The 56,625-nt window shown below is 62.4% G+C and carries 57 protein-coding genes and 3 pseudogenes (1 of these 60 only partly in view); 30 read left to right on the forward strand and 30 right to left on the reverse strand.

Going from position 1 to position 56,625, the window contains the following annotated elements:
* Positions 1–357 precede the first annotated feature (357 nt).
* Positions 358–2,991 carry a magnesium-translocating P-type ATPase gene (gene mgtA / locus B4383_RS10280; protein ID WP_078288193.1) on the forward strand — a complete coding sequence of 878 codons (2,634 nt, stop codon included), beginning with the start codon at positions 358–360 and terminating at the stop codon, positions 2,989–2,991.
* A 24-nt stretch (positions 2,992–3,015) separates the two neighbouring features.
* Here the strand turns inward: mgtA and B4383_RS10285 are convergent, their stop codons facing one another.
* Together B4383_RS10285 and B4383_RS10290 are read right to left on the reverse strand one after the other, a co-directional pair.
* Positions 3,016–3,555, reverse strand: coding sequence for a DUF1942 domain-containing protein (locus tag B4383_RS10285; protein ID WP_078288192.1), 540 nt, complete (start codon positions 3,553–3,555; stop codon positions 3,016–3,018).
* 47 nt (positions 3,556–3,602) lie between these two features.
* Positions 3,603–4,496, reverse strand: coding sequence for a universal stress protein (locus B4383_RS10290; RefSeq protein ID WP_078288257.1), 894 nt, complete (start codon positions 4,494–4,496; stop codon positions 3,603–3,605).
* Positions 4,497–4,747: 251 nt separating this feature from the next.
* On the opposite strand from B4383_RS10290, the gene B4383_RS10295 reads away from it, so the two are divergent.
* Complete coding sequence (locus B4383_RS10295) at positions 4,748–5,620, forward strand: universal stress protein (RefSeq protein WP_078288191.1); 873 nt, start codon at positions 4,748–4,750, stop codon at positions 5,618–5,620.
* 355 nt (positions 5,621–5,975) lie between these two features.
* On the opposite strand, the gene B4383_RS27115 is transcribed toward B4383_RS10295, so the two are convergent.
* Both B4383_RS27115 and B4383_RS10305 read right to left on the reverse strand, forming a co-directional pair.
* The gene (locus tag B4383_RS27115) at positions 5,976–6,977 is read right to left on the reverse strand and encodes an NAD(P)H nitroreductase (RefSeq protein WP_078288190.1); all 1,002 of its coding nucleotides are present in this window, start codon (positions 6,975–6,977) and stop codon (positions 5,976–5,978) included.
* 92 nt (positions 6,978–7,069) lie between these two features.
* Positions 7,070–7,540 carry a hypothetical protein gene (locus tag B4383_RS10305; protein ID WP_286143852.1) on the reverse strand — a complete coding sequence of 157 codons (471 nt, stop codon included), beginning with the start codon at positions 7,538–7,540 and terminating at the stop codon, positions 7,070–7,072.
* A 274-nt stretch (positions 7,541–7,814) separates the two neighbouring features.
* Here B4383_RS10305 and B4383_RS10310 point away from each other — a divergent pair, with 274 nt between their 5' ends.
* Both B4383_RS10310 and B4383_RS10315 read left to right on the forward strand, forming a co-directional pair.
* Positions 7,815–8,474 carry a TetR family transcriptional regulator gene (locus B4383_RS10310; protein WP_078288189.1) on the forward strand — a complete coding sequence of 220 codons (660 nt, stop codon included), beginning with the start codon at positions 7,815–7,817 and terminating at the stop codon, positions 8,472–8,474.
* A gap of 64 nt (positions 8,475–8,538) precedes the next feature.
* On the forward strand, positions 8,539–9,258 hold the full coding sequence (locus B4383_RS10315) for a VIT family protein (RefSeq protein ID WP_078288188.1): 720 nt from the start codon (positions 8,539–8,541) through the stop codon (positions 9,256–9,258).
* Between the two features lie 12 nt (positions 9,259–9,270).
* On the opposite strand, the gene sulP is transcribed toward B4383_RS10315, so the two are convergent.
* A complete protein-coding gene (gene sulP, locus B4383_RS10320) occupies positions 9,271–10,953 on the reverse strand; it encodes a sulfate permease (protein WP_078288187.1) in 1,683 nt (560 codons plus the stop codon).
* Positions 10,954–11,088: 135 nt separating this feature from the next.
* On the opposite strand from sulP, the gene B4383_RS10325 reads away from it, so the two are divergent.
* Positions 11,089–11,349 (forward strand): hypothetical protein, encoded by a 261-nt coding sequence (locus tag B4383_RS10325; RefSeq protein WP_078332413.1) that lies wholly within the window; start codon positions 11,089–11,091, stop codon positions 11,347–11,349.
* Here B4383_RS10325 and B4383_RS10330 read toward each other — a convergent pair whose 3' ends face one another.
* The 4 genes from B4383_RS10330 to B4383_RS10345 are packed head-to-tail and all read right to left on the reverse strand — an operon-like array spanning position 11,350 to position 17,090.
* On the reverse strand, positions 11,350–13,068 hold the full coding sequence (locus B4383_RS10330; RefSeq protein ID WP_078288185.1) for a GAF domain-containing protein: 1,719 nt from the start codon (positions 13,066–13,068) through the stop codon (positions 11,350–11,352). It lies immediately after the preceding gene.
* A 49-nt stretch (positions 13,069–13,117) separates the two neighbouring features.
* Entirely contained in the window at positions 13,118–13,780 is a 663-nt protein-coding gene (locus tag B4383_RS10335; RefSeq protein WP_078288184.1) for a response regulator transcription factor, read from the reverse strand.
* The gene (locus B4383_RS10340) at positions 13,777–16,191 is read right to left on the reverse strand and encodes a phosphoketolase family protein (RefSeq protein WP_078288183.1); all 2,415 of its coding nucleotides are present in this window, start codon (positions 16,189–16,191) and stop codon (positions 13,777–13,779) included. Before B4383_RS10340 ends, B4383_RS10335 begins: the two co-directional genes overlap by 4 nt.
* Positions 16,188–17,090, reverse strand: a complete 903-nt coding sequence (locus B4383_RS10345) for a universal stress protein (protein ID WP_078288182.1) — start codon at positions 17,088–17,090, stop codon at positions 16,188–16,190. The genes B4383_RS10340 and B4383_RS10345 overlap by 4 nt, the downstream gene beginning before the upstream one ends.
* 224 nt (positions 17,091–17,314) lie before the next feature.
* On the opposite strand from B4383_RS10345, the gene B4383_RS10350 reads away from it, so the two are divergent.
* The gene (locus tag B4383_RS10350; RefSeq protein WP_078288181.1) at positions 17,315–18,295 is read left to right on the forward strand and encodes an NAD(P)H nitroreductase; all 981 of its coding nucleotides are present in this window, start codon (positions 17,315–17,317) and stop codon (positions 18,293–18,295) included.
* Positions 18,296–18,323: 28 nt separating this feature from the next.
* On the opposite strand, the gene B4383_RS10355 is transcribed toward B4383_RS10350, so the two are convergent.
* Positions 18,324–19,325, reverse strand: coding sequence for a zinc-binding alcohol dehydrogenase family protein (locus tag B4383_RS10355; protein ID WP_078288256.1), 1,002 nt, complete (start codon positions 19,323–19,325; stop codon positions 18,324–18,326).
* Positions 19,326–19,379: 54 nt separating this feature from the next.
* A complete protein-coding gene (locus B4383_RS10360; protein ID WP_078288255.1) occupies positions 19,380–19,973 on the reverse strand; it encodes a hypothetical protein in 594 nt (197 codons plus the stop codon).
* 258 nt (positions 19,974–20,231) lie between these two features.
* Here B4383_RS10360 and B4383_RS10365 point away from each other — a divergent pair, with 258 nt between their 5' ends.
* From B4383_RS10365 to B4383_RS10375, 3 genes are read left to right on the forward strand one after another with little or no spacing between them, the layout of a single operon-like run.
* Positions 20,232–21,038, forward strand: coding sequence for a universal stress protein (locus tag B4383_RS10365; protein WP_078288180.1), 807 nt, complete (start codon positions 20,232–20,234; stop codon positions 21,036–21,038).
* Positions 21,039–21,070: 32 nt separating this feature from the next.
* Positions 21,071–21,943: a universal stress protein gene (locus tag B4383_RS10370; protein WP_078288179.1), complete on the forward strand. Its 873-nt coding sequence runs from the start codon at positions 21,071–21,073 to the stop codon at positions 21,941–21,943.
* Positions 21,940–22,491, forward strand: a complete 552-nt coding sequence (locus B4383_RS10375; protein WP_078288178.1) for a GNAT family N-acetyltransferase — start codon at positions 21,940–21,942, stop codon at positions 22,489–22,491. The genes B4383_RS10370 and B4383_RS10375 overlap by 4 nt, the downstream gene beginning before the upstream one ends.
* 192 nt (positions 22,492–22,683) lie before the next feature.
* Here B4383_RS10375 and B4383_RS27410 read toward each other — a convergent pair.
* Positions 22,684–23,180 (reverse strand): annotated as a pseudogene (locus tag B4383_RS27410) (two-component sensor histidine kinase); the annotation flags it as partial.
* A gap of 917 nt (positions 23,181–24,097) precedes the next feature.
* Between B4383_RS27410 and B4383_RS10395 the strand changes: the two are divergent.
* The 6 genes and pseudogenes from B4383_RS10395 to B4383_RS10420 all read left to right on the forward strand — a co-directional run bounded on the left by B4383_RS10395 (position 24,098) and on the right by B4383_RS10420 (position 28,900).
* Positions 24,098–25,219: a glycosyltransferase family 4 protein gene (locus tag B4383_RS10395; protein ID WP_078288174.1), complete on the forward strand. Its 1,122-nt coding sequence runs from the start codon at positions 24,098–24,100 to the stop codon at positions 25,217–25,219.
* A gap of 163 nt (positions 25,220–25,382) precedes the next feature.
* Positions 25,383–25,790: a YciI family protein gene (locus tag B4383_RS10400; RefSeq protein ID WP_078288173.1), complete on the forward strand. Its 408-nt coding sequence runs from the start codon at positions 25,383–25,385 to the stop codon at positions 25,788–25,790.
* Positions 25,790–26,572 (forward strand): annotated as a pseudogene (locus B4383_RS10405) (sigma factor-like helix-turn-helix DNA-binding protein). The gene B4383_RS10400 and the pseudogene B4383_RS10405 overlap by 1 nt, the downstream one beginning before the upstream one ends.
* A 72-nt stretch (positions 26,573–26,644) precedes the next feature.
* Entirely contained in the window at positions 26,645–27,328 is a 684-nt protein-coding gene (locus tag B4383_RS10410) for a phosphatase PAP2 family protein (protein WP_078288172.1), read from the forward strand.
* A 1-nt stretch (position 27,329) separates the two neighbouring features.
* A complete protein-coding gene (locus B4383_RS10415) occupies positions 27,330–28,289 on the forward strand; it encodes a cytochrome c oxidase assembly protein (RefSeq protein ID WP_078288171.1) in 960 nt (319 codons plus the stop codon).
* Between the two features lie 71 nt (positions 28,290–28,360).
* A complete protein-coding gene (locus B4383_RS10420; RefSeq protein ID WP_139360688.1) occupies positions 28,361–28,900 on the forward strand; it encodes a hypothetical protein in 540 nt (179 codons plus the stop codon).
* 18 nt (positions 28,901–28,918) lie between these two features.
* Here the strand turns inward: B4383_RS10420 and B4383_RS10425 are convergent, their stop codons facing one another.
* Positions 28,919–29,686, reverse strand: coding sequence for a DUF2127 domain-containing protein (locus tag B4383_RS10425; RefSeq protein WP_078288170.1), 768 nt, complete (start codon positions 29,684–29,686; stop codon positions 28,919–28,921).
* A gap of 70 nt (positions 29,687–29,756) precedes the next feature.
* On the opposite strand from B4383_RS10425, the gene B4383_RS10430 reads away from it, so the two are divergent.
* Positions 29,757–30,521 (forward strand): polysaccharide deacetylase family protein, encoded by a 765-nt coding sequence (locus tag B4383_RS10430; RefSeq protein WP_078288253.1) that lies wholly within the window; start codon positions 29,757–29,759, stop codon positions 30,519–30,521.
* On the opposite strand, the gene B4383_RS10435 is transcribed toward B4383_RS10430, so the two are convergent.
* On the reverse strand, positions 30,518–31,372 hold the full coding sequence (locus B4383_RS10435) for a phytanoyl-CoA dioxygenase family protein (protein ID WP_078288252.1): 855 nt from the start codon (positions 31,370–31,372) through the stop codon (positions 30,518–30,520). The two genes, B4383_RS10430 and B4383_RS10435, sit on opposite strands and share 4 nt — an antisense overlap.
* A 45-nt stretch (positions 31,373–31,417) precedes the next feature.
* On the opposite strand from B4383_RS10435, the gene B4383_RS10440 reads away from it, so the two are divergent.
* A complete protein-coding gene (locus B4383_RS10440) occupies positions 31,418–32,008 on the forward strand; it encodes a TetR/AcrR family transcriptional regulator (protein ID WP_078288169.1) in 591 nt (196 codons plus the stop codon).
* A 44-nt stretch (positions 32,009–32,052) separates the two neighbouring features.
* Positions 32,053–32,487: a hypothetical protein gene (locus B4383_RS10445; protein WP_078288168.1), complete on the forward strand. Its 435-nt coding sequence runs from the start codon at positions 32,053–32,055 to the stop codon at positions 32,485–32,487.
* A gap of 14 nt (positions 32,488–32,501) precedes the next feature.
* Here the strand turns inward: B4383_RS10445 and B4383_RS10450 are convergent, their stop codons facing one another.
* Entirely contained in the window at positions 32,502–32,969 is a 468-nt protein-coding gene (locus tag B4383_RS10450) for a hypothetical protein (protein ID WP_286150536.1), read from the reverse strand.
* Positions 32,970–33,285: 316 nt separating this feature from the next.
* Here B4383_RS10450 and B4383_RS10455 point away from each other — a divergent pair, with 316 nt between their 5' ends.
* A complete protein-coding gene (locus tag B4383_RS10455) occupies positions 33,286–33,720 on the forward strand; it encodes a PPOX class F420-dependent oxidoreductase (protein WP_078288251.1) in 435 nt (144 codons plus the stop codon).
* A gap of 3 nt (positions 33,721–33,723) precedes the next feature.
* Here the strand turns inward: B4383_RS10455 and B4383_RS10460 are convergent, their stop codons facing one another.
* Positions 33,724–34,167 carry a nuclear transport factor 2 family protein gene (locus B4383_RS10460; RefSeq protein ID WP_078288167.1) on the reverse strand — a complete coding sequence of 148 codons (444 nt, stop codon included), beginning with the start codon at positions 34,165–34,167 and terminating at the stop codon, positions 33,724–33,726.
* Positions 34,168–34,261: 94 nt separating this feature from the next.
* Here B4383_RS10460 and B4383_RS10465 point away from each other — a divergent pair, with 94 nt between their 5' ends.
* Positions 34,262–34,597, forward strand: coding sequence for a YnfA family protein (locus B4383_RS10465; protein ID WP_078288166.1), 336 nt, complete (start codon positions 34,262–34,264; stop codon positions 34,595–34,597).
* Entirely contained in the window at positions 34,594–35,853 is a 1,260-nt protein-coding gene (locus B4383_RS10470; protein ID WP_078288165.1) for an amino acid permease, read from the forward strand. Before B4383_RS10465 ends, B4383_RS10470 begins: the two co-directional genes overlap by 4 nt.
* Here B4383_RS10470 and B4383_RS10475 read toward each other — a convergent pair.
* From B4383_RS10475 to B4383_RS10505, 7 genes are read right to left on the reverse strand one after another with little or no spacing between them, the layout of a single operon-like run.
* Entirely contained in the window at positions 35,828–36,817 is a 990-nt protein-coding gene (locus B4383_RS10475) for a cation diffusion facilitator family transporter (protein ID WP_078288164.1), read from the reverse strand. The genes B4383_RS10470 and B4383_RS10475 overlap by 26 nt on opposite strands.
* Positions 36,814–37,197, reverse strand: coding sequence for a metalloregulator ArsR/SmtB family transcription factor (locus B4383_RS10480; RefSeq protein WP_078288163.1), 384 nt, complete (start codon positions 37,195–37,197; stop codon positions 36,814–36,816). The genes B4383_RS10475 and B4383_RS10480 overlap by 4 nt, the downstream gene beginning before the upstream one ends.
* Before the next feature lie 6 nt (positions 37,198–37,203).
* On the reverse strand, positions 37,204–37,815 hold the full coding sequence (locus B4383_RS10485) for a class I SAM-dependent methyltransferase (protein ID WP_078288162.1): 612 nt from the start codon (positions 37,813–37,815) through the stop codon (positions 37,204–37,206).
* Positions 37,816–37,875: 60 nt separating this feature from the next.
* On the reverse strand, positions 37,876–38,544 hold the full coding sequence (locus B4383_RS10490) for a cation transporter (protein ID WP_078288161.1): 669 nt from the start codon (positions 38,542–38,544) through the stop codon (positions 37,876–37,878).
* On the reverse strand, positions 38,544–38,867 hold the full coding sequence (locus tag B4383_RS10495; RefSeq protein ID WP_078288160.1) for a winged helix-turn-helix domain-containing protein: 324 nt from the start codon (positions 38,865–38,867) through the stop codon (positions 38,544–38,546). Before B4383_RS10495 ends, B4383_RS10490 begins: the two co-directional genes overlap by 1 nt.
* 43 nt (positions 38,868–38,910) lie before the next feature.
* A complete protein-coding gene (locus B4383_RS10500; protein ID WP_078288159.1) occupies positions 38,911–40,713 on the reverse strand; it encodes an amidohydrolase family protein in 1,803 nt (600 codons plus the stop codon).
* A gap of 23 nt (positions 40,714–40,736) precedes the next feature.
* Positions 40,737–41,366, reverse strand: a complete 630-nt coding sequence (locus B4383_RS10505; RefSeq protein WP_078288158.1) for a TetR/AcrR family transcriptional regulator — start codon at positions 41,364–41,366, stop codon at positions 40,737–40,739.
* Between the two features lie 118 nt (positions 41,367–41,484).
* Here B4383_RS10505 and B4383_RS10510 point away from each other — a divergent pair, with 118 nt between their 5' ends.
* From B4383_RS10510 to B4383_RS10530, 5 genes are all read left to right on the forward strand, one after another.
* Entirely contained in the window at positions 41,485–42,807 is a 1,323-nt protein-coding gene (locus B4383_RS10510) for an NAD(P)-binding domain-containing protein (protein ID WP_078288157.1), read from the forward strand.
* Positions 42,804–43,718, forward strand: coding sequence for an alpha/beta fold hydrolase (locus B4383_RS10515; RefSeq protein ID WP_078288156.1), 915 nt, complete (start codon positions 42,804–42,806; stop codon positions 43,716–43,718). Before B4383_RS10510 ends, B4383_RS10515 begins: the two co-directional genes overlap by 4 nt.
* On the forward strand, positions 43,711–45,300 hold the full coding sequence (gene fadD1, locus B4383_RS10520) for a fatty-acid--CoA ligase FadD1 (RefSeq protein WP_078288155.1): 1,590 nt from the start codon (positions 43,711–43,713) through the stop codon (positions 45,298–45,300). The genes B4383_RS10515 and fadD1 overlap by 8 nt, the downstream gene beginning before the upstream one ends.
* A 66-nt stretch (positions 45,301–45,366) precedes the next feature.
* Positions 45,367–45,552, forward strand: coding sequence for a hypothetical protein (locus B4383_RS10525; RefSeq protein ID WP_078288154.1), 186 nt, complete (start codon positions 45,367–45,369; stop codon positions 45,550–45,552).
* 51 nt (positions 45,553–45,603) lie between these two features.
* On the forward strand, positions 45,604–46,806 hold the full coding sequence (locus B4383_RS10530) for an FAD-dependent oxidoreductase (protein WP_078288153.1): 1,203 nt from the start codon (positions 45,604–45,606) through the stop codon (positions 46,804–46,806).
* 9 nt (positions 46,807–46,815) lie between these two features.
* Here B4383_RS10530 and polA read toward each other — a convergent pair whose 3' ends face one another.
* A complete protein-coding gene (gene polA, locus B4383_RS10535; RefSeq protein ID WP_078288152.1) occupies positions 46,816–49,524 on the reverse strand; it encodes a DNA polymerase I in 2,709 nt (902 codons plus the stop codon).
* A gap of 83 nt (positions 49,525–49,607) precedes the next feature.
* A complete protein-coding gene (locus B4383_RS10540; protein WP_078288151.1) occupies positions 49,608–49,964 on the reverse strand; it encodes a VOC family protein in 357 nt (118 codons plus the stop codon).
* An 86-nt stretch (positions 49,965–50,050) separates the two neighbouring features.
* Between B4383_RS10540 and B4383_RS26635 the strand changes: the two genes are divergently transcribed.
* The 4 genes and pseudogenes from B4383_RS26635 to B4383_RS10555 all read left to right on the forward strand — a co-directional run.
* The gene (locus B4383_RS26635; RefSeq protein ID WP_176126528.1) at positions 50,051–50,227 is read left to right on the forward strand and encodes a hypothetical protein; all 177 of its coding nucleotides are present in this window, start codon (positions 50,051–50,053) and stop codon (positions 50,225–50,227) included.
* Between the two features lie 68 nt (positions 50,228–50,295).
* Entirely contained in the window at positions 50,296–50,736 is a 441-nt protein-coding gene (locus B4383_RS10545; RefSeq protein WP_078288150.1) for an OB-fold domain-containing protein, read from the forward strand.
* Positions 50,733–51,938, forward strand: a complete 1,206-nt coding sequence (locus tag B4383_RS10550) for a lipid-transfer protein (RefSeq protein WP_078288250.1) — start codon at positions 50,733–50,735, stop codon at positions 51,936–51,938. The genes B4383_RS10545 and B4383_RS10550 overlap by 4 nt, the downstream gene beginning before the upstream one ends.
* Positions 51,939–51,997: 59 nt before the next feature.
* Positions 51,998–52,435 (forward strand): annotated as a pseudogene (locus tag B4383_RS10555) (TIGR02206 family membrane protein); the annotation flags it as partial.
* A gap of 1 nt (position 52,436) precedes the next feature.
* Here the strand turns inward: B4383_RS10555 and B4383_RS10560 are convergent.
* The 5 genes in view from B4383_RS10560 to B4383_RS10580 are tightly spaced (at most 30 nt apart) and all read right to left on the reverse strand, a layout consistent with a single transcriptional unit that may run on beyond the window.
* A complete protein-coding gene (locus B4383_RS10560) occupies positions 52,437–53,162 on the reverse strand; it encodes an ABC transporter ATP-binding protein (RefSeq protein ID WP_078288148.1) in 726 nt (241 codons plus the stop codon).
* Positions 53,163–54,104, reverse strand: a complete 942-nt coding sequence (locus tag B4383_RS10565; RefSeq protein ID WP_078288147.1) for an ABC transporter ATP-binding protein — start codon at positions 54,102–54,104, stop codon at positions 53,163–53,165. It abuts the gene before it with no gap.
* Entirely contained in the window at positions 54,101–55,270 is a 1,170-nt protein-coding gene (locus B4383_RS10570; protein WP_078288146.1) for a branched-chain amino acid ABC transporter permease, read from the reverse strand. Before B4383_RS10570 ends, B4383_RS10565 begins: the two co-directional genes overlap by 4 nt.
* Complete coding sequence (locus B4383_RS10575) at positions 55,267–56,337, reverse strand: branched-chain amino acid ABC transporter permease (RefSeq protein ID WP_078288145.1); 1,071 nt, start codon at positions 56,335–56,337, stop codon at positions 55,267–55,269. Before B4383_RS10575 ends, B4383_RS10570 begins: the two co-directional genes overlap by 4 nt.
* Positions 56,338–56,367: 30 nt before the next feature.
* A protein-coding gene (locus B4383_RS10580; RefSeq protein ID WP_139360689.1) for a branched-chain amino acid ABC transporter substrate-binding protein crosses the window boundary here: on the reverse strand, positions 56,368–56,625 show its 3' end. Its footprint extends 927 nt past the window's final position; the window shows 258 of its 1,185 coding nt (coding positions 928–1,185); the start codon falls outside the window, past its right edge; its stop codon occupies positions 56,368–56,370.

The following is a 56,625-nucleotide window of genomic DNA, read 5'->3' on the forward strand; positions in this document are numbered from 1 at the left end:
AGAAATCGTTCGTCACCGCCTTCTTGACCTTATACGCGCGATCGCCAATCAAGATTACGAACGCTGTGTGTGTTTCGCGAAACTGTGCAGCGACGCTGGACGCCAATTCATGTGAAGTTCGGTGCGTACCCGGCTGGATTGCGTCCACGGCTCCCATGATCGTCCGCCGATGCCCGGATATCGAGGCCTTGTGACTCTTTCTCGTTACCCATTTCATTCGGGTGAGCAGGGACGAAAGCCTCTTTCGCCAACGCAGCGTCTCGCCGATAGTTCACATGACCCGCCCGACAGGGAGCAAACGATGCCGAGAACACTGTACGTCGCCGAGATCGATTGCTCCCCTGGCGTTCTGCGCCGATGAGCACCGGCGAGAAGACCTCGCCGGATACCGGCACGGCACCCCTGGGTATTGCTGCGGCGAGCGCGTTGCCAGTCGAGCAAGTGCTGACTCGATTAGCGGCCAGTGAGAACGGATTGACGCAGGACGAAGCTCATCAGCGGATGCTCCAGTACGGTCCGAATGCTGTGTACTCACATCGGGCACGGATGTCCGCGGTGCTCTGCCGCCAGCTCCGATCCCCCTTGCTTGGTCTGCTAGTCGCGGCGGCAACCGTATCGTTCTTCGTGGGAGAACGCACCGATGCACTGGTGATCGGCGCGATAGTTGCGCTCTCGGTCGGCCTGGGGTTCGGCAATGAGTACCGTGCGGCGAAAACTGCCGAAGCGTTGCACTCCCAGATCCACCACCGTGCGCTGGTTGTGCGTGATGGACATCAGGTTCTGGTGGATGTCACCGAGCTGGTACCCGGAGATGTGTTGGAGCTGCGTCTGGGTGACATTGTGCCTGCCGATGTCCGGTTGTTATCGGTCACCGAATTGGAATGCGACGAGTCGGTAATGACTGGCGAATCCTTGCCCGTCGAGAAGAATGTGGGCCAGAGCCCCGTCCGAGCGCCGCTCGCCGAGCTGTCCGGGTGCGCGTTAATGGGCACAGTGGTGCACGCCGGCAGCGGGCGTGGCGTTGTCGTGGCGACCGGTGCGCAGGCCGAGTTTGGCCGTATCGCAGCTGGATTGGATATCCGCCACCCCGAAACACAATTTCAGGTTGGGCTGCGCAGCTTCTCGATGCTCTTGGTAAAAGTCGCGGGAGTGCTGACCACTTTCATCTTCGTTGTCAACCTCGCGCTGCACCGGCCGATTATCGACGCGTTGCTGTTCTCTCTCGCGATCGCGGTCGGGATCAGTCCCCAACTGCTACCTGCCATTGTCTCCACGTGTCTGGCCGCCGGATCCCGGCGAATGTCTCAGCGCAAGGTGTTGGTGAAACGGCTGGTATGCATTGAAGATTTGGGCAATGTGAACGTCTTGTTCACCGATAAGACCGGCACCCTCACCGAGGGGCGAATCAGTTTCATGCGGGCGCTAGGCCCTGATGGCGGTCTTTCCGACGAGGCGTTGAGCTGGGGTCTGGTATGTACGGAGGTGCACCTGGAGGGCTCCACGGTGCTCGGCGGAAACGCGCTGGATGTGGCGTTGTGGGAGTCTTCTCAATCCGTGCGGCATCGAAGTGAAGTCGCCGGCTATCGAGTGCGGGCGGTGATTCCCTTCGACCACGAACGGCGGATGTCCTCTGTGCTCGTGGACGATTCAGCAGGTCGACGGACCCTGGTAACCAAAGGGGCACCGGAAACCGTTCTTGATCGGTGTGCCGATGTTCCGCCGCAAGCGCTAGCGGCGCTCGCCGCGGAATTCGCCGCAGGAAATCGTGTAGTGGCCGTGGCTACCCGCTCCGCAACCACTTTGGTGACGCCGAGTCCCGATGACGAGCGCGACTTGCGATTTGCCGGATTGTTGGTCTTCCTAGACGCCCCCAAGCTCGGTGCCGCCGCGGCCCTACAACGGTTGGCACGCTTGCACATAGCAGTCAAGATCGTCACCGGGGATAGTCCGGCGGTCGCCGACAAGATCTGCCAAGACCTTGGACTGCCCGTGACCGGCACACTGACCGGCCCCGACCTTGATGTCCTCGATGATCAACAACTCGGCGCCGTTCTCGAGAACACCACAATCTTCGCCCGAGTAAGTCCCGAAGATAAGGCACGTATTGTGCGGGTCCAGCGCCACAGCGGCTTCGACGTGGGGTTCCTCGGCGATGGCGTCAACGACGCACTTGCCCTGCACGCCGCCGACATCGGGATCTCCGTTGACTCGGCCAGCGATGTCGCCAAGGACGCCGCAGACGTCATCCTGCTCGAAAAGGATCTCGACGTGCTCGCCGATGGAGTGATGGAAGGCCGGCGAATCTTCGCCAACACCATCAAGTACATCCTGATGGGCACCTCCAGCAACTTCGGCAACATGTTCAGCGCCGCCGGCGCGTCGCTGTTCCTGAGCTTTCTTCCCATGCTGCCCTCGCAGATTCTGCTCAACAATCTGCTCTACGACGGCAGCCAACTCGCTATTCCCACCGACGAGGTGGACGCTGAGCAACTCGCCCGGCCATCTCGGTGGAACATCGGTTTCATCCGCCGGTTCATGATGTATTTCGGCCCGATCAGCTCACTGTTCGACTTCGCTACGTTCGGGGTCATGCTGTGGGTGTTCCATTCCGGGCCCACACAATTCCGCACTGGCTGGTTCGTCGAGTCGCTCGCTACCCAAGCTCTGGTGATCTTCGCAATCCGCACCAGGCGGATACCATTCTTTCGTAGCACCCCCAGCATGCCGCTGGTGCTTTCGGCGCTCGGCGTTGTTGTGATCGGGGCACTGCTACCGGCGACACCTCTCGCACACAGCCTTGGCTTTCACCCGCTGCCGCTCGGCTTCTTCGTCGCGCTGGTCCTCATGGTCGTTTGCTACCTCATCCTCATCGAGGCGGGAAAGAAGCTCTTCTACAGCACGGCACAGACAGCGACCCGCACACCAAAACCGCAGGATCCTCGGCACCACGTCCAACGCCGCGCGGCGCGGTTCAGCACCGCACTTTCCTAGAGTCAGACCGCCCGCTTCACCCTGTTAGCTCTCCATCATGGCGTCCATAGACGCCTTCATCGGGGCGGACATCGGCATGCTCATAGCCCCACCGCAGCACCACATCATCGTCGGCGTTGGACCGGTGGTATACACCACGCCCATTGGGTCGGGGCCGGTGATGTCGAAATAGACTATGCCCGCAGCTGTTTCACCTTGAGTCAACGTAGCCGCGGCCAGTCCTTGTTCGGTTGCAACCTGCCATAGCACCGGGTAGCGCAACTCTGTACTGCGGGCCTGCAGATTGGGAATGAACGGAGTGATGGTGCCCACGGTGGCTCGCACGGTGGCCTCAGCTTCCCAGATCTGTCCGGAAGCGGTGTACCCGGGAAGCACCGCCGTGGACTTCTTTAAGTCGAAGATGGTCCACTCTTGTACGCCGCCACCGGCATCAGAAACCTGCTGGTTGGATCCGAAGTGGTGCGGACACGGGCCTGCGGCGTTCCCCAGGGGCGCCGCCAGCAGCCCGGTAAGTAGTAGTCCAACGGCGTTCAGTGCTAACGGAATAATGCGGTATAGGCCCATGTGCCTAGCCTCTTTCTGAGTTTCGGATGAGGGTGGTGGCTAAAATTTCAGAGACGTAGATCGTGCCCGCCGATCATGACGGTGCAGGTGGTGCCGGGACGCCCTACGGTCGGTATCTGATCGATAAGCTCAGAGACACCCTGCTTGCGGTGCCGCCCTACGACAAGCAACTGCACTGAATCACGTTCGTGCGCAAGATAATCAGTGATCTGTCTCTGCGAGATGATGACATCGAGGGACGCACCGGCGTATTTGTGACGCCATGGCTCCAGGAGTTTATCCAGACGTGCTCGCAAGAGGTCTGTATCGGCACCGTACGTACTGCTCCCCTGCCCTGATCGGCAAGCAATGATCTGGACGGCCGCGCCCCGCAATGTCGCGGCGTGTAAACCCTGTGACAGCTCATCCTCAAAATCACGTAAGTCCTCGAATTCGATGAGAACACTTCCCTGCCCGTCGGCGTACCGGCTTCCTCGAACAACCACAACAGGACAATGGGCATGCCGCGATAGTGCGGCCGCTGTCGATGCCACCCGGTGATCTGATGCGCGGTCCCGACTCAGCGCACCCACGCAGATCAACGCCGCAGAATGCGACTGCCCGATCAGAACCTCCTGAGCTCGGCCCTGAAGGATCTCAACCTCCAGCTTCACGGGCCTATCGCAGGATTGAACGGCGAGTACTGCCCCCTGGGTGGCAATCTCTGCTGTCGCCACGTCGTAGGCAGAGTAGAGATCGTCGTCTGACTGCTGTCGAGGCTCGATGGCATAAATGAGGCGCAGTGGGATATCCCGTTCAACGGCTTCATCAACTGCCCACAACGCCGCCGCGATAGCGCGATGCGATCCGTCGATACCGACGACCACAGCGGATGCCGGTTTGTCCTCCTTGGGATCGGCCGCGCCCTGGCCATCTTTGTGTGCGCCTGTATTGTCTCGCATCACATTCTCCATTCGATGAGAGCGTTCAACGTGAGCGACCGATTCGAAATACACTGCCGCACAGCACTGATTCTCGCGAGTCCGCGAGTCAGGGTTAAGTGCCGAGAGTTGGTTCATGCAGAGCCGAAAGTCCGCGATGACAACCTCATACCGCGTGACCAATGGCGGCCAGATAGGGACTGCGGACTCCATCGCGCCATCGGCACCGACTTCTAGCCTGCTTTAAGGATCCAGGTGAAAGGAACGCGAGTATGTACGAGATCACCCAGAAGACAGGTGTTGTCGTTGCCGTGGACGGCTCGGCAGAATCGGACGCCGCGGTCCGGTGGGCCGCTCATGAGGCGTCGATGCGTCACGACCGATTGACCATCGTCTCAGTTGTCAGTCGGGAGTATCTGTACATCCGTGACCCAGAGACCCAGGATCGCGTCTATCACTGGCAACACCACCACGGGGAGGAGATCCTGCGGCGGTCCAAAAACATCGCCGAGGAAACCGTCGGCCACTCGCTGCCAGAGATATGCACCGATTTGGTCTACGGCAAGCCGATCCCTGTCCTTGCCGATATGTCGAAAGATTCGCGCGTCCTAGCCGTCGGGCGTCGCGGATTGGGCGCCGTTGACCGTCTCGTCGCGGGCTCGGTCAGCTTAGGGCTCGTGCGCCACGCGCACTGCCCAGTGGCCGTGGTACACGAGGCACAGGGCCAGAATAAGAATGGCGCAGTTATTGTCGGAATCGATGGGTCTCCGATTTCGGAGGCAGCCATCGCCCTCGCGTTCGATGAAGCGGCTCAACGTGATGCACCCTTAATTGCTATGCACGCATGGGTGGATGTGTTGGACACAGCACCCGAGTTTGACTGGCGTGTAGAACGGGAGCAAGCCAGGGAATTGCTGGGTGAACGGTTGGCCGGGTGGTCGGAGCGTTATCCGGAAGTAAGCGTGAGCCGCGAGGTGGTCAAGACGAACCCCGGCCGGTGGTTGGTCGAACATTCGCGCAACGCGCGGCTCGTCGTGGTAGGTAGCCATGGCCGCGGCGGGTTCGCCGGCATGTTGCTTGGGTCCGTGAGCCGCAGGGTCGTGCAGGCATCGCACGCGCCGGTGATTGTGGTCCGGGCGGCCTAAGGAAGTCGGACGTCGCCATGGATATGTTGATTGTCGAGCTCTATCGGTACTTGGTTTCTCGGGTATGCACGCATGGACCCAATATCCTTATATCAGAACGGATCACGGCGCTCATTGAGTTAGGTTTGGCCATCCTTACGGAGTTGACATTGGGCGCGATAGTTGCGATACGCAGTGGCCAACAGCGATGGCGAGCTGACAATTAAGGCCCAGCGCACCGAACGGGGCGAAGTCCAAAACATATCGCCATCCGGGCCATCAATTGGCCCTGACACGAACGGGTTGGTTCGTAGGAATTCTCCTGCGGACCAACCCGCCTAATGCGCGCATTCGTCTCCTCAACCGTTATGACCTGTTACGACAAGGGCGCGCTTGCATCATTCAGAAGGGCTACCGTCTCTTCAACCGGCCGCCGCGGCGTTTCGGGTAGCGGGCCGGCTTCGATCGGTGCCCAGCCAATCCACAACAGCATCTGGGCCGAATAACCACCATCGAATGTCAAGTCCTGTAAAGCATCTCTCGTCTCAGGGATCTCTAACACTTCGGTTATCAGGCAGCTGGCTAGACCCAGATTGGACGCCGTGAGCAAGACCACGCTGGTAGCTTCCCCCGCCCTTAGCCTGGACAAACGGTCATCCGTCGACGTAACGACGGCCAGCAGCACGCCACTCTCGGCAGCGGTATCCGGATTGTGAGAGGGCGAAGACGGTCGCGTTGCGGCAAAACGCCGATGCAGCCCCGCCCCGACAGGTTCTGGCGCCGGGATGTTCCGCGCAGGCACGCCCTGCGGAGAGGCGTGGCGACCGCTCCACATCGACAACTCGCTCAGATATCCAGAGTCCTGGGCATGTTGTGCTGCAGCTCGCGCAACCAAGGATCTCACATCGGGCGAGATGTGCACGCTTCGTAGCATTGCGCCCATCCGGGCGGCTCGCGCAGCCAGGAGGCTGACGTCGGAGACCGTGACTGGCCGCGAACTGAAGTGGCGGCGATCGGTTCGGCGGCGCGTAATCGCCGCTGCCAGCCTAAGGTCGTCGGCACCAGGACACTGCTTGCGTACTTCGATCGAAGCAACATGGTCTGGCTCCGCGGGATTGGGGAACCTGTGTATCCACGGTGACCAACCCAGCGCCGTCAACGCGATGGCGCAATGATTGAGTGCGGCTCCACAGCTGATAATCAGATCGCGCGAATCCGGGTCCGTGTGTACAAGATGTCGATTCTGATCAATCCACAGATGCAAGCTGTTGTCCCCTATTTGCCATTTCCAGGGTTGTGAGTTGTGGATAGAGGGCGCCCGATTCGCCAGTGTGATGGCCGCACGAATGGTGGAACTGTCGGGGAATCTTGCACTCATGATCAAACCTTCGTGAACGTTGGTGTGACGGAGCGGAGGGCCCACAGCAAGCTGGCCGACCGTGGGCCCTGCGCGGGTACTTCGGACAACTACTAGGCCGCGCGGCGCAAGTCCCCATCGTTATCCCGCCGGCTTTGGACTGATGTCGACTGCTGTTCCTGCCGCCAGCCGGCATATGTCAGGTAGAGCCCGAGCACGGCAACGATGACGTACGCGGACCGCCAGACCGTGATTGAACCGACGATGTGATTCGCAACATTGGCAAAGGTCTCAGGAAAAGCGAGCAGGAAAATACCACGAATGACTAAGAGCCATCCGAGCAGCGAGACAATTACAGCGGCAGCACCGCGCCAGTACTGGTGAAAGGCAATGATGGCCAGTCCACCCATTAACACAAACGCCCCCATGATCCATGACCAGAGCTGACCGGCGGTGAATTCGTCGAGCAGCGAGCGCATATGTGGTGCGCGAATGGCCACAGCAAGAGGGACGATGACGAAGAAGGGGCCAAGGACGCGGGCAAACGCCCGTGTACGGGCCTCGGATTGATCTACAGTACGCATTGTTCCTTCCTTTCTACGCGTTGGTGGTTGCGGTTCGAGGTCCGTTGACCTCATGTGAATACGATCACTTATGCGCTTACGGATTCAGGGCCGAAAGCCTCTGTTTGGCACTACCTTCGGACGTTTAGATAAGCGTTGTGATCGACCGCAACGGATGTTTACCGACGCACCGCGGTCAAACGGCTCATGCCCCAGGGAACAGTCCCGCCGGAAGTGCCGTGGTGGCGCATCCAATAGGCCATCCCGACAACATAATTGACCGAGGAGGCTCGCTATGGACATGCTCATGGCGCCTGATCCCGAGATAGAACAGGCGATACACGCACGAATTCGTGACGCGGCAATCGAACAGTTCGGCAGGAAAGGGTTCGATGCCGACTTGGCGGCGATTGCCCACGCGGCCGGTACCGGTGTAGATCTGGCGGCCCAACTTGTCGGTTCCACCGGGGACCTTCGCAGGGAGTGCGACATCTATGTGGCGGAGCTCGTCAAGGAGTCGAAATCGGAGGCACTGCAGTCGATGTCTCCGGACGATTGGTTCCGGCAATTGGCCGAGGTCGACTCATACGCACCGATAATGAAGTATGTCGTGCGCAGCATGATCTCCGGTGGCGATCTTGGCCGCGCTTTGATGCACCAGATGATCGACAACGCCGAGGCGTATCTCGAAGATGCCGTCACGATGGGCTCCATTGTGCCCAGTCGCGACCCCAAGGCTCGCGCTCGCTTCCTGGCGTTGAACGGCGGCGGCGGGTTTCTTCTGTACTTGCACATGCACGAGACGCCCGACGATATGACGGCAGTGCTGCGGGACTACGACCGAGACATGATCATGCCGGCGTTGGAGCTGTATACCAATGGCCTACTTGCGGGCAGCGCGATGTATGAGGCCTTCTTGAACAGATCCGAGACCCCGCCGCGGGCAGCGAAATAGACGCCGCGAACTTAGTATGTACTACCTTGCTGGACAAGAGAGTTCAGAATTGCTTAGGTGAGCTGTGACTGACGAAAAGGCTGCGCATTCTGCCGAGCCGCATAAGGCGAGTGCCGGCGCAAGGCTGAATTGGTTGCGCGCCGGCGTCTTGGGCGCCAACGACGGCATCGTGTCGACGGCAGGCATGGTGGTCGGTGTCGCGGCAGCCACCATCGAGCGGGCACCGATCTTCACCGCGGGGCTGGCCGGTGTGGCCGCCGGCGCCGTCTCCATGGCGCTAGGTGAGTACGTTTCGGTGAGCACACAGCGAGATACCGAACGAGCCCTTCTGAGCAAGGAACGGCAGGAACTCAAGGACCTGCCCGCCGAAGAACTCGCCGAACTCACCTCGATATACGAATCAAAGGGCCTGTCGCCAACAACCGCCCGGCAAGTGGCAGTTGAGCTCACCACCCATGATGCCTACGCTGCGCATGCTGACGCAGAGTTGGGAATCAACCCCCACGAATTGACCAACCCGTGGCATGCCGCCCTCTCGTCGGCCTTATCGTTCCTGACCGGCGCCATCTTGCCCATGGTGGCGATCCTCCTCCCGCCGGCAGCATGGAGAATCCCCGTGACGGCGGTCGCCGTGTGCCTGGCTCTGATTGCCACTGGGTGGATCAGCGCCACCATCGGCGAAGCCGGCCGGACCCGAGCTATTTTGCGCGTCACCATTGGCGGACTTGCGGCCATGACGGTCACCTACCTGATCGGCACCCTCGTCGGGCACGCCATCTCGTAAGGCCGAGCCTGTCTACCGTGCGTTGAACGCATCGACGGCGGTGGGCAGTGTCACGAAAATCCGGCCCTCACCGATCTTGCATAGCAACCCAGCCGTGGCCAGCGCGTCACGCAGGTCCTGTTTGACTCGTGCCATCGCGAAGACAATTCCCATGTTCTCCAAGTCTTCCCGGAGCCGATCAAGTGCGTCGAGCGCGGTCAGATCCACGTCGACATTCGCCTCCGCGCTAAGAATGAACCATTCGGCCGGTTCTGGCCCCGCGGCCACAGCCGCCATCGCGCGCTTACGGAAATCCTCTGCGTTGGCGAAACACAAAGGTGCGTCGTATCGATAGACCACGAGGCCGGGTACCGCGTGTGCGCCGGGGTAGTCATCAAGGTCATGCATTCCCGGCACTCCCGGTACAAACCCCAGCACGCTGTCGTGCGGGTGTGCGACACGGCGGAGTAGATCCAGGATCGACAAAGCCACGGCCGTAAGGATTCCGTACAGCACCCCGACCCCGAGAACGGCGAATGTTGTGGCCAGGGCGATAATGAACTCGCTGCGACGAAAGCGGGCGAACCTGCGGTATTCGGGAACATCAACCAGCTTGATGGCGGCATACACCACGAGTGCCCCCAGGGCAGCGCGGGGAAATTGCTCCAAGGTTCCGTGCGCGAACATTAGCACCATCAGGACCAGTGCGAGTGTGGTCAAGGAATGTAGTTGGCTGCGGCTTCCTACCGAGTCTCCCAGTGCGGTCCGGCTGCCGCTAGAGCTGACCGGAAAACCTTGTGTAAGTCCGGATCCCAAATTGCACAGCCCCAGCGTGCGTAGCTCCGCGTTGGCGTCGATGTCTTCGTTGCGACGGACGGCGAATGCGCGTGCGGTCAAAATATTGTCGGAGAACGCCACGATCGCGACTCCGAGAGCAGGTATGACGAGGGCGCCCAGGCTATCGAGGCCCACCGGAGGTACCCCGGGGTGCGGCAGTCCTGCGGGGACTCGGCCGACGAGGTCGATGCCGGAACCGGCAGACGGCAGGACAGCCACTGCGGTCGTTGCCATCAACACCGCGATGAGCGGCCCTGGTGCTCGCGGTGCCCATCGTGCGAACACACCGAGCAGTGCGAGCACCGATGTAGTGACGATGATTGTGGGCCAACGGATCTGCTCGACGTGAACGGAAAATGACCTGATTTGCTCGATAAACTCGTCACCAGAACTGGCCGTGCCCGTAATGGCACCGAGCTGACTGCCCACCATCGTGATTCCCACGCCACCCATGTAGCCAACAAGCACCGGGTGCGACAGCAGATTGGCGAGCAGGCCAAGGCGAGCCAGCCCTGCGATCAAGCACACCACCCCGACGAGCAACGCCATCGCGGCCGCTAGCGCCGCATATCGGGCAGCGTCACCAAAGGCCAAGGGAGCCAACACTGCCGCGGTCATTAACGCGGTGGTCGACTCCGGTCCCACGGACAGCTGCCGGGACGAACCCAGCATCGCATAGATCGCCAACGGGGCCAGCGCCGCCCACAACCCCGCCACCGGCGGCAGGCCGGCCAGCGTCGCGTATGCCATGACCTGCGGGACGAGGTATGCGGCCACCGTGATTCCGGCGAGGATATCTCCCCGCAGCCACCGTTTCTGATACCTCCGCAGCTGTGCCAGACCCGGCGCATAGTTCGCCCATTGCATGGTGAAGATCATGGTGCGTCAGCGGTTCTCACGCAGCTGAACGGACCTGATGACCAAGGACCCAGCTGCGACGGGCATAACTCTCTACTAGAGGACGCCGAGCGGTGCGACGCTCTGTGGTGTCACTACCAAGAGACAGGAACGACAATGGACTTATCGAAGACGCCGGCATTCCGGATCGTGAAAACGACTCCGATGGAACGATTCAGCTGGCTGGTCATGGGTGTGATTGTGCTGGCGACGGCTGTGCTGTTCTTGATGGACAAGACAGAACGTGTCTCCACGGTCGAGTTGGTGCTTCTCTGGGTGTTGGTTCTCGCCGGGATCAAGATGACAATCATCGCGGCATTCGGCCGCTATCCGTTGCCACGCTGGCTCAACTTCCTCGCCGCCAATCCGCCCAAATAGTCAGGGCAGGGGCACCGACCAGGAGACCTGGGTACCGCCGCCAGCTGACTCGGCGATGGTCAGTTTCCCTTGCAGCGCCGCAGCCCGGGTACCGAGATTGCGCAGGCCCCGGTGGTTCGCGCCCTCGGGTATGCCTATCCCATTGTCGGCGACGTCAACGACGACATCGTCGCCGACGGCGACCAGTACCGCCAATTCCGATGCTTTCGCATGCCGGACGGCATTGCTTACGGCCTCGCGCAGCACAGCTTGGGTGTGTTCGGCGATATCCGTCGGGACGACATCGAGCGGTCCGTTCATACGCACGGAGACTTGCAGCGACGTGTCATCGGTCAGCTCGGCGACGACAGTGCGCAGGGCCGCACGCAGCGAAGGGCCGTCGGTCTCGACAGTATGCAAGTCAAAAATGGCGGTACGAATGTCTTGAATGACGTTGTGCAGCTGATCGATGTGTTCGGCAAGCCGGGCAGCTACTCGCGGTGATTTGGCTGCCCGCCGGTGCGTTCCCTGCATGGCCAATCCGACGGCGAATAGTCGCTGGATGACGTGATCATGAAGATCGCGGGCAATGCGGTCACGGTCGCCCAGCATCTGCAGTTCATTCATCGTGGTGCGGGTCTGGGCATGTTCAAGCGCGAGTGCCGCCTGATCGGCGAAGGACGCGGCGATATCGAGCTGCCCATCCGCGAAAGGCGCACCGTCAGCCTGCCGGATCAGCAGGAGCACGCCGGTAGTGGAATCCCGTCCACGCAGCGGCAACGCCATCGCCGGCCCAAATGCCACATGCGTTCCCGCAGCGATATCGAACTCCAGCTGGGTTACCGTGCGTGGCAGTCGATCTCGGAGTACCGCTCCGGAAGTCGACCCCTTCAGCGGAATACGTATTCCGCTGAGTTCCCGGCTTGAGGCGCCGGCACATGCTGCCACCACGAGCTCGCCGGCATCATCGTCATCACCGAACTCCCGGGTCAGCGCGATCAAGGCGTAGTCCGCATCGACCAGTGCGGCCGCGCGGACGGCTATCAGCTGCAGCGCCTCAGCGGGCTCCACCCCGGCCAGTAGCTTGGATGTCACTTCGCCAGCCGCCTGCAGCCAGCGCTGCCGCTGCCGGGACTCTTCGTAGAGGCGGGCATTCTCCACAGCTATCCCGGCCGCACCGGCCAGCGCCCGCACGACCACCTCGTCATCGGCAGTGAATTCCTCGCCCTTGCGTTTCTCGGTGAGGTACAGGCGCCCGAATACCTCGTCGCGCAGCTGCACGGGCACGCCCAGAAAGGTACGCATGGGTGGGTGGTTGGGCGGAAATCCGATCGACGCCGGGTGGTGCATGATCTCGCTGAGCCGTAGCGGTTTGGCGTCATCAATGACCACTCCGAGGACTCCGTGGCCGGTGGGTAGCGGCCCGATGAGTTCCCGGGTGGCGTCGTCGATGCCCTCGTAGATGAACTGGGTGAGCATGCCGTCCTCGCCGAGGACGCCGAGAGCTCCGTATTGGGCATCCACGAGCTCCATGGCGACTCTGACAATCTGGCGGAGTGTGACATCCAGTTCCAGCCCCGCGCTGACCGCCATCACGGCATCCAGAAGCGCATCGACCCGGCCCCTGGTCTCAGTGATGATGCGCTCAATGCGGCCCTGGACCTCCGCCAGCAGCTCGCGGAGCTGGATATGCGCAAGTTCCTTGGACACCGACTCGTCGGCACCCAACCGATCGGTCACCCACTGAGTATGGCGCACCCAGTCGATATCGGCAGTCAAAGGCCAAGTCTTAACGCTCCGAGTATCGTTCTCCGGTAGCGGTTCGGTCGCCGGCGAGCTTGGTGACGAGCACCGCGGCCTGTGTGCGACGTTCCAGTCCGAGCTTGGCCAGCAACCTCGACACGTAGTTCTTCACCGTCTTGTCCGACAGGAACATCTCCCCCGCGATCTGGCGATTGGTGAGGCCTTGTCCTATCAGCTCCAGCAGAATCTGCTCCTGCGGCGTCAACGAGGCAACGGGCGAGGATTGAGTCGCCTCGCACAGTCGATCCATCAGGGCCGCTGCCGACCGGTTGTCCAGCAAGGACCGTCCAGAACCGACCGTCCGTATCGCCGACACCAGATCCATACCCTTGATGTCTTTGATGACGTATCCGCCGGCTCCGGCCAGGATCGCATCCAGCATGGCTTGCTCATCAGTGAACGACGTCAGCATCAGACAATTCAGGGCAGGACACCGCGAACGTAGGTCCCGGCAGAGTTCGATCCCGTTGCCGTCAGGCAGCCGTATATCGAGTACCGCGATGTCGGGATTGAGGGCCGGGATGCGGGCCATCGCTTCAGCAACCGAACCGGCCTGCCCTATGACGACAAGGTCGTCTTCGTCGTCGATGAGATCGGCCACCCCGTGCCGCACGATTTCGTGGTCATCAACCAGGAACACGGTGATCATCTCGTATGGTGTCCTTCCCATCGCCAATCCCGCACCTCCGGCAGGTCTTCGCCATGGGCACGTATCCACGCGTTGTGGCGTTCATGCATGCGGAGCATCTCGTCCCTGAGCCCTTGGGCGTCTGCGCATTCCAACAGGCCCGGTGTGCGCTCCACTACGTCGATCACCAGTTGGAATCGGTCCATCTTGTTCAGCACCAGCATGTCGAAGGGCGTGGTGGTGGTGCCCTCCTCCAGGTAGCCGCGAACATGCAGGTTCGCATGACCTGCCCGACGGTAGGTAAGCCGATGGATGAGCGCCGGGTAGCCATGGAAGGCGAAGATCACAGGACGGTCCGCGGTGAACAGCGTGTCGTAATCGACATCGGACATGCCATGCGGGTGCTGGCTATCGGGCTGCAGACGAAACAGATCAACGACGTTGACTACCCGGGCCTTTAACTGCGGCAGATGCTTTCGCAGTATCGACACGGCGGCCAGTACCTCGATGGTGGGTACGTCACCGGCACAGGCGAGGACAACGTCCGGGACGGCTCCCGCGTCACTGCTGGCCCATTCGAAGATATCGGCACCACGTGCGCAATGCAGCGCTGCCTGTTCAGGATTGAGCCATACCGGCGTGTAGTTCTTGCCGGCGACGATGACATTGATGTAGTCGCGGCTGGCCAGGCAATGCGCCGCAACCGACAGCAGAGTGTTGGCATCCGGCGGTAGGTAGATGCGCGCCACCTCCGCGCGCTTGTTCGCAATATTGTCGATGAAACCTGGATCCTGGTGTGAGAAGCCGTTATGGTCCTGACGCCACACATGGGACGTCAGCAGATAATTCAGTGACGCGATGGGGCGGCGCCACGGTAGTTGCCTGCTGATCTTGAGCCATTTGGCGTGCTGGTTCACCATCGAATCCACGATGTGGGCGAACGCCTCGTAGCAGGAGAACAAGCCATGGCGGCCCGTCAGCAAGTAGCCCTCCAGCCAGCCCTGGCACAGGTGTTCGGACAAGACCTCCATAACGCGACCATCTCGCGCCAGGTGCTGATCGCCGGGCAGAATCGTTGCGCTCCACTGTTTGTCTGTGACGTCATAGACGTCTCCGAGTTTGTTCGACTCGGTTTCGTCCGGCCCGAAAAGTCGGAAGTTCCTTCGGTCGGCGTTGCGGACCAACAATTCTCGAAGATAGCGGCCCAGGACCCTGGTCGGTGATGCGTCCACAGCGCCCGGCTGGCCGGTCACCACACCGAAGGTTCCCGGATCCGGCAGCGACAGCGGCGTCAGGAGCGTGCCACCGTTGGCATGCGGGTTCGACCCCATGCGTCGTTGCCCGGAGGGAATAAGCCGCGTTACAAGCTCATTCGGCGCCCCTGTCTCGTCGAAGAGCTCTTCAGGGTGGTAGGACCGCAGCCAGTGGGCAAGTTGGGTCCGATGTGTTGGGTTCTCACGCACATTGGCGATCGGTACCTGATGCGATCGCCATGTGCCCTCGACCTGATGTCCGTCAACCACAGCAGGGCCCGTCCACCCTTTCGGGCTGCGCAGAACGATCATGGGCCAGAAGGCGCGATGTAAAATCGGTACCTGGCAACGGGACAACGTCTGAAAGTCGCGGATCTCCATGATCGCCCGGTCCAGTGCAGCGGCCATCTGTTGGTGCATATCTTCGGGTTCATGGCCCGTGACGTAGATGGGTGTGTAGCCGTACCCCCGCAGCAGGCTCTCAAGCTCTTCATCGGTAATTCTCGATAGCACAGTGGGGTTGGCGATTTTGTAGCCGTTGAGATGAAGGATCGGTAGGACCGCACCGTCGGTCGCGGCGCTGAGGAATTTGTTGGCGTGCCAGCTGGCGGCCAGTGGCCCGGTCTCGGCCTCACCATCGCCGATCACGCAGACTGCGACCAGATCCGGGTTGTCCAACACAGCGCCATATGCATGGGCCAGGCTGTAACCCAGTTCGCCGCCCTCATGGATAGATCCGGGGACCTGCGGCGCTACATGACTGGGCACGCCTCCAGGAAATGAGAACTCCTGGAATAGCTTCCGCATACCCTGCCCGTCACGGGGGACATCGGGACGAATATCGCTATAACTGCCCTCGAGCCATGTATTCGCGAACAGCGCAGGCCCGCCATGCCCGGGCCCGGTGACGTAGATCGCGTTGACATCGTGAGTGATGATGGCCCGATTCATGTGGGCGTAGATGAAGTTCAGTCCCGGTGAGGTTCCCCAGTGCCCCAGCAGGCGGGGCTTGATGTGCTCGGCCCGCAGAGGTGCCGTCAGCAGCGGATTTTCCATGAGATAGATCTGACCAGCGGTGAGGTAGTTCGCGGCCCGCCACTGCGCATCCACTGCCGCGAGCTGATCGGCAGGTAAGGCGGCCGTGTGATGGCGCGCGGTTCCTGGCGTTGCCATACTCATCGCTTCTCGTCTCCTGCATGTGGGCGAGCGACCAACACCGGGCAGGGAGCTTGGTGAATGAGGGCGTGACTAGTCGAGCCGAGAAAGAAGCCTGCGACGTCGCCGCGTCCACGGCTGCCGACCACGAGCAGCTGCGCGTGCTGAGCCCAGTGCAGCAGGATGTCCGCGGGATTGCCCATCGCGACCACCCGGCGCACGGTGACATCGGGATACTTTTCCTGCCAGCCCGCCAGCCTCTCGGCGAGTATCTCGGCCTGCTGCTGCTCGGCGATATCCCAATCCATCATGTTCCAGGCGGTGTACGCGTACACATAGCTAGGCGGCACCTCGCCCCCGGCATTCACGGCCACCAACTCGGCGCCGCGCATGGACGCTTCCTCGAAGGCCCACGCGATTGCTTCCTCGCTTGAGGGAGATCCACTGACACCGACGATAACCGGGCCCGCGGGCGGAGTTCCCAACTCGCGAACGACTACGACGGGGCTGTGCGCCTTCGCGGTCAATGCGACCGACACCGACCCTGCCATCATCCCGGTGAATCGGCCAAGCCCGCTAGATCCGACCACGGTAATGAATGCATCCTTGGACAGCTCGACAAGTGTGGGCACGGGCTGAGCGGTTACCTTGGCGGTAGCCACTTCTAGATGGGGGTGCAGGGCGACGACGTGGTCCTTGGCCCGAGTAAGGAACTCCACGCCGTCGTTATCCATATGGTCGTAGAAGCTTGTCGACGCCGACAGGTTAAAGCCGTAACCGAAGCTGCTGTAGTCGACAGCATGCACGAGCCGAAGAGGCAGATTGTGCCGTTCTGCCTCGGCCCCCGCCCATGTCAATGCATGCAGAGCGGACGCAGATCCGTCGATGCCCACCAAAATGTATGGACGTGGTGTGGTGTTCATGGTGTCCTCCGAGTTGGTCGGTACCAGTGGCTGGTGACGACAACGCTATGGATCAGCCGTGCGATCTCCCACGGTCAAAGGTCCCGTTCCGCCGGGTAGCACGTCCCCGATCAGCAAGGCAATACGGTTCTTCGGTCCTAATGCACTGCCAAACCGGGACCAATTGCTCTCATCTGCGATCTCGCCTCAGTTCATGCTTGGTGCAGGGCGACTTACACGGAGGTATGGCTGTGACGCAGATAGTGCTAGGCCGTGATGTAGTCATCAAGGCAATCCAGGCCGCGTGCCGGGCGCCGTCGGTCCACAACAGTCAGCCGTGGCGTTGGGTTATGGATGACGAACTCAAGCTCTTCCTCGACGTGAATCGCGTACTACGCGCCGACCCCTCGCAGCGGGAGGCCTTGATCAGCTGCGGTGCCGTGCTGGATCACTTTCGGGTGGCTGCGGCCGCCTTCGGTTGGCTAGTGCGCCCGGAGTACTTCCCGAACCCCAATGACCATACGCATGTGGCAACAATGAATTTCACCAAGATGCAGTACGTCACCGACGCACACCGCGATCGCTTACATGCTTTGGAGCGGCGCTATACCGATCGACTCCCCTTCCTGCCGCCGCGCAGGTGGGCGGTGACCGAGCAGCTACTCCGGCAGGCAGTCAGCGACCGGGCCTTCCTCGATGTCCTCGCCGACGGGGCCCGTCCTCGCGTCGTTGAGGCAGCTCAGCTCAGTGAAGGACTTCGCCAATACGACTCAGAGTACAAGGCGGAGATCGATTGGTGGACTGCGCCGTTCAAGCTCTCCGAGGGAATCCCGGACAGCTCATTGCCCTCCGAGGAAGAAGGAAATCGAGTCGATATCGGCCGCGATTTTCCTTTCGCGCGGCATCAGGAGCGCCGTGCCGCCGTGCCGCAGGATAGGGCAACTTTGGTGGTGCTCTCGACCGGCGATGATTCTGCAAAGGACTACGTGAAATGTGGCGAAGCCTTGTCAGCCTTGCTGATTGAAGCCACAGTTGCCGGGTCGGCCACATGCACTCTGACCCATGTCACAGAGCTTGTCGCGAGTCGTCAGATCATCGAGGGGATCACTGACCGCGACTACCCGCAGGCGGTGGTCCGGATTGGCACGACGCCACCGCTGGAGCCGATACCGGCTCCCACGCCGCGGCGGCCACTCTCTGCTGTCCTCGAATTCGCGGGTAAGTAGCTTCATGCCGAGCGCCCCGGTGTACGGGCTAGGGAACGAGCACGGCGGCGCCGGTGATCCGGCCGGCGGCAAGATCTGACAGAGCACGGTCCGCATGTTGGAGTTCGTATCGGGGACCTGCCAGGTGGAGACGATGTGTCGCGGCAAAGTCGAGGAATGCCCGCGAGTCGGACCGGGTGTTTGCCGTGACCGATCGAATCTGCCGCTCCTGGAACAGGTGCTGCTGATAATTCAGGGTAGGAATGTCGGTGAGGTGGATACCGGCGATGGCCAATGTGCCTCCCCGGTCAAGCGCCGCCAGCGCCGGCCCCACCAACTCCCCGACAGGCGCGAACAGTATCGCGGCGTCCAGCGCAACGGGAGGCGCATCGGCGGGCCCCTGCGCCGAGCTGGCACCAAGCTCGAGGGCAAGTAGTTGGGCGTCCTTCCCCCGGGTCATCACGTGGACCTCGGCGCCCCGGGCCAGGGCGACCTGCGCGGTGATGTGTGCGCTGCCGCCAAATCCGTATAGGCCCAAGCGGCCACCCGCAGGCAGCTCTGCACGCTGCAGTGAGCGGTAACCGATGATGCCAGCACACAGCAGCGGGGCAAGCTCGGCGTCGGCGTACCCCGTAGGCAGCCCCAATGCGTAGGCTGCGGGCACCACCGCGAATTCTGCGTACCCACCGTCGGCATCCCAGCCTGTGTACAAAGATCCGGGACAAAGGTTTTCGTTGCCACGGAGGCAATACCTGCACGCACCGCACGTATGCCGAAGCCATGGGATGCCCACTCGATCGCCTACCCTGAAATCCGTGCCGTCCTGCTCGCCCAGTCCAACGACTTCGCCAACGATCTCGTGTCCGGGCACAACGTTTGGCCTGTGCGGGACCAGATCACCCTCGGCGACATGAAGATCGGTACGGCAAACCCCGCAGGCAAGCACTCGCACCAGTAACTCCCCCGGGTGAGGCTCGGGCACTCGCAAGCGCACACGGCGCAGGGGCCCGCTCGCGATGAGGCCCGGCCGCTGTACCTGCCAGGCCCGCATCTCTGTGTCCATTGGCTGCCTTCCTCCCTTCTCCTTACGAATGAACCTACGAGCTCAATGGTCGCTTTTCCGGCGGCCCCCGCGATCCACCAGGGCATTGAAGTCTGATTCCCAGCGCGCATACCGGAGCCGATGGATGCGCCGGAGCACCAACCCGACGGTACCGACGATGAGACTCGTCATTGCCGTCCACAGCAGGACCGCGGCGGCAATGGCATCAGCTGCGGCGTCCCCCCGTGACGTCGGTGCCGACACACTGCGACCAGTAGGATCAACCCACATCAGGAACCTGTCTCCTGTATTGAGATCTGCACCGTAGCGGACAGTTTCGTGATGTTGCACGCCCCCGAGGCTCCACTGGGCTGGTACCAGAACGACCGGGCTGTACCGGGGTGCCACCGCGTGACTATCGCCGGTTGCCACTGCCTGCACCTGGTGGCGTGTATGCAATTGTTCGCTGCTGGTTCTGCTTCCGGCGTCGTACAGAGCTGTGCCGACCGCTCCCGCCACCGACAACATCACCAACGCCAACAGCAACCCCACCAGCTGAACAACGGCCGCGACCCGATCGCAGCCCCGGACCAAAGGATGGCGCCGGAACAATCTGGTAAGCAGGACCTGCACATAGCCAAACACCAAGACATTCATGACATCTCCTAGGCCGAGCATCGGCGGTAACCAGCTGATCGTCGCATCTGGTGCGTCCACGCTGCAGAGACCGCGGCCTCCACTTGACCAGGTCATTGGTCACGGTGCTCATCAACCCTTTGACACGGAGCGGCGTATACCACTGGCAGGGAATCGGGGACTTACGACTCCGCCCGGCGCCCGAAATCGGTCCTACCGTCAGTTCAGCCGATCAAAGGGCTGGCGAACCGCGTTCGATCACCCAAAGGAGTGAGTCCAATGACTGATACCGACCGGCACGGGCCCGTAGTTGTTGGCATTGACGGTTCACGGGCCGCTGTTCACGCGGCCGAATGGGCTGTAGATGAAGCAATCAGCCGAGATGTGCCGCTGTGCCTGGTTCATGTGACCAGGCCCGTGGTCACCGCCAAATCTTTTGTGGACCAGTACAACATCGACAAGGAGTACGCAGAAACGTCACTGCGTGATGCCGCGGCCGCTGTCAAGGAGACCGGAAAGCCCGTCAAGGTCGATTGCGTGATCCGTCACGGGCTGGCCTCGGATGCCTTGGCCGCAGAATCACAAACCGCGAGCCTCGTATGCGTTGGCTCCGAGGGATTCGGGCGATTGGCGAGTGCCTTTTGGGGCTCCACCGCAACTGAAATCGCCAAGCGAGCGCACTGCCCCGTCGCGATAGTCCATCGACCGGTGTTTGTCGCGCATGGTCTTCCCGTGTGGATCGCTGTGGCTGTCAACGGTCCTCAGGACACGGACACCGTCATCGACCACGCGGTGCAGGAAGCACGACTTCGCCATCTTCCGATTCTTGCGGTGGGCACCTGGCAAGAGGACATGGGCGCATCGCCCTACGACGAACTCGATCGACGCGTGGCGAGCCTGCGTGAACGTTATCCAGACGTCCACATGTACCCGGTTGCAGCACGTTCGGATATCGGCCATTTTCTCACGAACTGTGATGAACCGATCCAGCTGGCAGTAGTGGGACGCGCAGATATTCCACATGTCATCCGTATGCGGCCTTCAGCAGAGCACGGCGATCGCACCATCCTGATCGTTCGCAACTAACAATTCATGATGACGAATGGGGTTGAAACACGATGATATCCAAGAACCATCATGCGGGGATCGTGGTCGGGGTCGATGGATCGGCCTGTGCTGATATGGCGGTTCATTGGGCCGCACAAGAATCGAGCATGCGCAATGAACCGCTGACCCTCATCAGCGCCTTCGACATCGAACAAACCCATGTCTACGACCAGCAACTCCGTGAGCGGATCTATCAATCGCGCGAACGTCAAGCGCAATTGGTCCTGGAAAACGCACAGTGCATTGCCGAAGAGGCCGCCGGGTGCGCCTTGCCCTCCGCACGCCGCCGAGTGGTATTCGGGCATCCGGTGTGGGCGCTCGTCGACGCTGCGCAGGAATCACGCCTACTCGTTGTCGGCAGTCGAGGACGGCGCGCCCTCGACCGTCTGTTGCTGGGCTCGGTCAGTACCGCTGTCCTGCACCACGCGCGATGCCCCGTCGCGGTGATCCACAACGAGGCAACACTCGACAAGCACGCTCCTGTCTTGCTCGGTGTCGACGGCTCACCGACATCAGAGCAAGCGACAGCCATTGCTTTCGATGAAGCATCACATCGGAAGGTTGGGTTGATCGCCGTGCACGCCTGGCACATGCCCAACTTCTTCGAACCGGCATTTGATCTGCGTGCTACGGAAACTCAAGAAAGACAAACACTCGCCGAAAGACTGGCAGGATGGCAAGAACGCTACCCCGACGTGAAGGTCGACCGCCGTGTCGTATGTGATTACCCCAGCCCATACCTTATCGCCGAGTCCGCGCACGCCCAGCTTGTCGTTGTCGGCAGTCACGGCCGCGGGGGCTTCGCCGGAATGCTGCTCGGCGCAGTCAGTTCTGCCGTCGCTCAAGCCTCGCGAGTACCCGTCATCGTCGCACGGCGACCATGAAGTTCACCGTCCCTGAACCTGAAAAGAAGACCGACAGGAGCATCGACGGCGCGGCGACCACGCTCAGAACGCTGGATCGGGATGACGTCCAATCGGTCGCCCTTCTTCACTCCCAACTCAACGAGCAGGATCGCTACCTGCGATTCTTCACCACCAACCCAAAATACGTTGCAGCACTTGCTGAATCACTGACCCAACAGTCCGAACGAGAACTGTCAATAGGAGCCTTCGAGCATGGGCGATTGGTCGGTGTTGCAAACTACGTCATCAGTCAAGACGGCCATACCGCCGAGGTCGCCATCCTCGTCGCCCACGCCGACCATCAGCGCGGCGTGGGCACAATGCTCCTCAAGGCCCTCGCCGAGTCCGCCATCAGAAACGGGATCACACGGCTCACCGCCGACGTCCTCGCAGAAAACCACGCGCTCCTGGTGATGCTGCGTGAACTAGAACTGCCGCACAAAATCAACCACACCGATCGCGAGGTACTTAATCTCGAGGTTGAGCTAAGGCCCGCGGCCCGTCCACATGTGGCACAAGTCATTTGAGTGAACGCACTACTCTCCGCGCTGTAACGTCACCAGATAGCTAGCCGTCGTCCCCGAACTCGCACCTGCTGAACACGCACCGGTACCAGCAGATATACGCAGCGCCAATGATGGAAAGGCGCCTATCGGCACTTTTCTGCACAGGAGTTCGGTGCAGACCGTCGCCCCCTCGGCCATCGCGGACTATCGGCACGTCACCACGGCGGCCATCACCGCAACGACTGGTGCGGTGATGGCACAAGCATCGTCGCCACAGTCGACACCATCGACTCGATCGGTTCGATGCCACCACCCCGCCAGCACGGTGTAGCCGACACACCGACCCGTGCGTCACTGGATGTGCTGTCATGCAGTGGGATCAGCGGAATCTGTGATGCCGATTCCGGGCGACGCACCACCTGGCCGCTGCCGTCGATCACCTGGACGGACACGATCCGCTGATCGGTGGCCAACAGCACGGATTCGAGCCCATCGGGTGGTTCCTCACGCAGCCGCTCTCACACCGCCACAGCCCGGGCCCTGGCTGCAGTATCGACGTCGGCACACATCGACTGGTACAGCAGCACCACCGAGGTGGCCCCCACAGGCACCAGGCTGGCAAGCACCACCGCCGAGCGAGTCGCGATCCCACCGCACCAGCGCCGCAACCGGGCCCGTACCGCAACAATGACTGCGCGGGCCTTCAGCATCCGTCCAAACCTCGTGCCGTTCTGCTGAAATGTCGCGTCACGCGCAACGACCACATCCAGTAATCATGCCGGTGCTACGACCGCCCCGAGGTTGGCCGGGCGGATGTAGGCGCTACCGGAGACGTGACAGACGGCCGATCACCGCGATCGGACACTGAATGTCCCCGCTCGTCATCATCGTTATCAGAGTCCCGATCGCGACTCGAGTCACCGTCGTAGTCGCGTTCGGCGCTATCACGCTCGTATGAATGAGATTCACTCTGGCCGTGATCATCTCGGCCATACTCGTCTCCGTACTCGCTACCCGCCCACACACCAGCACCAAACGTCAGCGCCAACACGGCCACAACAGCGGCCGCCGCGCCCGCGATCGAAACAACAGTTCACGCTTGCGCTTATCGGGGACGGCCCCAGCGGCCGGAATCCCTTCCTCAGTATTAACCGTCGAGTCGGCAGGTGGTTCAGGCGATGGGGTCACATGATCAATGTTCGGCATGCCCCGACAATGCCTGTCAAGCACTGAGAGTTCATTGAGAACATAGAGTCGCGCCCCGTATCCCGCGGCCTGACTGGCCATGCCGACATCGCCGTTGTGTGTTACCGTTCCGTTAGTTGTCTTTGTTCACCATGGTGACTGTCGTAGCCTTCGCGCCGACATCCTGGTTTTGAGCATTTCACCGAAGGATCGTGCCGCATGCCCCGTCGCGGGCCATGGGATTATCCGTATCACCACCTAATTTAGTGTCGTGCGTTCGGTCGGTTCGTCGACGGTCGACCTCGAGTGAGATTGCATTCGCATGGGAACCGTGTCGTAGCGTCGTTGCTCAGTCAGCGGTCCTTATGCAGACTTACCAAACCCGCACTCGTGGGAGCGGTTCACCGTAGTCGTCACCGTGCCCCAAGACGACCGTTGAAAAATGAAAAGCAGGGCAGTGCAAATGATCTCGTTCATTTGGTCTCCAGGAAACGCTCTCCCGGCCGGTACCGGCGGCTCAGAAAACTACACCGTCGGCCAAGTCCGCGAACTGAATCGGCGCCGCATACCGGCTCAAGTGGTCACCGTCGGCCTAGGTGCTGAAGACGGCCGCAATGACTTCAGTGGTATCCCGTTCCTGTCACTATCGACGCTGGCTGAGGTAGGTGAGCTCGACGGCACCGTTGTGTTCGTCAACGAACCCCATGTTGTCGAGACCAAGCGTCCGGCGTTCCTGATCTTGCACAACCCGCCCCCGATCCGGGAACGCTACAAAGCGTTCGCTATCAACGGAACCCGTGATCGGGTGTTGATCGCTACCAGCCGCTACGCGGCCCGGTTGTGGTCGAACTATCTGGACGTCGACATCGCCACGATCAGCGTCGTCTACCCATTCGCCGAACCGTGCTTCGGCACACAGCCCCGGCCCAAGAATGAGACGGGAAGAACTCGAATCCTCTTCGCCGGCAGACTCAGTCCGGAGAAGGGCGTCTACACCCTCCTTGAGACGCTGCACATCGACATCATCGAACAGGACGCCGAACTCAGCTTCACCGCGACGACTGCCGGCGCTGACAAGCCGCAAGGAAGGATTATCGAGCGACTGCTGCGCGAGCACCCTGGCATCTCCGTGGTCCCCACCTGCAAAACGCCGAGCAAGATGGCGACGCTGATGACCGAGCACGATATTGTGGTCATGCCGTCCAACAGCCAGTACTGGCATGAGACCTTCGGCATCGTCTCGATCGAGGCCCAACACTCCGGCTGCCGCGTGATCGCATCCGATGACGGCGGGCTACCCGAAACAGACTGCGGTGGAATAATTCTTGTCGCCCCGGACAATGCCGAAGCGCTGGCCCTGGGTATCCGCGAGGCCATCAACAGTGGATCGCTTCCACGGTCAATCCGTCACGAGGCGCGCAACAGGTTCACGGTCGGACAGTCCGTCGACGCACTACTGACGGTGTTCTCCCAACCGCTGCCCATCTCACCGGCAATGATCGTTCGCCAACTCGAGGAACTCATCCTCGTACCATCTGCCGTGCAACCGCATACAGCAGCCTGACCTGGGCCATCGCAGCCGAAACCGGCCCACGATTTCGCGGATACGGCTGGTCGACTTTCTGACACATATCCGAGAAAGCTCAACGACGGATGTCGAGAACGGCGCAATGGTTCCGTCCCAGAGGTGAGCGACCAACTAGGGTCGCGAATGAAGGGAGACCGTCATGGCCAAGTACTTGCTGCTCAAGCACTATCGCGGTGCACCTGCGGCCGTCAATTGCGTGCCGATGGATCAGTGGACGCCCGCCGAGGTTCAAGCGCACATTCAATACATGAACGACCCCGCGGCCCGGCTGGAAGGCACCGGCGAATTCGTCAACGCCCAGGCCCTGGCGCCGGAAGGCGCATGGGTGCGCTCCGACGGTGAGGGTAAGCCCCCGGTTACCGACGGCCCGTTCGCGGAGACCAAAGATTTGATCGCGGGCTGGATGATCATCGACGTGGACTCGTACGAGCGTGCCATTGATGTCGCCTCGGAATTATCGGCAGCTCCCGGAGCCGGCGGCGAGCCGATCCACGAATGGCTCGAGGTTCGGCCGTTCATGACAGCCGCGCACTCCGACCTCGATTGATGGCCCACGCTGCGGTGGACGAAGCCCAGCTGCGGGACCTTATCCCCGGAGTGCTGGCGGCAGCTAGTGCGCCGTGGCGCGGACTTCGCCACGGCAGAGGACGCCGTGCAGGAGGGGGCCGCCCAGACGTGCCCATCGCGGCGACCTGATGACCCCAAGGGCTGGCTGACCACCACCGCCTGGCGGTGTTTCATCGATCTCGCACGATCCGATACCGCCCGGCGACGTCGCGAGTATGGAATCACTGACCAGCCGCAGCCAGGACCAGTGGCCTCCGTGGATGACGCGCTGCAGCTCTACTTCCTGTGCGCGCATCCGCGCCTCTCCCCCGCATCGGCAGCCGCGCTGACCTTGCGGGCAGTCGGCGGCCTCACCACCCGGCAGATTGCGCAGGCATACCTGGTACCCGAAGCGACGATGGCCCAACGGATTTCGCGAGCCAAAAGAACGGTGAGTGACGTCCGATTGGATCGGCCGGGGTGCAGATCGTCGAGTGGTACGACGAACTGGTCCGGCTCACCCATAGCCCCGTGGTGCGGCTTAATCGCGCGGTCGCTGTGGACGGTCCACGTGCCGGGCTCGCCGCACTCGACCAACTCGATGCGGCTCTCCCCCGGTACACCGCGTCATCGGCCTACCTTCACGAGCGCGCCGGAGACATCGCCACAGCTGCGCGGCTCTATGCCGACGCCGCCGCTCAGGCCCACAACCTCGCCGAACGCAACCACCTGACGCTTCGGGCGGCCACTCTGAACCAGCGCCTCGTGGCCGGAGACCACTAAGCGCTGACAGCAGATTCGCAGGGAAGAGATCTAGCCTCGTTCGTCGGTCCCGGAATCGATGAGAAGGACACAATGACTTTCAGCCTGCGGAATCTTCGACCCGAAACTACGTGCGCGCGAACCGCTGCGGTTCTCGCGGCAGCATTGTTCGTAGTTTTCGCGACCCTGGCGGCGATAGCGCATCATTACGGCTCAGGCACCAACGTCGACCACCGCACGCTGGACTGGTTGGTGACTCACCGGCACAGTTGGCTCACCTCGGCCGCGGTTGACGTCACCGACATCGGTAGCCCGGCGATGGTGTCCGTAGCGACGGCTGTTGCAACACTTGCGATTTGGCGCTTCACACGCTCTTTGAGAACTGCGGCCACCGTAGCCGCGGCCGTCGTATCGGCGTTCTTCCTTGCCGCGGCGGCGAAATGGGCAGTGGGAGAAAACCGTCCACCTATCAACACGCAGTTAGTTGAGGAAACCGGCTGGTCCTTTCCGTCCGGACACGTCACGGGCACTACCGCTCTTGCCGGAATATTGACCGTCGTGGTCGCCTACCGCCATAGCGGCTGGCGACGCTTGGCGGCCCTGGTAGCGGCAGTAGCGGCGGTGATGTTGGTGGCCGGCAGTCGTCTCTACCTCGGAGACCATTGGGTGGTCGACGTCTTGGCGGCAGTGGTGCTGTCGACGTCCGTGGTGACGATCGCGGCCGCGGCCCTTCACAAGACACCGATCACCACCCGATCCCCCCGTCCCGCGGCCTGAGATGTTCTCGCCCACGGAGCCACTGACCTGGGTGATGGTTTGGCGTGCATGGCATTTTGATATAGCGGCGGCCCTGTGCGCTATCGCCCTAGGCACGGGATACGGCTGGGCCCTGACCCGCGTGCGGCGTCGCCAATCGGATATCAGCGGCGTGTGGGCGAGTTGTTTCTTCGCGGGAATCGGATGCTGGGTCGTCGCATGCATGAGTGTGGTTGGCGTTTACGCACACGTGCTGTTCTGGATGCGGGCATTGCAGGTTGTCTTGCTGCTCCTGGTCGTGCCGTTCTTGGTAGCCCTTGGTCGGCCGGTCACTGTTGTGCGCGGCGCGCTACGACCGGATGGGCTGGCCAGATTTGGTCGCGCGTTGTCGTCGGCACCCGCGCAGGTCTTGACACATCCGCTCACGACGTCCCTGGCCATGTTGGCCACACCATGGCTCCTGTATCTGACGCCGTGGTACACGGCATCTCTGACTCATGGCCTGCTCGGTGCGATGACACGAACGGCGTTGGCATTGATCGGGTTCGCGTACTTCTACGCGCGCCTGCAGGTAGACCCCGTACCTCACAAATATCCACAGCTGATATCGCTGGTGATCAGCGTGGCCGAGACCATCGGCGACGGGGTCTTGGGTCTGGTGCTGTGGCAGGGCCCACTTGTCGCGTCAACCTATTATCTGGCGCTACACCGCGCCAGGGGGCCGGATCTGCGAACGGATCAGACCTTGGGCGCGGGCGTTCTCTGGATCCTCGGTGATGTCCTTGGACTGCCCTTCCTGCTGCTACTCATGCGCGCCTTGTCTGCCGACGACAAGGCGCAGGCCGCACGGATCGACGCCGAACTCGACCGCGCCGACCAGAGTTCACTCGACCCGGGCAACACGACAGCCGTGGATCCGGCGACGCCGACACTATGGTGGGAGAACGACCCACAGCTGCGAGAGCGATTCGGACGACACTGAAAGTCCCGCCACCTGGCCCTTTCCCAGCGAACTTCTGCACACTCCGTCTATTTTTCGGGCAGTATGGACGGATGGATGTCCCGCGGTGCGCCTTACCGTCGCTCGTCGACTCTGCCCTGCCCGAGTCTGCACCTTCCCAGCGTCCGCCACGACCTGCCTCTCCCGCGGTCGACACCTCGACGCGTATCGGCCGCGCCGTCGCGGGCTTCTACCTCGCCTTCGAGGCCGTCGATGATTCCGACAGAATTCGTGAGGCGGCCAATCGGCTCGGCCAGCAGCATCCGCCCGAATCGGATACGCGCCAGAAGTACCTGGCGTTGGCCCGCGGAATCACTCATGTGGAGGCGATCCGTCGCCATGCTCACTACACGTTGCGTGAAATCGCCACCACTGCCGCGCGTACGGCCGAACGCCTTACCCAGGACTCGGCGGATCTACCGTCGGACACCAACGACGCGATCGATGCCGCCGTGCGCCGTGAGTCCACCGCCGTCTGCGACCGCGCGGTGCAGATGATCAACAGTCAGACCCGCCTGGTCCTGGACCTCGACGAGGTGACGACCACGATCACCGTCGATGAATGGCTGAGGAGCCACGGCCTGACGGGTTGACCGGCTGCCCACCGATCGCTAGTGCGGATTGTCCGCCAGCGCAGCCCGTTCGACGCTCAGCAGACTCTCGGCGCGATGCTCCTCCTCGTAGGCATTGCCGCCACCATTGAGCCCGAACAGTCTCTTGCTCCATAGCAGCCAGACCACAGCCACGATGTTCACCAGGAGCGCTAAAACCCTGAGAACGGTTTGCTTTTCGATGAGCTCATAAATCTCCAGCGGCAAGAAGATGCTTGTCGCAATGACGGCGAAGTACTCACCCCAGCGCTTCATCAGCCACAGACCGAAGGCCTCGATGAACTCGATCGCCGCATACGCCGCCAAGCCCACCGCCACCCACATCAGTGTCGAGGACGACAACGAGAACGCCTCACCGATATGACGGATGACTTTCGAATTGTCCGGATTCCATCCGAGCTGATTGGCCAGCGGCCGGATCAGCGGCAGGTCCCGCTCGAAAACCTGTTGGAGATGTTCGCGGGAACCGCGAACCTTGACCACCCCGACCGCGAGTAGGACAAAGACGAGACCGCGGAATACGCGTTCGACGGCCAGTATCCGCATCAAGGTCCGATCACGCAGGAGCCGTCCGCGCGGAATCTCTGGTGCTGTATCGGCCGGTCCCCGATACCGTGGCGCGCCGACCACAAACGTCTCGCACCGCAAGCACCGCCAGGCCGTCCCTGCGGGCGTCTCAACCCTCAGGCGTTCCCGAAGTGGCTGCTCATCGGGAGCGAATGTCGCATGCCCGCGCAGGCCACACGATCTCAGCGCAAAATCGATCACGACAGGGACGGTAGCCCGACACCAGCCGCCACACCGCGTGATCTCCAGGTTCCGGCGCTACCCTGGCGTCGTGCTCGACCGTCGCCGGTTTTTGACCTTATTGGCAGCCACTGCCGCAGTGGCTGCCTCAGTCATCGAATCAGCCGCTGCGTCCGCAGACCCCGGCACGGCAGCTGGAGCTTCTAGCAGCGGGCTCACGCGGGTGCCATTGCCCGGCGGCGGTGCGTTGACCGCTCTGCCGGCCCGCACCGACGGACAGCGACTACTCGCCTTGACCCTTGACGACGGCACCGATGGGAACGTCATCGCCGCGTACACCCAGCTGGCGCGCGATACCGGAATCCGCTTGACCTACTTCGTCAATGGTGTGAACGCGGGATGGACGCAGAATGCCCCACTGCTTCGCCCGCTCGTCGACAGCGGACAGATCCAGCTGGGCAATCACACGTGGTCTCATCCGAATCTCACGACACTGACCGCCGAGAAGATCGCTGCCGAGCTGACCCGTAATACCAAGTTCTTGACCAACACCTACGGAGTCGATCCGGCGCCGTTCTTCCGCCCACCCTACGGAAAACACAACGCCGCAACTGATTCACTTACTCAGGGGCTCGGCTACGGGCCGCCGGTGCTCTGGTACGGGTCATTGTCGGACTCAGGAGTCGTCACCCCGCAATACATCGTGGACATGGCCCGCAAGTACTTCAATCCGCAGGCAATCGTCATCGGCCACCTCAATCACCCGCCGGTAACCACGGTCTATCACCAGCTGCTCGACGTCATCGGGGAACGGCAGTTGCGCACAGTGACACTCAACGACGTCTATCAGCACTAGAGCGACGGGGCGCCCGGATCAAGCAGTCTTTTGGGATGCATGCCGTCAACCTGGCCGATAAACGGCGGGTGAATGCTGTACCCCAGCATCCGGCGAATGTCCTCAGATACCGCTCGGACGGTGTCACGAGTCATCGACAGGGTGAACGCCTCCTGTGGACGCAGCCACGGTTCGCAGTATTGAGCTGTCAGGGCCAGCCGTGCGGCATCGGATCGGTTCGCTCCCCCGCCGTGCCATAGCGTGCCCGGGAAGAACACACAGGAACCCGCCTTCATCACCACGGGTTCACGCTCGACGTCCCGCGGCCGCCGTTCACTCCAAAGATGGCTGCCTGCAATGACATCGGTGGCGCCGTTGTCGGCAGTAAAGTCGTCGATCGCCCAGATCGTGGCGGCACCAAGACCGGCTCGGGGACGCGGAATCGGATAGAAGCCGTCGTCGGTGTGCAGTATCTGCGCCTGCTCACCTGGCAGAATGTTGATGACCTGCAGCATCGACAACAAATAGTTCGGCAGAAAAAGCCGATCCAGTAGGGCCAAGACCCGCGGGTGATCCGCGATCCGGTCGCATGCGCGCGTCTTGTTCAGCACGCTGTACACCCGCTGCGTGGTGTTTCCTTCAAATCCATTGCGGCCATGCAGATTCAGCAACGGCGCAACGGCTTCACGGATCTCTACGAGCTCGTCAGCGGTAAGCAGATCCGGCAAAATCACATAGCCGTCGCGGCGCATCGCCGCCAAATCCGCGTCGGCAACAGCGGGATTGACACTCTCGCCGCTGCTCGCGGTCCGTCGATGAGTTCCGGCCAGGTCGCCGCTCAAATCCATCAACGATGACACTTCCGTGCTCATCGACACTCCTAAACATAAGATAATTATGTTTTGTAGAATCACATAGTGGCACGCCCCTCAATCGGACGTCAACAGCTCATCGACGCCGCCCGCGATGAACTCGTTCGCGGCAGCGGAGTCATGGATCTCAGCGGATTGACCCGGCGTGCCGGACTCAGCACCGGTGCTCTCTACCATCACTTCGGATCCAAAAGTGGCTTGCTCGCGGTCATCTACGACGAGTTCTACGAGGGCCTCGTGCAGGCAATCGCCGACACGCATCTGGCCATGGACACCGACTGGCGCGTCCACGAGCTGGAACGCACCCGCCTGTTTGTCGGCTATCACGTGGCCGACCCGCTGGCCCCGATCCTGCTCAACCGCGCCGCGTTAGATCCGCAACTGGCCGAACTGGAAGCGACGTACCTGCAACGCATTAGCCATAACGCCGCCAAGAACATCCGCCGCGGCCAGAAGTTGGGTCAGTTGCCTTCAGACATCGACCCCGACAGCGCAGGCGCCTTCATCATCGGCGGAATTCGATACGGGATTGCGCAGCAGTTGCGACTGACCCCACTCCCCGCACCCGGCGAGATCACCGAACGGCTGTGGCGCCTGATCTCCGCGGCACTGGGCGTCGGCGGAACCGCCGCCTAGGGAAACGTCGGCCAGATCGAGGACACATGGGCGATACTCCCTGCATGCGTTCGATACCTGTTGGCCGTGCGGCCGCTCTCACCCTCGTCGTTCTGGGCGCGGGGCTTTCCTCCTGCCCGCTGGCATTGGCAGCACCGTCGGGCGAGGTAGCCCTCTGTTTCGACGGTGACGTGCGCGTCAGCGCCTGGCAGGCGAGCCAAGCCGATGCACGTCGCGACCTGATTCCCGGCACGCTCAACATGAACGCCACGGACGGTCTCGCCGGACCCAAGCAGGCGTACTTCCAGTGGCGCAACCTGACCACCGGCGCTGCCGGCGAGGCACACGGCGACGGCTCGGGCACCGCAGGAGCATCGATCTTCAATGTCGTCACCGGTCCCGGCCAGGTGGAGATCACCACCGATTACGGCGGCCGTTCGGGCTTCTTCTGGAACGACGAAAACACCGCCCACTGCACCGGGACGGTGACTGTCGTCTAGGCCCTGCTCGACACTCAGACAACTTCTGACGCAAGTCGTGCGAACGCTGCGCTGTCGTGGCTGCAGAACACGGTGACATCCTCGCCATGATCGGTGACGAGCTCGGTGAGGCGCCGCATGTTCTGCAGTTGAGCACGTGGGTGACTCGGATGCGCGGTGACCATGTGCATTGCCCTGCTCGCGGTGGTCAACGGGCCGCTACCGAGCGCGTGCGGCTCCGTGTAGGCGTCGCCGGCATGCAGCAGCCAGCCGGTTCCGGTGTCGATGGCGACGCCGACGTGGCCTCGCGTATGGCCGTAGAGCGGAACGACCAGGATCACCGGCGGCAGCCCGTCAAGGTCGCGGACGGCATTGAAGCCGAACCGTGGCTCGCCACCGTCGAGCTCGTTGATCTGCCAATTGACCCCGTGACCGCACAATGTGCAGTGCGATAACGGATTCGATCGACGACAGTTGGCTGTGCCGCATATCGAGCGGGTCATATCCGAGCGCCTCGATCTGCCGCACTGCCGTCTCGGCCTCCCGCAGGACGGGCCCATAGTGTGCCGTGTCCAGCCGAGCAATCGTGGATGCTGGACGCAGTCGGGACCGAAACCGGTGTCGACCAGGACCAGCCCCGAACTCGGCGTCTCGATTAGCAGGCAGTGGTCAATGAATCCGAATGTCATTGTGCCGCAATTAAGATGGTGAACCTTCACATCTCACCTCATATCGCGTTGCCGACGTCAGCCTTCATTCACGGTAACTTCCGCTTCGACCGCGCGGAATACCCGTCCGATGCACCTGGTTCGTCCAGATATGAATGCTGTCCAGCAGTTCGATCCGCATGCGCTCATCGCCGACAGCCGCATCGGCATACTGGCAACCATCAAGTCCAACGGACTACCGCAGCTCTCCCCCGTCACCCCGTTCTACGACCGGGACAAAGGCGTCCTCTACGTCTCCATGACCGATGGCCGTGCCAAGACCGTGAATCTTCGCCGCGAGCCCCGAGCGGCGCTCGAGGTCACCAGCTCGGACGGATGGGCCTGGGCAACGGCCGAGGGGGACGTATCCCTGACCGGACCGGGTACCGACCCACACGGCCCCGAGGTCGAAGCGCTTGTCGACTACTACCGTGGCGCGGCCGGTGAACATCCCGACTGGGAGGAGTACCGCGCGGTCATGGTGTCGGACCGACGCGTCCTGATGGCTCTCACCGTGGGGCGGATATACGGCGAGAAGCTTCGCTGAGGCTCAGACCTGTCCCGTCGCGTCGTAAATCCAACTCATGTCAGCGTTGGCAAAGTCTTCCAACCACGATGCGGGAGCGAAGTTCGTCAGTGCGCCCATGTCCCAGTAGTCCTTCCAGAGCGTGATCTTGCCGTCGACCACCTTGAGCACGGAAGCAAAACGCAGTAGCGCCGACTCCCCTGTATTCCAAATCCACGTCTCGGAGTGCTCGTACATCACGTCTTCACCATTAGCGACGATCAGCCCGTCGTGGTGCACGTAATCCTTCAGCGGTTCGAGCCCGATCTTCAGACGTTTGACGATGTTCTCTGGTCCGCATGCCGCGGCGGTGGGTCCCACCGGCATGTCCAGATAGATGCAGTCGTCGTCAAGAAATGCCGTGACGGCGTTCCAGTTTCTCTCCGAAAGAGCTACCCACAGACCGACAACCACCGACGCTGATGACATCGCCACAACTTTCCTTCCCCCGAAGTGCAACGAGTCGAAATCCTACGAGTCGCGCACCCCCGCCGGGTCCGATCGGGGCGATTAGGCTCCCCACATGCTTGTCGTAAAGTCGATCCTATTGTTCGCGGCGGCTGCGGTCTTGGAAATCGGTGGCGCCTGGCTCGTATGGCAGGGCGTGCGCGAGCATCGCGGCTGGGCGTGGGTGGGGTTCGGCGTCATCGCACTGGGCGCCTACGGATTCGTGGCGACCCTGCAGCCAGATGCCCACTTCGGTCGAATATTGGCAGCCTACGGCGGGGTGTTCGTCGCCGGGTCCCTGTTGTGGGGGATGGCGATAGACGGGTTCCGCCCCGATCGCTGGGATGTGGCCGGTGCGCTGCTCTGCCTGGCTGGTGTCGGGGTCATCATGTACATGCCCCGGAACGCATGAGCCGCGCCCCGTCCGGCCCCCTTCGCCGGGAACTGGGCACATTCGACGCCGTCATGATCGGGCTGGGCTCGATGCTCGGCGCCGGAATCTTCGCGGCCTTGGCGCCCGCGGCGCAATCGGCAGGATCCGCCCTGCTGGTCGGCTTGGCAGTCGCCGCGGTGATCGCCTTCTGCAATGCGACATCTTCGGCTCGACTCGCCGCGGTGTATCCCGCCTCCGGTGGAACATATGTCTACGGCCGAATGCGTCTCGGCGAGTTCTGGGGTTATCTCGCTGGTTGGGGTTTCGTGGTTGGGAAAACCGCGTCGTGCGCGGCGATGGCGCTGACGGTGGGCTTCTATGCGTGGCCCGCCCACGCGCACGCCGTCGCGGTGGCTGCGGTGGTTGCCTTGACCGCGATCAACTATGCGGGAGTTCACAAGTCGGCGTGGCTGACACGTGTCATCGTCGCGACCGTGTTGTCGGTACTGGCCGCGATTGTGGTCACGGCGGTTGGGTCCGACGGTATCGACGCCGCATCCCTCGACATCACCGACGTGTCGATTTTCGGGGTGTTGCAGGCCGCCGGTCTGCTGTTCTTCGCATTCGCCGGGTATGCCCGCATCGCGACCTTGGGCGAGGAGGTACGCGACCCCGCGCGCACCATTCCCCGCGCCATCCCGATCGCGCTGGCAATCGCACTGGTCGTGTATAGCGTTGTCGCCGTCGCGACATTGACCACGCTGGGGCCATCACGGTTGGCCGCATCCGCGGCCCCGCTGCTGGATACCGTCACCGTCGTGGGCGTGCGGTGGATGGAGCCGGTGGTGCGGATTGGCGCCATCGTGGCGGCGACGGGCTCGTTGTTGGCACTCATTCTCGGGGTATCACGCACGACCTTCGCGATGGCACGCGATCGCCATCTGCCACACGTCCTAGCGGCGGTGCACCCCAAGTACGGCGTACCGCACCGCGCTGAACTCCTTGTTGGTCTTGTGGTTTCGATCCTCGCAGCCACGGCGGACTTGCGTGGCGCGATCGGGTTCTCGTCCTTCGCGGTGCTGGTGTACTACGCGGTGGCCAATGCGGCGGCGTGGACGCTCTCCCCCGCCGAGGGCCGCCCGCCGAGGATCGTTCCCGCACTCGGCCTGACCGGGTGCGTCGTGATTGCCCTCGCGCTGCCGCGGTCATCGGTCCTCGCCGGCACCGCAGTACTGGCGGTCGGCATCCTCATCTACGTCGGGCGCCGCCTCAGTGCTCCGGGTACGCGTGAATAAGAGCGCTATCGAGCTTTGACACCGCATGGGTCAGTTCGTGTTCGGCGACGTGTGCGATGCGGTGGGCCTCGGCGAGGCTGATGTCGGGATCGACGTCAAGCTCGGCGTCAGCATGGAGGCGATGTCCGATCCACCGCAACCGCACGCTGCGGACGGTCCGCACACCAGGCTGAGCCTCCAGCGCTGATTCAGCAGCGTCCACCAACACGGGATCCACCCCGTCCATCAACCGCCGGAACACATCCCGGGCCGCAGTACGCAGCACCGCAAGAATCGCGATGGTGATCACCAGCCCAATGATCGGGTCTGCCAAGGGATATCCCAAGGCGACGCCCGCAGCGCCCAGCACCACGGCCAGCGAGGTGAACCCGTCTGTACGCGCATGCAGTCCGTCGGCGACAAGTGCCGCCGAGCCGATCCGGCGCCCAACCCGGATCCGGTAGAGGGCGACGAGTTCGTTGCCGACAAAGCCGACGACACCCGCCGTCGCCACCCACCCCAGTTGTCCGATCTGCACTGGATGCATCAGGCGCATCACCGCCTCATAACCGGCCACCACGGCCGATAAGGCGATCATCGATACGACGAACAGGCCGGCTAGATCCTCGGCCCTCCCGAACCCGTAGGTGTATCGCCTTGTCGCAGCTCGGGTTCCCAGTCCAAAAGCTATCCACAGCGGGATCGCGGTGAGCGCATCGGAAAAGTTGTGGATGGTATCGGCCGCGAGCGCCACAGAGCCGGACACCACCACGATCGCCACCTGAAACGCGGCGGTCAGCAGCAGTGCCACCAGGCTGATCTTGACAGCCCGCGTCCCCGCCGCACTGGAACTGAGCGCGTCGTCAATGCTGTCGGAGGCGTCATGGCTGTGCGGGGACACGATCTCCGCCAGCATTCCCCGCAGACCGACCGCGTGGTGATGGTCGTGATCGTGATGGGTCACTTCATCGCGGGTATGACTCATTTCCTACCAGCCCTTCTCACGGTTTCCGCAGTCCGCAGCGAGGCCTCCGAGCGGTGATGCGGTGGGATGCCCGGGCCCGCATGCTCAGCGTTGTAGACCGCGTCGGTCACCAGCTGCTCGACATGTTCGTTCTCCAGGCTGTAATAGACGGTGGTGCCGTCGCGACGGGTCCGCACCAGTCGGGCCATCCTCAACTTGGCCAAATGCTGCGATACCGACGGCGCCGGTTTGCCCACTAGGTCTGCCAGCTCATTGACGGACAGCTCACCGCTGGTGAGTGCCCACAGCACTCGAACACGGGTGGCATCGGCAAGCATCCGAAACACTTCGACAACCAACCCAACCTGTTCGTCGCCCAATGGCGACTCATCTGCATTCACTTCGCTTCAGTCCTCACGTATCAGACGGAACCAACGGGGCGCTGTCCTCCCGATCGGCGCAGGGAGCCCTCGACAATCCGCGTCCTCATCCCCGACCACGCGCCACTTAGTGAAGGTCTGTTCGACGTCGGCTCGACTTGCCCCACTGGGCAATGGACCACGGCGACCGGGGCTGAACGCAAACATCAGCAGGATCGCGCCAGGATTGGAGACCGCAGTGAGTTCGCGCGCGTACAGGTGACGATCTCGAGCGTTGAGCCCGTGGAAACACCCGACGTCGAGCGCCAAGCGATACCCGGTCCCGACGACTTCAGAGAAGTCCGTGACATCGGCTTGAAGGAATTCGGCGTCGACGTTCGCGGCGCGCGCCTTAGACCACGCTTGCTCCACTGCGCGTTCAACCGAATCGAGGCCGGTGACTTTCCATCCTCGTCTGGCCAGATCGATGCTGTGCTCCCCCGTGCCACAACCCATGTCAAGGGCCTTCGCCGGCGTAGGCAGCTCCACAGACTCCTGATCCAGTAGAGAGCACAGCTGCATGACAAACCCAGAATCACGGTCTGCCTGCTTCCACGGTGTCACGCCGAGTCGGTATGCCAACTCATACAAACGCCCCATGACGGAAGCTCCCCTACTACGTATCTGCATTGATACGCAGATAATAGACCATGGGTGGCGTTAGTGCTCGCAACAGCCGCATTCGTCGCCGTCGGCCTGCACCGACACCGAGGCAACATTCGGCGCACAGCAGGATTCGCCCTTCCAGGCATTCAGTCCCTCGCGCACCGCAATGGCAGCGATGATCAACGCTGCGATCGGGTCAGCCCATGACCACCCGAACAGGGTGTTGACCAGCAGCCCAACCAGCAGGACCGCCGATAGATATGTACACAACAGCGTCTGCTTGGAATCGGCGACCGCCGACGCCGACCCGAGCTCGCGGCCCGCTCGCCGTTGCGCCCACGACAGCACCGGCATGACCACCAGACTCACCGCGGCCAAGGCGATCCCAATTGTCGAATGCCTGGGCTCAGCGAACCCCGCTAGCGCCCGGATCGACTCCACCGCCACATAGGCGGCCAGCGCAAAGAACGAGAATGCGATTACGCGAAGAGCAGTCTTCTCCCTGACCTCCGGGTCCTTGGCACTGAATTGCCACGCCACCGCCGCAGCCGATGACACCTCGATCACCGAATCCAAGCCGAAGCCGATCAGCGCAGTCGAGGACACTCGTGCACCTTCGGAGAGAGCCACGACGGCCTCAATGACGTTGTAGGTGATGGTGGCGGCGACGAAAAGACGAACCCGCCGATGGAGCACATCTCGCCGCTGCGACGCGACCACCATCAACAGCAGCCCTCGTCAGCCGGGCAGCACGACGGATCCACCGTCAACACCAGATCCACCAGGTCGTCCAGAGCGTGAGCAATGCGCTCATCGGTGAGCTCATAACGGGTGCGCCGGCCCTCCGGAACAGCAATAACCAGACCGCAGCCACGAAGGCACGCAAGGTGATTCGACATGATCTGTCGCGACACCCCGGCCTCATCGGCGAGCTCCGAGGGATATCCGGGCCGCGAGCGCAGGCTCAATAGGATGGCCGTGCGCGTCGGGTCCGACAGCGCGGATCCGAACCTCGTCAGAGCGTCACGATGCGCCAGGGTCTGCATGGATCCAATAGTACATCGTCTTCTGTATTCAGATCTAGATGTACTAACTGGCGGCGGGCACCGGTCCCGCGGCGGCCGAACGCACCTTCTCCCCCGCCCGCAGGAAACTGCCGGTCCGCTGCGTGCCCAAAATGCCGACCGGCCGGCCGTCAACCACGACGGTCCGGCCGCCAATCAGTACCGTGCTGACGGTCGCGTCGTTGCGATTGACCATCCGCGCTAGTCCCCCGTACTCGGCCACCGATTGCTCGGCGTACTCGGTCAGAGATCCATCGAGCTTCTCTGGGTCGACCACGAAAAGATCTGCGCGGTCGCCGATTCGGAGATGCCCGGCATCGATCTGGTACCAATCGGCGAGCTCACCGGTCAGTCGATGTACGGCCTGTTCGATGGTCATGAACGGATGTCCGGCTAGTTGCGCCTCGTACACGTGCCGCAGCAGCCGCAGCCCGAAGTTGTAAAAGGCCATGTTCCGCAGGTGGGCACCGGCATCGGAGAAGCCAAGCTGGATGCCGGGATCTTGCGCGAGCTGCTTGAGCACCTCGGGGCGATGGTTGGAAATCGTGGTCCGCCAGCGGAGGGCCGTCCCATGTTCGAGCACCAGATCAAGAAACGCGTCGACGGGATGCAGTCCCCCGCGATCCACACCGACCTGCCCGAAGGACTTGCCGACCACCGACACATCCGGGCAGGCGACGATCTCGGAGTCGAAAAAGTCTCTGTGCCAAACCCTTACACCGAACTTGCTCTCATACTCCTTGCGGAACCGGCGCCGGTACTTCTCGTCGCGCAGCAGCTCATTGCGCTCGACTTCATCGCGCAAGTGCAGCGCCGCGGCACCCGCACCGAATTCCTCGAAGATCACCAGATCGATGCCATCGGCGTAGACCTCGAACGGCACGGGCAGATGCTGCCAGCGAAAGTTTCCACCCAGTGTGTTGACGATGCGGGCCACCGGTCCCATCGCCCGGATCGCGTACGGGTTGGCCTTGATATCTGCGGCTGAGAGCAGTGACGTCGATAGCCGCTTGCGCAGGATACCCAGAGACTGGACGGCCTGAGACAACACGTTCAGGGGGTTCTGAATGTCCGGTCCAGATTGCAGCGCCCGATTTCTTTGGCGAAGTTGTGATTTCAGTTTCCGTAACTCGCGCGGCTTGGCGTAGGTCGACGGCAGCGTCCGGGAACGACACACATCGCCGTCAAGCTTGTCGAACAAGAGCTGCTGCGACGACATCCCCACGAAACCGGCATCCAGGGCCTCGGCCAGCCAGCGGTCCATCTGCGCCTGCTCACTGGCCGTGGGCCGTTCATTCTTGCGGGTGGCGCGGTCCAGCCCCATCACCGCCGCGCGCATATCCGAATGCCCCAGGAAGGTAGCGATGTTCGGCCCTATGGGTAGCGACTCAAGAGCCTCGATGTACTCACGCGCGTTGGTCCACGTCTTGTGTTGATCCATCGCCCCGATGACGTGGTCGCGCGGGATCGCTTCCACTCTGCCGAAGATGTCTCCGGCATCGATGCCATTGACATGCACCACCGACAGCGAGCAGGAGCCCAGCAGCACTGTCGTCACACCATGACGAACCGACTCCGATAATGCGGGCGCGGCAAGTACCTCGACGTCGTAGTGCGTGTGGACATCCACCAACCCCGGAAGCACCCATTTTCCGGTGGCATCGATGATGTGCGGACAGTTCGTCTCGTCGAGGTCGCCATCCGAGATCGTGGCGATATGGCCATCCTTGAGGCCGATGTTTCGGATAGCGGACGCCGCGCCCGTGCCATCGAACCATCGCCCGTTCTTGATCACTGTGTCGAACTGGACGTCGTCACGGGAAGCCATTGCGAATTCTCCTTGTAGTACTGCTATTTCACGGGCGCTATACGAAGCGCCGGTAGGACATACCGCCGGAAATGGCGACGCAGTGAGGTCGGATCGTCCGGGTCAATGCAGTTTCCGGGGACACTTCCCAGGCTGATCATCACGCGAGCGATCCATTCGCTGGCTTCCTCGACATCGGTCCGCGCGTGGATCTCCCCGGCATCGCGGGCCGCCTCCACATACGGGCGCCAGAAGGCGGCGAGGTCCGGCACCAGACCCTGCACGCCCGCTCCGGCACAGGCCATGAACTCCTCGGGCTCGCGCACCCGGATCCGCATGAGCAGGGTGCCCGGATCGTCGTATGCGCGCCGGCCGATCTTCACTCCCGCCACCAACCGAGCCTCGAACCCGTCGACGTCTGCGAGCTCGGCGGCAGACTGTGCCCAGCTGATCTCGATCAAGCGGATGATCGCCGCGCCGACCAGGGTCTGTTTATCCGGGAAGTGGCGGTAGAGCCACGAGCGCGAAACGCCCGCTTCCTCGGCTACGTCCGTCATTGTGGTCGCACGAATCCCCTTGTCGGCCAAAATTCTTTCGGCCGCATCCAGCAGCCGGGCGGCCACCGATGCGCCATCGGGATCGGGTATGGCACCTTCATCGAACACCGCAGTCATACCCTCAATGTAAACAAGGTGTAGACACATTTCAAGATCTGTGTACACTTCGGATGCACAGATTTCTGAAACTGTCCACAGGCGACCGCATCGCCGTGGTCGTATTCCTAGGAGTGCCATGACCCGACCCCGTACCGCGATCATCGGTGCCGGCATCAGCGGGCTGACATCCGCGAAGATGCTGTCCGACTATGGAGTTCCCTTCACCTGCTTCGAGACGTCGGATCGAATCGGCGGAAACTGGGCATTCGGCAATCCCAATGGTCACAGCAGCGCCTACCGTTCCCTGCACATCGATACCTCGCGACATCAGCTGTCCTTCCGCGACTTCCCCATGCCTGACAACTATCCGCATTTTCCCCATCACACCCTGATCAAGCAGTACCTCGAGGACTACGCCACAGCCTTCGATCTCAGGCCCAACATCGAGTTCCGCAATGGCGTCGTGCACGCTGAGCGACTACCGACCGGCGGCTGGGAACTGCTCACACAGACGGGTGAACGCCGATTGTTCGACTTGCTCGTCGTCGCCAACGGTCATCATTGGGACCCCAGGTATCCCGACTTTCCGGGCACGTTTACCGGCACCACATTGCACTCGCATCATTACATCGATCCGCGCACTCCCCTGGATCTCATGGACAAGCGAATTCTGGTGGTGGGTCTGGGCAATAGCGCGGCGGACATCGCGGTGGAGCTATCGTCACGAGCGACGGGAAACGCCGTCACTCTCTCCACTCGATCCGGCGCCTGGATCGTTCCCAAGTACGTCGCCGGACAACCCGCCGACAAGTACTTCCGCACCAGCCCGCACATACCGATGTCATGGCAGCGCAAGCTCTTTCAGATGATGCAGCCGGTCATGTCGGGCCGTCCAGATCAACTGGGGCTCCCGATGCCGAACCACAAGTTCGGCGAGGCACACTTCACTCAATCCGTCGAGCTCCCGCTGCGACTTGGCTCCGGTGACATCACCCCCAAGCCCAACATCAGCCGCTTGGACGGTGACACCGTGCATTTCGAGGACGGCACATTCGCGGACTTCGACGTGATCATCTTCGCGACCGGCTACAACATCACCTTCCCGTTTTTCGATCCGGAATTCCTCAGTGCCCCGGGCAATCGCATCGACTTATACAAAAGGATGTTCAAGCCCGGCCTGGACGACCTGATCTTCGTCGGTCTGGCGCAGGCAGTTCCGTCGCTTTTCCCCTTCGTCGAATGTCAGGCCCGCCTGGTGGGCGCTTACGCGGCGGGCAAGTACCGATTGCCCTCGGTCGACGAGATGCACGCGGTGATCGAGGCAGAGCATCGCAAGTACACCGGGCACATGCTTGATCGCCCGCGCCATACCCAGCAGCTGGATTACTTCCTCTATGAACACGATATGAGAACCAAGGAAATCCCCCGCGGATTTGCGCGGGCGGGAGGAGCGGCGTGAACCGACAGAACATCCGATTCAGTAGCCACGGAATCGATTGTGATGCATGGTTTTACCGAACGGAAACGTCAGCGGAGTCGGCTCCTGTCGTGGTGATGGCGCACGGCCTGGGCGGCACCAAGGATTCGGGACTGGAACCGTTCGCGGAGCGGCTGGCCGCTGCGGGCATGCACGCCCTGGCCTTTGACTACCGCAGCTTCGGATCGTCTGACGGCTTTCCCCGGCAACAAGTTTCATTCAGCCATCAGATCGGTGATTATCACGCCGCGGTGAGCACCGCGTCTCGCCTTCCCGGCGTCGATCCCACGCGAGTTGTGCTGTGGGGTGTATCCCTGGCGGGTGGGCATGTGCTGGCGGCCGCCGGCGCACGCAACGATGTGGCGGCTGTTATTTCGGTGACGCCCCTAGTAGACGGCATCGCGGCAGCGCGGTCCGCGATGGGTGAACACAGTGCCGGTGCCCTCGTGCGCTCTGCCCTGACTGGCGTCCGTAGTCGGCTGGGACGCGGGCAGCGCACGATCCCTATCGTCGGGCACCCAGGAGAACTGGCGGCGCTGACGTCTCACGGATACTACGAGGCGCATCTGGGGATCGTGGGCCCCTCCTGGCGCAATGAGATCGATGCGACGGTAGGCACTCAACTCGCCTCCTATCGCCCCACTCGTTATGCCGCGCGCATTGACTGTCCCACTCTGGTGCAGATCGCCGACTTCGATCGGGCCGCACCGCCGCATGCCGCGGCCAAGGCCGCCTTCAAGGCCCGCGCCGAGGTGCGGCACTACCCGTGCGATCACTTCGGTGTCTACCAGGGCCAGGAGTGCTTCGACTCCGTGGTGTCCCACCAAATCAGCTTTTTGACAAGACATCTGGGTGTCAGGGCGGCGTCGCTTACCGAAGCAGTCCATGGTTGAGACGATCCAACAATTGGTCCGCGCCCGGGCCACCGATGACAACGCGGGGCTTGTCTATCGGGGTGTGACGTGGACGTGGCGTGAGCACATGGCCGCGGCGGCTCGTCACGCCGTGGTACTGATCCAGATGGCCGATGCGGAGCGGCCGCTGCATGTCGGCACCCTGCTGGGCAATACGCCCGCGATGGCCACAGCGATGGCCGCCGCCGCCCAGGGTGGGTACATCCTGTGTGCCATCAACAACACTCGCCGCGGCGAGGGGCTTGCACGCGATATCCACAAGGCGGATGTACAGATCCTGCTGGTGGACGCTGACCATGCGCCGCTGCTCGAATCGTTGGATCTGCCCGGTGTCGTGGTGATCGATGTCGACGCCGCGGACTGGCAGCGCGAGGTCGCGGCGGCCGGCGAGCTAGAGCCCTACCGAACCGCCGAGGCTCTCGATCCCTTCATGATGATCTTCACCTCCGGGACTAGTGGGGACCCGAAGGCAGTTCTGGTGACGCACATGATGGTTCTTGTCGCGGCCCAGTCACTGGTGGCTCGATTCGCGCTGTCCCCCGCCGACGTCTGCTATGTCTCGATGCCACTGTTCCACTCGAATTCCGTGCTGGCCGGATGGGCCGTTGCGGTCGCGGCGGGTGCCACGCTTGCCCCGGCGAAGTTCTCCGCGTCGGGCTTCCTCGGCGATATTCGGGAAGTCGGCGCCACGTACATGAACTACGTGGGCAAGCCGTTGGCCTACGTGCTGGCCACGGAGGAACGACCCCGCGACGCATCCAACCCGCTGCGCCTGGCCTTCGGAAACGAAGCCTCCGACCACGACATTGCCGAATTCGCGCGGCGATTCGATGTCAGGGTGTACGACGGATTCGGTTCGACGGAGAATGCCGTCATCATCACCCGGGAGGAAGGAACGCCCGCGGGATCCGTCGGCAAGGGGTTTCCCGGTGTCGGGATCTACGACCCCGTCACGTTGACCGAATGCGCCACGGCCCGGTTTGACGCACACGGCATCCTGGCCAACCCGGATGAGGCGGTCGGTGAACTGGTGAATAGCCAAGGGTCGGGCTTCTTCTCCGGGTATTACAACGATGAAGACGCCACCGGCGAACGGATGCGCCACGGTATGTACTGGTCGGGCGACCTCGCCTACCGGGATGCCGAGGGGTGGATCTACCTGGCAGGCCGGACCGCCGACTGGATGCGGATCAATGGCGAGAACCTGGCGGCGGCACCCATCGAGCGGATTCTGCAGCGGCACCCCGCGGTGAGCCAGGTAGCCGTGTACGCGATTCGCAGTGGGCGGGACGGCGACGAGGTGATGGCCGCGCTGGTACTGCGGGATTCGTTGACGCAATCGGGTCTCACTACGTTTCTCGCCGCGCAGGAGGATCTGCCACGGATTGGTTGGCCGCGATATGTGCGCTTGACACATAGCCTGCCCAGCACCGCAACCAACAAGGTGCTCAAGCGCGCGCTGATTTTGGATGGCGTTGATGTCGGAGACGACGAGCTGTGGCACCGCGACGAACGCGGCGCCGAGTATGAATCCGCGGAGAATGCGAGACTTCGTGACTAGCCAAGATCACGTCGCCAAGCTGCTGCGCACCTACGAGCGGTCACTGAACGGGAGTGACGCCTCAAGGTGACGTTGACGATCGACGAGCTCGTCGTCGCCATCAAAGAGAACGGCACGTGGAAGATCGCCCGCTACATGTTCAACAAGCCGGAGTCACTTGCCCTGCAATCACAGCTGCACCGAGGAGCTTTGGCTTCGTCGGCGGCATCACCGCGTGCGCGATCACGGCTGGACCACCCGAAAACAGGCTGATGGCATCATCGAATGGACGCCCCCCAGCTGGTTCGGGCGTAGCGTCCGGGTATGGCGCAAGTGATGCGGACTCAGGTGTGTGTCGCTGGTGGAGGCCCTGCCGGCTTGGTGCATGCCCTGCTGTTGGCGAGGGCAGGGATCAACGTTGTCGTCCTGGAAAAGCACGCCGACTTTCTGCGCGATTTTCGCGGGGACACCGTTCACCCGACCACCATGCGCATCATGGATGACCTCGGGTTTATCGACGAGTTTCTGCGGCTGCCACATCAGAAGGTCGATCACATCGCCTTCGATGGCGACGGGCGGTTGCGCACCTTCGGTGATTTTCGCGCGCTGGCGTGGTTGGGGTACAAGCAGCCATACATCGCCTTCATGCCGCAGTGGGATTTCCTCGACTTCTTGGCTGAGAAAGCCGAGCAATACCCGGAATTCACGCTCATCCGGAATGCGGAGGTCACCGATCTGATCGTCGACGGCGACCGAGTTGCGGGCGTGCGGACACCCGACCTGGAGGTGCATGCCGATCTGGTCATCGCGGCGGACGGCCGCACGTCTGCGGTACGCGCCACTTCGGGACTTGAAACCGCCGACGAGAGCTCACCGATGGATGTGCTGTGGTTCCGGTTGAACCGGCGACCGGGTGATCCCGACGAGACATTCGTGGTCCTGCGTAGAGGCTTGTTGTTGGCCATGATTCACCGCGGGGACTACTGGCAGGTCGCCCATCTCATGCCCAAGGGCGCCGGGCCACATAATGGCTCGCTGGACGCATTCAAGGAACGGTTGGTCACCGCGCGCCCGCAGCTGCGCGAGCACGTGAACGATTTGCGGTCCTGGGATGACACCAGCCATCTCGATGTCCGGGTCGATCGACTCAAGACCTGGTGGCGGCCCGGTCTGCTGTGCATCGGCGATGCCGCGCATGCCATGTCGCCGGCTGGCGGAGTCGGCATCAACCTGGCCGTCGCCGATGCGGTGGCGGCAGCGAATATCCTCGTGCATCCGCTGCGTAATCGGTGTGTCACCGACGAGGATCTCGCCAGGGTGCAAGGCCGACGCGAACTGCCGACCAAGGTGGTGCAAGCGTTTCAGGTGGTCGTCCAAAACAACGTCATCAAGCCGGTTCTCATCGGCGACCTGTCCCCCATCAAACTGCCATTCTTTGTCGGACGGGGCCCGCTCAAGTTCGTGCCGCCCATCGCGGTCGGCAGAGGTTTACGTCCGGAGCGGGTGCACACCCCGGACGTGCACTAGCGGCTCGGATCAGTGGGCCGCGGCGTCCCAGCTGCGGCCATACCCCACCGAAACCTCAAGTGGCACATCGAGTGGATACGCCGAACCCATGGTTTCGCGTACCAACGCTTCCAGCGTGTCCCGCTCGCCGTCGGCCACTTCGAAGAGCAGCTCATCATGCACCTGAAGGAGCATGCGCGACCGTAATCCCGTGTTTCGCAATGCCTTATCGGTAGCGATCATCGCGACCTTGATGATGTCGGCGGCGCTCCCCTGGATCGGAGCGTTGAGTGCCGCTCGTTCGGCCGCCTCGCGCCGCAGGCGGTCGCCACTGTCCAAATCGGGCAGGTAGCGGCGCCGTCCGAGCACCGTCGAGGTGTATCCGTCCTTGCGCGCCTGATCCACCACCGCGTGCAGGTACTCGCGAACGCCGCCGAACCGCGAGAAGTACTGATCCATCTGCTCTTTGGCCTCGTCGTTGGAGATCTTGAGCTGGGTGGCCAGGCCGTAGGCCGACAGACCGTAGGCCAAGCCATAGGACATGGCCTTCACGCGACGACGCAACTCGCCGGTGACCTCGTCGATCGGCACCCCGAATGCCCGGGCCGCGACGAATGAGTGCAGGTCCTCGCCGGTGTTGAACGCTTCGATAAGACCCTCGTCGGCCGACAGGTGCGCCATGATGCGCATCTCGATCTGGCTGTAGTCGACAGTCATCAGCTCGGAGTAGCCCGCACCGACCACGAAGCCATCGCGGATCTCGCGCCCCGCCTCGGTGCGCACCGGGATGTTCTGCAGGTTTGGCTCTGTCGATGACAATCGGCCCGTCGCCGCGATCGTCTGATTGAAGGTGGTGTGAATACGCCCATCCGCGGCAACGGATTTCAGGAGCCCGTCGACGGTGACCTTCAGCCTGGTGACATCGCGGTGAGTGAGGAGGTGCTCCAGGAATGGGTGCCCGGTCTTGTCGAAGAGCGTTTGCAGCGCGTCCGCATCGGTCGTGTAGCCGGTCTTGGTCTTCTTGGTCTTGGGCATACCGAGCTCGTCAAACAACACCACCTGGAGCTGTTTGGGAGAGCCCAGGTTGATCTGCTTGCCGATCACCGCATAGGCGGCGTCTGCGGCCTCGCGGATACCGGTGGCGAATTGATTCTGCAGGGAGGTCAGGTGATCGATGTCGACCGCGATACCGACCGACTCCAGCCCCGCCAGTACCCGTAGGACCGGTAGTTCCATGTCGGTGAGCAGTGCCGCGGACTCGATGCGTTCGAGTTCGACGTCGAGCGCATCGGCGAGGTCGATGACGGCGCGGGCGCGCAGCATCTGGGCCTGGGATAGCTTGGCCCCGTCCGCGCCGTCTTCGTCGAGTAGCGAAAGCTGTTGCTCTCCAGTGTCTTCGGCGCGCAGCTCACGGCGCAGGTACCGCAATGACAGGTCGTCGAGCGCGAAGCTGCGCTGCCCGGGGCGCACCAGGTAGGCGGCGAGAGCGGTATCGGAGGTGACGCCAGCAAGTGGCCATCCGCGTCCGGCCAGCGCGTGCATGGCCTGCTTGGCCTCGTGTAGCGCCTTGGGGCGAGCCTCATCGGCGAGCCATTCGGCGAGAGCCGCCTCATCTTCTGGGGTGACCGTCGTGGTGTCGATGTACGCACCATCTCCGTCGGCGGAGGCGATGGCCACCGCCGTCGCATCGCCGTCATAGGGCGTGTAGGTCCCGACTACCGCGAGCCCGCTACGGCGGCCATCGGCGGTGTGTGCCGTGAGCCACTCGGCGACAGTTCCGGGCTCCAATGCCTGTCCCGCCAGCTGGAAGCCCTCGTCCACTTCGGGCTCCACGGCTTCCAGGGTCTCGAACAGCCTGTCGCGCAGCACCCGGAACTCGAGATCGTCGAAGAGGCGGTGTATCTGGTCGCGGTCCCAGGGTGCCACGGCGAGCTGGGCGGGCACATACGGAAGCGGCACCGTGCGCACCAGGTCGGTGAGCTCGCGGTTCAGAACCACCGATGCCAGGTTCGCGCGCAGCGACTCGCCGACCTTTCCGCGCACGGTATCGGCCTTGTCGATCAGTTCTTGTAAGGATCCGTATTCGAGGATCCACTTGCTGGCGGTCTTCTCGCCGACACCGGGGATCCCGGGCAGATTGTCACTCGGGTCGCCCCGCAGCGCCGCGAAATCGGGGTACTGGGTGGGTGTGAGCCCGTACTTCTCCACCACTGCCTCCGGCGTGAACCGGGTGAGGTCACTGACACCCTTGCGCGGATACAGCACCGTCACGTCCTCATTGACAAGCTGCAGTGCGTCCCGATCGCCAGTGACCACATAGACCTTGAAGCCCTCGGCCTGCCCCTGGGTGGCCAGGGTGGCGATGATGTCGTCGGCCTCGAATCCTTCCTCGGCGAGCACCGTGATGCCCAGGGCCTGCAGCACTTCCTTGGTGATGTCGATCTGCCCGCGGAACTCGTCGGGTGTGGCCGAACGAGTGGCCTTGTATTCGGGGTACCGCTCGGAACGGAATGTCTTGCGGGAAACATCGAAGGCGGCCGCCACATGCGTCGGCGCCTCATCGCGCAGCAGGTTGATCAACATCGAGGTGAACCCATACACCGCGTTGGTGGTCAGGCCGGACTGCGTCTTGAAATTCTCGGCCGGGAGCGCATAAAACGCCCGGAACGCCAGGGAGTTGCCGTCGAGCAGCAGGAGGGTCGGCTGTTTGGTCCCGGTCTTGGTTACAGGCGCAGTCACAGTCCTACCCTAGGCAACGGGGGCGACAGCACCTACGACCCCGACGCCTCCCCTGATCCGTAGGGCCGGGTGAGGATTTCCAGCTAGTGGCCCGACGGGTCCCGGAAGTAGACCCCGCGGCCGCTATCGTTGTGGTTGATCTCGCCTGGATGTTGTGCCCGCGGGTCTGCCCAGTGCTCGAGACCGCGATCAGTGATGTGGCCGTAGATTGCGTCAAAATCGTCCTCGTCGACCAAGAAGGCATAGTGCTGTGGGGTGGTATCACCGCTCGCGATGGTCGCGATGGTCGCGAAATCGAGATTGCCGCCGTGTTCGAGGGCGACATTAAGGAACGGGCCGACCTCCTGTGCGGAAGGCAGCCCAAAGATCTCGGTGAAGAAGCGCGCGGACGCGTCGCGGTCACGTGAATGAATGATGGTGTGGTTGAACGCGATACCCATGGAACCTCGCTATTTCGCCATCGCGGCATTGTCAAGGTCGGCGTCGAACAGTGCCCGGTGGCTGCGAATCACCTCGTGATGGCCGCGTGCCCAGAGGGCCAGCGCTCATCCTCGGTAGTGAGATGGCGGCCGTGACGCCTCGCGACGCCTACGAGTTGCCGACGGTCGAGTCGGCGGCGTTGGCCGAGCAGTTGTGGGACATGTCAGTCGTCCGGAACGCGTTCGAGAATTTCGTGCCGACGGACTCGATATTTGGGCCATGATCCCGCCAGGCGAGAGACAAAACTGACACACGTTTCAATTCACTCATAAGCATGGGTAATCTGACCGGGTGCCTACAGATCAAGCCCCTGCCGTCGACGGCTGGTTCGATACCGACGAATCCGGCCAGCCGCACCTGATAGGCGGCAAGTGCACACAGTGCGCCACCATCGTGTTCCCGCCGCGTGCCAACAACTGCCCCAACCCGGCCTGTGACAGCGATGTTCTGGATCAGGTGCCGCTGTCGTCTCGTGGCACGGTGTGGAGCTACACCGAGAACCAGTACGCACCGCCGCCCCCGTATCCGGTATCCGACCCGTACGAGCCGTACGCGATCGCCGCGGTCGAACTGGCGGCCGAGGGCATCATCGTGCTCGGCAAGGTGGTCACGGGCACCGGCGCCGCCGACCTGAAGGTGGGCCAGGCCATGGAACTCGCACTCGAACCGCTCTACACCGACGACGAGGGCGTGCAGCGTCTGGTCTATGCATGGAAGAAGGTCTCGGCATGAGCCGCACCCCGGATCCGGTCTACATCCTCGGCGCGGGCATGCACCCGTGGGGTAAGTGGGGACGTGACTTCACCGAGTACGGCGTCGCCGCGGCCCGCACCGCACTGCAGGACGCCGAATTGGATTGGCGTCAAATTCAATTCGTCGCCGGAGCGGACACCATCCGCAATGGCTACCCGGGCTTCATCGCCGGCTCGACCTTCGCCCAGAAGCTGGGATGGAACGGCGTGCCCATCAGTTCGACGTATGCCGCCTGCGCCAGCGGCTCGCAGGCCCTGCAGAGTGCCCGCGCGCAAATTCTCGCCGGCTTCTGCGACGTGGCGTTGGTCATCGGGGCCGACACCACGCCGAAGGGCTTCTTCGCGCCGGTGGGCGGCGAGCGCAAGGCCGACCCGGATTGGCAGCGTTTCCACCTCATCGGCGCCACCAACCCGGTGTACTTCGCGATGCTCGCGCGGCGCCGGATGGACCTCTACGGCGCGACTGCCGAGGATTTCGCCCAGGTGAAGGTCAAGAACTCTCGGCACGGTCTGAACAACCCGAACGCCCGGTTCCGCAAGGAGTCCTCCGTGGAGGACGTGCTGGCCAGCCCCGTCGTGTCGGACCCGCTGCGACTGCTGGACATCTGCGCCACCAGCGACGGCGCCGCGGCTCTGATCGTGGCCAGCGCCGATTTCGCGAAGAAGCATCTCGGTTCGGTCGAGGGTGTCCCGTCGGTGCGCGCGGTCGCCACCATCACCCCCAAGTACCCGCAGCATCTTCCTGAACTCCCGGATATTGCAACCGATTCCACCGCCGTGGTGCCGGCACCCGACCGCGTGTTCAAGGATCAGATCGTCGACGCCGCCTACGCGGAGGCCGGTATCGGCCCCGAGGACGTGAGCCTCGCCGAGGTGTACGACCTCTCGACGGCCCTGGAGCTGGACTGGTACGAGCACCTGGGCCTGTGTGCCAGGGGCGAGGGCGAGCAGCTATTGCGCAGCGGTGCCACCGCGGTCGGCGGCCGGATTCCGGTGAATGCCTCCGGCGGCCTGGCCTGCTTCGGTGAGGCCATCCCGGCCCAAGCCATCGCGCAGGTGTGCGAGCTGACCTGGCAGCTGCGCGGACAGGCCGGTGATCGGCAGGTCGAGGGTGCGCGGGTCGGGATTACCGCCAACCAGGGCCTGTTCGGTAACGGTTCGTCGGTCATCGTCGCGCGCTAGTCGTTCTCCGGGGTGATCGTCGGGCGTTAGCCTCCACGCGTACGGCCCGTCGCACTGGGGTCTCGATGCCCCTGCGGCTGACCGACCTGGCGACCGTCGTCGCGGCGTACGCGCTGTGGTCCCAGCGGTATTGGGCATGTGCATTGACGTACTACTGGGGACTGATACTCAGCAGCCAGGCGCTGATCTCCCCCGTGCTGACCGGCCCCGACTTTCCGGGCTACGAGTTTCTCGCGTTCTGGTCGATACATCTGCTCGTGGTGTGGGCGGCCATCTATCTCACCTGGGGACGAGGCATGCGTCCGACGTGGCGTAGCTATCGCCTGACTGCCACCGTCACATTGTCCTGGGCCACTCTCACCATGGCGTTCAACGCCGTCGCCGGGTCGAATTATGGCTTTCTCAACGAGAAACCCTCAACAGCAAGCCTTTTGGACCTGATGGGCCCGTGGCCCTGGTATGTGGTTTTCGCGACCGCATTGGTGCTGACGGTCTGGGTCAGACAACGCCGAGATAAGCGGATCGAACGCTGTCGTCCTGCAACAATTCTCGGCCGGCGCCCGATCGAACGACCGACCCGGTCTCCAGAATGTAGGCGTGATCCGAACGGCTCAGCGCCTGCTGCGCGTTCTGTTCGACCAGAACCACTGTCGTCCCAGAAGCATTGATCTCCTCGATGATGTTGAAGATCTTCGTGATCAACAACGGCGCCAGACCCATGGACGGCTCATCGAGCAGGAGGATCTTGGGCCTGGCCATCAGGGCGCGGCCAATGGACAGCATCTGTTGCTCGCCGCCCGACAGAGTGCCGCCCTCTTGGTGCCGACGTTCGGCGAGCCGCGGGAACAATGCGTTGATCCAGTCAAGGCGTTCCCGGCGTTCCGCCCGCGACTTGAATTTACGCCCGTAACAACCCATTTCGAGGTTCTCGGCGACGGTCATGCCGGGGAATATCCCCCGCCCCTCGGGCGCTTGGATGATTCCCGCCTTGACGCGCTTGTGTGCCTTCATCTTCGAGATGTCCTGGCCCTCGAAGTAGATGGTTCCGGCGCTCAGCGGGACCAGACCGGAGATGGCGCGCATGGTGGTCGACTTACCGGCGCCGTTGGAACCGAGCAGGGTGACCAGCTCACCCTCCCGAACATCCAGGGACAACGTGCGAACCGCCTGGATCGGGCCATAGTGGACCCCAACGTTGGTGAGCTTCAGCTGTACGGGAGGCACTTACCTCTCGCTTTCGGTATCGGGCGCGGCCGCGTCGAGCCAACCGGGTCCGTGGAATTCCTCATCGGCCACTCCTAGGTACGCCTCGATCACCGCCGGGTCGTTTCTGACCTCGGCGGGCAGGCCGTCGGCGATCTTCCTGCCGAATTCGAGCACAACGATGCGATCGGTGACGCCCATGACCAGCTTCATATCGTGCTCGATGAGCAAGACCGTGTACCCGTAATCGCGGATGCGCTGAATCAGCTTGATCAGCGATTCCTTCTCACTGGGAGTGAACCCGGCGGCGGGCTCGTCCAGACAGAGCAGCTTGGGCTCGGTGGCCAGCGCCCTCGCGATCTCGAGTCTGCGCTGACTGCCGTACGGGAGGTCCTTGGCTTTGATGTCGGCGACATCGGCTATGCCGACGAAGTCGAGCAGCCCCAGCCCCACGTCGACGGCATAGTGTTCCTCGCGCCGGTGTCGCGGTGTGCGCAGTACCGCGCCCAGCACCGAGGTCCTGTGCCGGGCATCCGTACCTACCGCGACATTCTCCAGGGCCGTCATCTCGCCGAACAGCCGGATGTTCTGGAAGGTCCGGGCGATGCCGCGCCGGGTGATCTGGTGTCGCCGCAGTCTGCGCAGCGGTTTCCCGTCGAACACGATGCTGCCCGATGTGGGCTTGTACACGCCCGTGATGGCGTTGAAGCAGGTCGTCTTGCCGGCACCGTTCGGGCCGACCAAGCCGAGGATCTCACCACGCCGGATGTCGAAGCTCACCCCGTCGAGGGCTTGCAGGCCACCGAATTTGAGTGTCAGTTCCTTGACCTCGAGCAGCACCTCGGCCTCGGTGGAATCAGTCTCATCGTCAGGATCCTCGGCAAGGTCCACCGCGGTTTCGGATCCGGTGAGCTCGACAACTTCCTGCTCGTCCTCGGGACTGGCCTTCTCGTGCTTGGTCATGCCGGGGCCTCGGCTTCCTCGGACTTCTTTGCGCCAATTCGCTCAGATGCCTTGCGCCAGTAAGCTATCAGCTTCTGCTGTGCTGGGAACAAGCCCTGCGGCCGGAAAATCATCAGCACAACCAGCGCCAATCCGAAGAACAGATACTTCAGATTCCCAAGGTCCACACCCTGCACTTGCACGCCGAGAAGGCGGTTCGGCAGGTACACGATGATGAATGCGCCGAAGATCACGCCCAGCTTGTTGCCCTGCCCACCCAGCACGACGGCGCACAGGAACAGCATCGAGTTGATGATGTTGAAGGTGGGCGATGCCACGTACTGGACCTGGCCCGCATACAGAGCACCGGACAATCCGCCGATGCTGGCACCAATCACGAAGGCCCACAACTTGAACCGAAACGTCGGAACCCCCATCATCTCGGCGGCATCCTCGTCCTCCCGAATGGCCACCCACGAGCGGCCAACTCGGCTGCGCTCCAGATTGCCCATCAGTATCAGCACCACCGCGATCAGGCAGAGTCCAAGCCAGTACCACCACACGCCATAGTTGAGGTGGCCACCCGAATTGCCGCTGGAGAAGACACCGCCACGGACGTACTGCTCCCCCACATGCGGATACGCGATCTTGTGCAGGCCACGTGGTCCGTTGGTGACCTCCAGATTGTCGGCGAGAAGCCGGATGATCTCGCCGAATCCCAGCGTGACGATGGCCAGGTAGTCACCCCGAAGCCGCAGCGTGGGTGTGCCCAGCACGAGGCCGAAGAAGGCGGTGATCGCGACGGCGATCGGTAGACAGGACAACCATGCCCAGCTGGAACTGAAGAAGGCCGATGTCCCCATCCGATTCCATGGACTGTCCGGACTCGTGAGCAACGCGACCGTGTACGCGCCGATGGCATAGAAGCCGACATACCCGAGGTCAAGCAGCCCCGCTTGCCCCACAACGACATTCAGGCCTATCGCAATCAGCGCTACCATCGCGAACTGGGCCATCACCGGGCCGAAGGCCGTGTTGGGGGTGTCCAGTAATGGGATCTTCCACACCGGCAGCAGCGCCATGAGCGCGAAACCGATGGCACCGTATGCCCATTGGACAGGGCGTGCCAGCTCGGACCACCACCGGCGTATCGAGTCACCGGGCGCCAGTGCGCGTGCGGCCGTCATGCCTTCGCCCGCCCGAGGCTCTCACCGAGAATCCCGGTGGGGCGGAACATGAGTACCAGCACCAGCAGGACGAATGCCACCACGTCGCGCCATTGTGTGCCGAACACCGCTTGCCCGTAGTTCTCCATCACGCCCAGCAGCAGGCCGCCTAGCAGCGCACCGCGCAGGTTGCCGATACCACCGAGCACCGCGGCAGAGAATGCCTTGATACCCAACAGGAATCCGCCGGAGTAGATGATGCCCTGCGGCACCTTCAGCGTGTAGAGGAGCGCGGCCGCCCCGGCCAACAGGCCACCGATGATGAACGTCGTCATGATGATGCGTTCACGCGATACGCCCATCAGCGTCGCCGTTGTCGGATCCTGCGCGACCGCGCGAATACCGCGCCCGAACTTGGTGTGGTTGATCGCGATATCGGTCAAGAGGGCCAGCACCAGGGCGGCCGCTACCACCACGATGGTGACATTGGTGAGCGTGGCCTGGAAAGGAATGTGACGGCCACCTACGTCAAAGGGGCCAAAGGTCCAGACCGGCCTGGGCGTCACCAGGCGGATCGGCTGCTGTGCATTGCTGCCGCCGTATCCCTTCACGATCTTCGGCAGCACGAAATGCACGAATTCCTGGATGACGAAGGACATCCCGATGGCGGTGATGAGGAACGTCAGTGGCCGCGCGCCGCGGCGCCGCAGCGGGCGGTAGGCGACCGCTTCCAGTCCTAGCGCCGTGGTGGCCGATACCAGCATCGCGATGAGCATCGCGATACCGAGGTACAGCACAGTGAGCGATACGCCCTTGTTATAGGCATTGCCGCCGGGCGTGAAGCCGAGTACGACATCCAGGGCGAAATACGCCCCGAACATGCCCAGCATGAAGACCTCGGAGTGCGCGAAGTTGATGAGGCGTAACACCCCGAAGACGAGCGTGTAGCCCACCGCGACCAAGGCGTAGATGGCGCCCCACGCCAAACCGTCGATCGTCAGCTGACCGATGCTGTTCCACAGTCCGTGCAGATCGAATGAAATTGTGCTGGCCTGCACACCTGTCTGTGCCATCCACCCCGAAATCATTTGCGGCTGAGCCTAGTCCCCTCGTATGTCCTATGTGACCTTATACACCCAGATAAGCGTCGAGGTTAGCTCTCCGTTCTCGTTCCACTTGTACTCACGCGCCACACCCTGCCCCTGGTAGTTCCGTACCCAATCAACCAAACCCGCCCGCGTGGTCTTTCCGGCGTCAATACCCTTGACCAAGATCGTCGCAAGGTCGTACCCCTCGGTGCTGTACGTCCCGGGCTCCTGCGAGAACTTGGCGGTGTACTCCTTGGCGAAGGTGTCCGAAGCAGGCCCGCACGGGCA

Source organism: Mycobacterium sp. D16R24, assembly GCF_002013385.1.
GTDB lineage: Bacteria > Actinomycetota > Actinomycetes > Mycobacteriales > Mycobacteriaceae > Mycobacterium.

Coding starts and splice junctions, on each gene's coding strand:
- B4383_RS10310 (WP_078288189.1), top strand. CDS start 7,815: ATGGACATGCTCATGGCGCCTGATCCCGAGATAGAACAGGCGATACAC.
- B4383_RS10470 (WP_078288165.1), top strand. CDS start 34,594: ATGAGCCGCGCCCCGTCCGGCCCCCTTCGCCGGGAACTGGGCACATTC.
- B4383_RS10410 (WP_078288172.1), top strand. CDS start 26,645: ATGACTTTCAGCCTGCGGAATCTTCGACCCGAAACTACGTGCGCGCGA.
- B4383_RS10415 (WP_078288171.1), top strand. CDS start 27,330: ATGTTCTCGCCCACGGAGCCACTGACCTGGGTGATGGTTTGGCGTGCA.
- B4383_RS10540 (WP_078288151.1), bottom strand. CDS start 49,964: ATGGGTATCGCGTTCAACCACACCATCATTCATTCACGTGACCGCGAC.
- B4383_RS10360 (WP_078288255.1), bottom strand. CDS start 19,973: ATGAATGTCTTGGTGTTTGGCTATGTGCAGGTCCTGCTTACCAGATTG.
- B4383_RS10345 (WP_078288182.1), bottom strand. CDS start 17,090: ATGAACACCACACCACGTCCATACATTTTGGTGGGCATCGACGGATCT.
- B4383_RS10550 (WP_078288250.1), top strand. CDS start 50,733: ATGAGCCGCACCCCGGATCCGGTCTACATCCTCGGCGCGGGCATGCAC.
- B4383_RS10505 (WP_078288158.1), bottom strand. CDS start 41,366: ATGACTGCGGTGTTCGATGAAGGTGCCATACCCGATCCCGATGGCGCA.
- B4383_RS10420 (WP_139360688.1), top strand. CDS start 28,361: ATGGATGTCCCGCGGTGCGCCTTACCGTCGCTCGTCGACTCTGCCCTG.
- B4383_RS10335 (WP_078288184.1), bottom strand. CDS start 13,780: ATGATCACCGTGTTCCTGGTTGATGACCACGAAATCGTGCGGCACGGG.
- B4383_RS10460 (WP_078288167.1), bottom strand. CDS start 34,167: ATGTCATCAGCGTCGGTGGTTGTCGGTCTGTGGGTAGCTCTTTCGGAG.
- B4383_RS27115 (WP_078288190.1), bottom strand. CDS start 6,977: ATGAGTGCAAGATTCCCCGACAGTTCCACCATTCGTGCGGCCATCACA.
- B4383_RS10475 (WP_078288164.1), bottom strand. CDS start 36,817: ATGAGTCATACCCGCGATGAAGTGACCCATCACGATCACGACCATCAC.
- B4383_RS10365 (WP_078288180.1), top strand. CDS start 20,232: ATGACTGATACCGACCGGCACGGGCCCGTAGTTGTTGGCATTGACGGT.
- B4383_RS10530 (WP_078288153.1), top strand. CDS start 45,604: ATGGCGCAAGTGATGCGGACTCAGGTGTGTGTCGCTGGTGGAGGCCCT.
- fadD1 (WP_078288155.1), top strand. CDS start 43,711: ATGGTTGAGACGATCCAACAATTGGTCCGCGCCCGGGCCACCGATGAC.
- B4383_RS10350 (WP_078288181.1), top strand. CDS start 17,315: ATGGCTGTGACGCAGATAGTGCTAGGCCGTGATGTAGTCATCAAGGCA.
- B4383_RS10565 (WP_078288147.1), bottom strand. CDS start 54,104: ATGACCAAGCACGAGAAGGCCAGTCCCGAGGACGAGCAGGAAGTTGTC.
- B4383_RS10455 (WP_078288251.1), top strand. CDS start 33,286: ATGAATGCTGTCCAGCAGTTCGATCCGCATGCGCTCATCGCCGACAGC.
- B4383_RS10435 (WP_078288252.1), bottom strand. CDS start 31,372: ATGAGCACGGAAGTGTCATCGTTGATGGATTTGAGCGGCGACCTGGCC.
- B4383_RS10375 (WP_078288178.1), top strand. CDS start 21,940: ATGAAGTTCACCGTCCCTGAACCTGAAAAGAAGACCGACAGGAGCATC.
- B4383_RS10340 (WP_078288183.1), bottom strand. CDS start 16,191: ATGAGTATGGCAACGCCAGGAACCGCGCGCCATCACACGGCCGCCTTA.
- B4383_RS10295 (WP_078288191.1), top strand. CDS start 4,748: ATGTACGAGATCACCCAGAAGACAGGTGTTGTCGTTGCCGTGGACGGC.
- B4383_RS10570 (WP_078288146.1), bottom strand. CDS start 55,270: ATGACGGCCGCACGCGCACTGGCGCCCGGTGACTCGATACGCCGGTGG.
- mgtA (WP_078288193.1), top strand. CDS start 358: ATGAGCACCGGCGAGAAGACCTCGCCGGATACCGGCACGGCACCCCTG.
- B4383_RS10290 (WP_078288257.1), bottom strand. CDS start 4,496: ATGCGAGACAATACAGGCGCACACAAAGATGGCCAGGGCGCGGCCGAT.
- B4383_RS10395 (WP_078288174.1), top strand. CDS start 24,098: ATGAAAAGCAGGGCAGTGCAAATGATCTCGTTCATTTGGTCTCCAGGA.
- B4383_RS10305 (WP_286143852.1), bottom strand. CDS start 7,540: ATGCGTACTGTAGATCAATCCGAGGCCCGTACACGGGCGTTTGCCCGC.
- B4383_RS10285 (WP_078288192.1), bottom strand. CDS start 3,555: ATGGGCCTATACCGCATTATTCCGTTAGCACTGAACGCCGTTGGACTA.
- B4383_RS10485 (WP_078288162.1), bottom strand. CDS start 37,815: ATGGGGCGTTTGTATGAGTTGGCATACCGACTCGGCGTGACACCGTGG.
- B4383_RS10400 (WP_078288173.1), top strand. CDS start 25,383: ATGGCCAAGTACTTGCTGCTCAAGCACTATCGCGGTGCACCTGCGGCC.
- B4383_RS10445 (WP_078288168.1), top strand. CDS start 32,053: ATGCGTTCGATACCTGTTGGCCGTGCGGCCGCTCTCACCCTCGTCGTT.
- B4383_RS10370 (WP_078288179.1), top strand. CDS start 21,071: ATGATATCCAAGAACCATCATGCGGGGATCGTGGTCGGGGTCGATGGA.
- sulP (WP_078288187.1), bottom strand. CDS start 10,953: ATGATCTTCACCATGCAATGGGCGAACTATGCGCCGGGTCTGGCACAG.
- B4383_RS10325 (WP_078332413.1), top strand. CDS start 11,089: ATGGACTTATCGAAGACGCCGGCATTCCGGATCGTGAAAACGACTCCG.
- B4383_RS10490 (WP_078288161.1), bottom strand. CDS start 38,544: ATGGTGGTCGCGTCGCAGCGGCGAGATGTGCTCCATCGGCGGGTTCGT.
- B4383_RS10575 (WP_078288145.1), bottom strand. CDS start 56,337: ATGATTTCGGGGTGGATGGCACAGACAGGTGTGCAGGCCAGCACAATT.
- B4383_RS10450 (WP_286150536.1), bottom strand. CDS start 32,969: ATGACCCGCTCGATATGCGGCACAGCCAACTGTCGTCGATCGAATCCG.
- B4383_RS10355 (WP_078288256.1), bottom strand. CDS start 19,325: ATGCGGGCCTGGCAGGTACAGCGGCCGGGCCTCATCGCGAGCGGGCCC.
- B4383_RS10495 (WP_078288160.1), bottom strand. CDS start 38,867: ATGCAGACCCTGGCGCATCGTGACGCTCTGACGAGGTTCGGATCCGCG.
- B4383_RS10465 (WP_078288166.1), top strand. CDS start 34,262: ATGCTTGTCGTAAAGTCGATCCTATTGTTCGCGGCGGCTGCGGTCTTG.
- B4383_RS10500 (WP_078288159.1), bottom strand. CDS start 40,713: ATGGCTTCCCGTGACGACGTCCAGTTCGACACAGTGATCAAGAACGGG.
- B4383_RS10510 (WP_078288157.1), top strand. CDS start 41,485: ATGACCCGACCCCGTACCGCGATCATCGGTGCCGGCATCAGCGGGCTG.